The sequence below is a fragment of the Vibrio sp. 2-2(8) genome (assembly GCF_963888495.1).
Classification (GTDB): Bacteria; Pseudomonadota; Gammaproteobacteria; order Enterobacterales; family Vibrionaceae; genus Vibrio; species Vibrio anguillarum.
Window position 1 is genome coordinate 634,385 of record NZ_CAWPJM010000011.1, and the last position, 45,655, is coordinate 680,039.

Here is a 45,655-nt window from a genome sequence, read left to right on the forward strand (position 1 = left end):
TTTAAGACCGTTGAAAGGAGCACGGCCAGCTAGCGCTTCTTCAATACGGATTAGTTGGTTGTACTTAGCAACACGGTCAGAACGGCTCATAGAACCCGTTTTGATTTGACCTGCAGCTGTACCTACCGCTAGATCAGCGATAGTTGCATCTTCAGTTTCGCCAGAACGGTGAGAGATTACCGCTGTGTAACCTGCGTCTTTAGCCATCTTAATTGCAGCTAGAGTCTCAGTTAGAGAACCGATTTGGTTGAACTTGATAAGGATTGAGTTAACGATACCTTTCTCAATACCTTCTTTAAGGATCTTAGTGTTAGTAACGAATAGATCATCACCCACTAGCTGAATTTTGTCGCCTAGAAGTTCAGTTTGGTGTTTGAAACCAGTCCAATCAGACTCGTCCAAACCGTCTTCGATAGAAACGATTGGGAATTGCTCAACAAGGCCCGCTAGGTAGTGGTTGAACTCTTCTGAAGTGAACGTTTTGCCTTCACCTTTCATGTTGTAGATGCCAGCGTCTTTATCGAAGAACTCAGATGCTGCACAGTCCATCGCTAGAGTGATGTCTTTGCCTAGCACGTAGCCAGCCGCTGCAACCGCTTCAGCAATAACTTCTAGCGCTTCAGCGTTAGATTTTAGGTTAGGAGCGAAACCACCTTCGTCACCAACAGCAGTGTTGTAGCCTTTAGACTTCAGAACTTTAGCTAGGTTATGGAATACTTCTGCACCCATACGTACTGCTTCTTTAAGAGTTTTTGCGCCAACAGGTTGGATCATAAACTCTTGGATGTCTACGTTGTTATCTGCGTGCTCGCCACCGTTGATGATGTTCATCATTGGTAGAGGCATAGAGAATTGACCAGCAGTACCGTTTAGCTCAGCAATGTGCTCGTATAGAGGCATGCCTTTCGCAGCCGCAGCCGCTTTTGCGTTCGCTAGAGAAACCGCTAGGATTGCGTTCGCACCGAAGTTAGATTTGTTTTCAGTACCATCAAGGTCGATCATCACTTGGTCGATAGCTGCTTGATCTTTAGCATCTTTACCAACTAGAGCATCAGCAATTGGGCCGTTTACAGCTGCAATCGCTTTAAGAACACCTTTACCTAGGAAACGTGATTTGTCACCGTCACGTAGCTCAAGAGCTTCGCGAGAACCAGTAGATGCACCAGATGGCGCAGCTGCCATACCTACGAAACCGCCTTCTAGGTGAACTTCAGCTTCTACTGTTGGGTTACCACGTGAGTCGATGATTTCGCGACCTAGAACTTTAACGATCTTAGACATTAATGTTTCCTCTCGTTGAATTTAAATGTCAAAACTATAAAGGGCAGCAGCACAACAATTGCAACTGCCCGTATCCTTGTTACTTCTCTGATTCACCGCGTTGGAACTCACCTGCCGCTTTAATAAAGCCTGCAAATAGTGGGTGACCATCACGAGGGGTTGACGTGAATTCTGGGTGGAACTGAGCTGCTACAAACCATGGGTGAGCAGGGTTCTCAATCACTTCAACTAGCTTCTTATCAGCAGACAGACCTGATACTTTCAAGCCAGCTTTTTCGATCTGCGGACGAAGTTTATTATTAACTTCATAACGGTGACGATGACGTTCATGAATGGTTGCACTACCGTAAAGCTCATACGCTTTGGTGCCTTTCTCTAAGTGGCATAGCTGCGAACCAAGGCGCATAGTACCACCAAGATCAGACTTTTCAGTACGCTCTTCTACGTTACCTTCGTCATCTACCCATTCGGTGATCAAGCCTACCACAGGGTATTGAGTCTCTTTGTTAAATTCTGTTGAATGCGCACCTTTCATACCCGCAACATTACGTGCGTATTCGATCAGCGCCACTTGCATACCTAGACAAATCCCTAGGTAAGGAACTTTGTTTTCGCGGGCATATTGCGCAGCAAGAATTTTGCCTTCGATACCGCGATCACCAAAACCGCCAGGTACTAGGATTGCGTCCAAACCAGTCAGCACTTCCGCACCTTTGGTTTCAACGTCTTGAGAATCGATGTATTTGATTTTCACGCTCAAACGGTTTTTCAAACCTGCGTGTTTCAGTGCTTCGTTAACCGATTTGTAAGCATCAGGCAATTCAATGTATTTACCGACCATCCCGATCACCACTTCAGCGGTTGGGTTAGCCTCTTCGTAAATCACTTGTTCCCATTCAGAAAGATCCGCTTCCGGTGCTTTAATACCAAAACGGTTACAAACGATATCATCCAAACCTTGAGCTTTGATCAGTTGAGGGATCTTGTAGATAGAATCAACATCTTTCATCGAGATAACGGCTTTTTCAGGCACGTTACAGAACAAAGCAATTTTCTTACGTTCGTTCGCTGGGATAACGCGATCGCTACGACAAACCAAAATATCAGGCTGAATGCCGATAGAAAGCAGCTCTTTAACTGAATGTTGAGTCGGTTTGGTTTTCACTTCACCAGCAGCGGCAAGGTAAGGAACTAAAGTCAGGTGCATAAACATCGCGTGTTCACGGCCCACTTCAATCGCAAGCTGACGAATCGCTTCCATAAATGGCAATGACTCGATATCACCAACGGTTCCGCCCACTTCAACGATAGCGACATCGTGACCTTCAGAGCCTGCGATAACGCGATCTTTAATCGCATTAGTGATGTGTGGAATAACCTGAATCGTTGCACCTAGGTAGTCACCACGGCGCTCTTTACGCAATACATCGGCATAAACACGACCAGCAGTAAAGTTATTGCGCTTGGTCATTTTGGTACGAATAAAACGTTCGTAGTGACCAAGGTCAAGGTCAGTTTCAGCGCCATCTTCCGTGACAAACACTTCACCATGTTGAGTTGGGCTCATTGTGCCTGGGTCAACGTTGATGTAAGGGTCAAGCTTCATCATAGTCACTTTAAGACCACGAGCTTCTAAAATAGCCGCAAGAGATGCTGCCGCAATACCTTTACCTAGAGAGGATACAACCCCGCCAGTAACAAAAATGTAATTTGTCGTCATGTTTAACCTGAAATTGGTTGAATGAGGGAAATGGATTTCTTCTGGACGGGATAAAAATATACCAGAAGCCCTTATTCGCTACAACGTGAAATCTATCACACTGTCATTTTTTATTTTTTGCTTCAAATCAAAGAGCACCGCTTGATATGGCTTATCACACCACTCAAATGAGTCAAATTTGTCTCAATGGGTGGGTTTTATTGTGGATTGCCAACACAGGGTATTACTTCGACTCCAAGCGCTTCACTTCATTCCACATCGCATCCAATTCTTCGAGAGAAAAATCGGTCAAGGTTTTGTGCTGACGTGCCACCAGCATTTCAATGCCTTTAAATCGACGTGAAAACTTTCGATTTGCTTTATTTAACGCCACTTCTGGATCAATTTTTAAGTGCCGAGCAAAGTTAACGGTGGCAAATAATAGATCGCCCATTTCATCCTCTACTCGAACCGGATCAGGGTTGATTTGCAACGCCTCTTCCATGACTTCTTCGATCTCTTCTTGGACTTTATCAACCACTGGGCCGATAGAATCCCAATCAAAGCCATATTGGGCACACTTTTTTTGAATCTTTGTAGCACGTAAAAGAGACGGAAAAGCGTGTGGTATTGAGTCTAGAATACTTTGATCTTTTTTTCCTGCTTGTACCTTTTCTTTGGCTTTTTCAGCTTCCCAATTGGCGTTGATTTGCGCTTCATCCTCAAACTTGGCACCCGAAAAAACATGAGGATGGCGGCGCGTAAGTTTTTCATTCACCGTTTCAACAACTTGCGAGAAATCAAACAACCCTTGCTCTTTCGCCATTTGACTATAAAAAATAACTTGAAATAGCAAGTCACCTAATTCTTCTTTGAGATTAGGCCAATCTTGGTTGTGGATCGCTTCCACCACTTCATAGGTCTCTTCGATTGTGTAAGGAACAACCGTGTCAAAAGTTTGCTTGATATCCCAAGGACAACCTGTTTTTGGGTCACGCAACTGTGCCATGATCTGTTCCAGTTGTTCGATTGGGTGGCTCATTTATCCGCTCCTTACATCAATATTTAAAATAAAAAAGCGAGCAGTCATTGCCACTCGCCTTTGAAAACCCAAGGTGCTTGCGTCGCGATTTAATTGCGATTCACGCCAATAAGAGTGTTACTGTGATATGAAATTTAGCCTAGGCGTTTCACCAACATTACATCTTTGATCTGCTCTACTCGCATTGATACTCGTGACAGCGCTTCGATATTGCTCACTTCAAGATCAAAATCCATGATGATCAACTGTCTTTTGTAGTCGCTACGACTTTTCATGCTGATGACTTTCACTTTCTCATTCGCAAGCAGGGTGGTAATGTCTTTGAGTAACCCACCTCGCTCCATCGCTTCAACGCGCAAAGTCAAAATATAGGTTCCAACAAACCCGCGCCCCCAAACGGTATCAATGATGCGTTCAGGTGCGTGATGGCTCAGCTCTTCTAGCTGTTCACAGTCACTGCGATGGACTGAAATACCACGCCCTTGAGTAATGTAACCTTTGATCTCATCTCCCGGGATAGGTTGGCAACAGCGCGCTAGGTGTGTCATGAGGTTATCTACCCCTTCCACTACAACGGCATCCTTGTGCGCTCGATGTGGCTGAGCTGGACGAGTTTGCGCATCTTGCAATTTTTGCAGTGCTTGTTGATCTTCTTGCTCAGCGGTCGGCTTATTCACCAAAGCATTGATGTGATTGACGATTTGGTTGATTCGCAAATCACCACTGCCAATGCCGACGTACAGCTCGTCAGGCGTATTGACGTTAAAACGTTTGAGCGCGTATTTATCGGCATCTTTTAGCGTAGCACCGATTTTAGCTAATTCTGACTCGAGGATCTCTCGTCCGGCTTCAAGGTTTTTCTCGCGGCCTTGTTTACGGAACCAAGCGTTAATCTTGGCGCGCGCACGGCCTGAATGAACAAACCCCGTTGCTGGATTTAGCCAATCACGCGAAGGATTCGGCTCTTTTTGAGTGATGATTTCGACTTGATCACCCATAGATAATTTATGAGTAAATGGAACAATACGACCCGCGACTTTGGCACCGATGCAGCGATGCCCCACTTCAGAGTGAATATGGTAGGCAAAATCGAGCGGCGTGGCTCCCATGGGTAAATCAACCACATCACCACGAGGTGTAAAGGCGTAAACGCGATCATCAAACACCTGGCTACGCAGCTCGTCGATCATCTCACCCGAATCAGACATCTCTTCTTGCCAATCAAGAAGCTTACGCAACCAAGTAATTTTCTCATCGTAACCGCTGCGGGCAACCGTTGCGCCCTCTTTATATTTCCAGTGCGCAGCAACCCCAAGTTCAGACTCTTCATGCATCTGCTTAGTACGAATTTGAATTTCGATGGTTTTGCCTTCTGGCCCTAAAATCACCGTATGAATGGATTGATAGCCATTCGGTTTCGGATTCGCAACGTAATCATCAAATTCGCTAGGCAGGTGTTTGTATTTGGTATGAACAACGCCCAAGGCGGCGTAACAGTCTTGCAGTTGATCAGCAATAATGCGAACTGCACGCACATCAAACAGTTCATCGAAAGCCAACCCTTTCTTCTGCATTTTGCGCCAGATGCTATAGATGTGTTTCGGACGGCCACTCACTTCGGCATTGATATGAGAAAGCTTCATCTCGGCGCGCAGATCTTCGACAAAATCGTGAATATATTGTTCACGCACGATGCGGCGCTCGGAAAGCTGCTTAGCAATTTGTTTGTAGGTATCGGACTGCTGGTAGCGAAATGCGTAATCTTCAATTTCCCATTTGAGCTGACCAATGCCCAAGCGGTTTGCTAAAGGGGCATAGATATTGGCGCACTCTTTAGCCGCTACACGGCGAATTTCGTCAGGTTCATCTTTTACTTCACGTAAATTACAAATGCGCTCCGCTAATTTGATCACCACGCAACGAAAATCATCTACCATCGCAAGCAGCATGCGGCGAACGTTATCCACCTGCTCTGAAGCTTCACTGCCTTGCAAGGTAACATTTAACTGACCAAGTGCCGCCATCTCTTCGACACCATCAATCAGCTTCACTATGCCTTTACCATAGGTCTCTTCTAATACTTCACGGTCAAAAAGCCCACTACTGACGATAGGAAAGAGCTGAGCCGCGACTAAAGTGGCGCGATCCATCGATAAGGTAATCAGGATTTCGATCATTTCACGGCCGCGCCACAGCAGTAGCGGTCCTTTGGCCTGACCTTCTAATAACGTTTCACACTGACGGTATACGTCCGTCAGTTTAGAAGCTGTGCTTTTATCTTGATGTAAACTCGCAATCCATTTATCTAGCTCAAACTGTTCGTCTGGATTCAAGTGTGCGCTTCGTACCGCAACCATCTGATTCGTCCTAGTTTTATAGTTTGTGGTATTCGACTAACTTCGACTGAGTTAGTTCTCTGTCTACCGACTTTTTACAAATAGCGCCATCGATTCTAAATGACTGGTGTGTGGAAACATATCCAACATGCCAAGTTTTACCAACTTATAACCTTGGCTGAGTAAACTTTGACTGTCTCTTGCCAGTGTTGCCGGGTTACAAGAAACGTACACCACGCGCTGAGCGCCGAGCTTAGCCAATTGGTCGACAATGCCTGCCGCCCCGGCTCGCGCTGGGTCGAGTAGTACTTTAGCAAATTTTTGCTTTGCCCACGCTTGCGTTGACATATCTTGTTCCAAATTTGCTTGGTAGAACGTGATATTGTCGATTTGATTGCGCTGCGCGTTTTGTGTCGCTTGCTCAACCATCTCATCCACACCTTCAATGCCCACCACCGATTGAGCGTATTGGGCCATCGGCAAACTAAAGTTCCCTACGCCACAAAATAGGTCCAACACTCGGTCATCCTCAGTCAAGGCTAACCATTCCAATGCTTGAGCCACCATTTTTTGGTTTACTTGACGATTGACTTGAATAAAGTTGGAGGGCAAAAATTCGATAACTGATCCGGTTTCACAGTAGCTTGCCATCTCTCCGTGAAGACGTTCGAGCTGATCGCTTTCTGGCATCACATACAAAGTGAGATGATGCTGCTGAGCAAACGCCAGCAGCGCCGCGTGATCTTCACTTGGCAGCGGCTGAAGATGGCGCAACACCATCACCGCGCCTTGATCACCCAGCACCAATTCAACATGGCCAATCGCTTGCTGAGATTTAAATTGCGTTAACAGCGCTTGGATAGGTGTAAGTAGCGTGTTGAGTTGTGGTTCTAGCACTGGGCAGTCCGTCACGTTAACGATTTGCTTGCTCTGCTTTTTGCGAAAACCAAATTGCAGCTGTTGCTGCTTTTTGTCCCACAACACGCTGATGCGGGCGCGGCGGCGATAGCCTTTATCGGCGCAACTTATTGCGGAGCTCAATGCCAACGTTTGTCCGGCGAATTTACTCATCAATTGCGAGAGTGTTTGTTCTTTGTGCGCCACTTGCGCACTGTGCTCTAAATGCTGCAGATCGCAACCACCACATTGACCGTAATGGCGACAAAATGGCGTCACGCGTTGTTCACTGGCCGTTAAGACTTTAATCAACTGACCGCGAGAGTATTTACTTTTGCTTTCAGTTAGCTGCATCAGCACTTGCTCACCGGGCAGCGCGCCATCAACAAAAAGCAGTTTATTGTGTTGATAAGCGATACCAGAACCTTGATGATCAAGACGTTCAATCAATACCGTTTGATGTTTTGTTTCTAATTGCGCTTTCTTTTTCGGTTGGAAAAAACGTGCCATGCTCTGTGCCTAAGTAAAATTAAATCGATGTTTTTTGCCCTAGCGTCACTATTTAGTGCGGGGATGATTGTCGAACTTACTCGACTTGATTAAGCTAGCCGTCAATTAAACGATTTTCGTACAGGCTTGCTCATCAAATTGCGGGCTATTTTCCCATATCCACACCACGATGTTTAGACAATAATGACCAGATATGGCTTACGCGCGCGCGTTATTACTTTAACCTTAGCTCCAACCTTAATTATCGGCTTGTTGCTCAGTGCTTTTTTCTCATTCAATCGCTACCATGATCTGGAAAAACAGGTGATCAATGCGGGGGCAAGCATCATTGAGCCCTTGGCCATTGCTAGTGAAGACGCCTTAAAAAACCAAAGCCGTGAGTCGGTGCGCCGAATTATCAGCTACGCGCATCGGAAGAACTCTAAATTTGTCCGCAGTATTGCAGTGTTTGACGCCAACCACGAACTGTTTGTTACCTCGAATTTTCACCCTAACTTTGAAAGCTTAACTTATCCAAAAGATAAGCCCATTCCGATTTTAAGCAGCTCAAATCTCACCGAGAACACTTTAATACTGCGCACGCCAATTTTGGCTGAAAACCGTCTAACCGAAGGCATAAATGCCAATACATCAACGCCTGCGCTCGGCTATATCGCGATTGAGTTGGATCTCTCTTCATTGCGTTTACAACAATATCAAGAGGTCTTTTCCGCCTTTTTAGTGCTTGCGCTTGGGCTAGGTTTATCGGGAATGTTCGCATTCCGACTCCTGCACGATGTGACTCGCCCTATCTCACACATGAAAAACATGGTGGATAGAATTCGTCGCGGCCACCTTGATGTGCGGATCGAAGGCAAAATGCACGGTGAGTTAGATTCGCTCAAAAAAGGGATCAACGCGATGGCGGTATCGCTATCGGAATATCACGTCGAAATGCAGCACAGTATCGACCAAGCCACCTCGGATTTGCGAGAAACCTTAGAGCAGTTGGAAATCCAAAACGTTGAATTGGACATTGCCAAAAAACGCGCCCAAGAAGCCGCGCGCATAAAATCAGAATTTCTTGCCAACATGTCCCATGAGTTGCGTACGCCGCTTAACGGTGTCATTGGCTTCACCCGCCAAATGCTCAAAACCCAGTTGACGAATAGCCAAGCAGATTACTTACAAACCATTGAAAAATCGGCCAATAACTTATTGAACATCATCAATGACATTTTGGATTTCTCCAAGCTAGAAGCCGGTAAGTTAGCGCTGGAAAATATTCCGTTCGAATTTCAAGAAAGTTTGGAAGAGGTGGTTAACCTCCAAGCGACCAGTGCTCATGAAAAAGGCTTGGAAATTACTCTTAAAGTGGATCAAAAAATCCCAGCAGGCTTGGTAGGTGACCCACTTCGTATCCAACAAGTGTTGACCAACCTTGTCGGTAACTCGATTAAGTTCACCGAACGTGGCAACATCGACATCAGTGTTGAATTGCGCTCACAACGCGACAATGTGGTTGAGCTGCAATTTATGGTGCGCGACACCGGCATTGGTATTTCAGAGCGCCAACAAGCACAGCTGTTCCAAGCCTTTAGCCAAGCCGATGCCAGTATTTCTCGTCGCTACGGCGGCACTGGACTTGGTTTGGTTATTACTCAGAAATTGGTCAGCCACATGGGCGGAGAAATTAGCCTCACCAGCCGCCTTCACCAAGGTTCCACCTTCTGGTTTACGCTGCGTCTTAATACCACTGAAATGCCGATGAGCGACTGGCTTGATCCACATATTTTGAGCAATAAACAGCTGTTGCTCGTTGAACCCAATATGCAAGCCGCCTCCATCATTCAGCAAATGTTGGTGCAGGCAGGGTTGAGCGTCACATATCGAGCGGTAATGCCAGAAGAAACGGATCGCTTCGATTATGTATTACTCAATTTAGCCCCAAGTAGAGAGACTGATTTAGATTTGGTTGAGCAGTGGGTCACAAAGGCTATTCAGCTTGCCGACAACGTGATTATCGGTACACCAAGTACCGAGCTCGCACTATCCGATTATTTAATGCAGCATCATCCAGTACAGTGCATTACCAAGCCACTGTCGCGTAAAAAATTGCTGCAACTGTTAATCGCGCACCAACCGGTACAGCCTGCCATTCAAGATCTACCGATAACACTCGATACACTACCCCTGAAAGTAATGGCGGTGGATGATAACCCTGCCAACCTCAAACTGATCATGGCCCTGCTGCAAGAACGTGTTGAAACCGTCATCGCTTGTACGAATGGGCAAGAAGCGGTCGAACAAGCAAGCCGCCAGAAATTTGATATGATTTTGATGGACATCCAAATGCCACAGATGGATGGGGTCACTGCTTGCCAGGAAATTAAGAAAACGGTACTCAATCACCAAACGCCCGTGATTGCGGTAACGGCTCATGCAATGATCGGAGAGCGCGATCGTCTGCTGAAAGAAGGAATGGATGATTACCTCACTAAGCCGATTGAAGAGCACATCTTGCAGCAAGTGTTAGCACACTGGAACCCCTACGCCAACCGTAAACAGTTGGAGAAATTACAACTCACAGAACAAGTTATACCGTCGCCGTCACAGGAAGCTGAGCAGCCTAATCACACCATTATCATTGACTGGCAAAATGCTCTCAAACAATCAGCCAACAAGGAAGATTTGGCCAAAGAGCTGCTACAGATGCTAGTTGATTCTATTCCACAGGTGAGCCAAGTCGTCAGTATGGCGTTGGAAGATGATGAATACTCTACTCAAGATCTACTGCACCATATTCATAAACTGCACGGCAGTTGCTCATACAGTGGCGTACCCCGCTTGAAAAAAGTGTGCGCGGCGCTCGAACAGGCATTGCGCTCCGGCAAATCCATCAGCGATGTCGAACCGGAATTATTTGAGTTACAAGATGAGATGGACAAAGTGATCGCTACCGCTAAACCGTATTTAAGCGAATGAGCAATTTAACCGAAGAGACAATTTAACCGAATGAAAAAAGGGGCTTGCCGCGCAGTTGCCATGTTTGCTTATCAGCAAGCAGAGAAGATTGACAGATTAAGACTCTAAAATCACCGTCGCCACCGCATAATGACGCTCATCAGAAATGGTTAGGTGAATGTGATTCACACCGGCTGTGGCAGCCAACTGCTTAGCCTTACCTGATAGTGTTAGCACGGGTTTTCCGTTGGCGTCGTTGGTGACGGTAAAATCCTGAAAGCTAACGCCATGCGCAATACCCGTACCAAGCGCTTTAGATGCCGCTTCTTTAGCGGCAAAACGTTTCGCTAAATAGCGCCCTTTTTTCTTGAGCGAATAGAACACCGCCAATTCATCTTGGGTTAGCACCCGCTCGGCAAAAGCATCGCCACTGCGTGACAATGCTTTTTCTATGCGTTCAATTTCCGCAATATCAGTCCCTAAGCCGATAATCGCCATCGGTAGACCTTATTTGCGAGCCGCTTGCATGATGGCTTTCATATCGGCGACCGACTTCTCCAAACCATCAAATACAGCACGCCCGATAATCGAGTGCCCAATGTTGAGTTCGTAAATTTCAGGCAGTGCAGCAATGGCAGCTACGTTGTGGTAAGTCAAACCGTGACCAGCGTTCACCGTAATGCCCAAATCACTTGCATAACTCGCAGCCGCCGCAATTTTCTTTAACTCATCTTGCTGATCCGCTTCGGTTGTTGCATCGGCGTAATGACCAGTATGCAATTCAATAAACGGTGCACCGCAAGTTTTAGCTGCGTTAATCTGCTCACGATCAGCATCAATAAACAGAGAGACTTTGATGCCTGCAGCGGTCAGTTTTTCGGTTGCCGCTTTCACTTTGTCAAGCTGTCCTAATACGTCCAGCCCACCTTCCGTCGTTAGTTCTTCACGCTTTTCAGGCACTAAACACACAAATTCAGGCTGAGTTTGCAGAGCAATATCAATCATTTCGTCGGTAACGGCCATCTCAAGGTTCATTCGAGTTTGCAACGTCTCGCGTAAAATACGCACATCGCGATCCTTGATATGGCGTCGGTCTTCACGTAGGTGAATGGTAATGCCATCGGCTCCGGCACGCTCTGCCATTTCAGCAGCATGCACGGGATCTGGGTATTTGGTACCGCGGGCATTTCGTAACGTGGCGATGTGATCGATATTAACGCCTAAGTAAATTGCGCTCATTTTCCTATACTCCGTACTCTGGAAAAACTAGACATGGGCAGGAAAAGCTCCCTGCTTTTTAAAGGTTTGCCGCCAAGATACGGCTTTAACGCTATGCGTGTAAAGCGTTTTGCCGCTTGAAGCTGCTCTTTACTGACAAAGCGCCGCTCACTAATGGCAATCAACTCATCGCCCATAAACGTGAGGTTATCGCGCCTGACAGAAGCGATAAAACCTTTTTGCTCACGATAGCGATAAGTCATGCGAGGATCGATGGCTTCTCCCGTTCCGGCGCAATGCAAGAAATCAACGCCATAACCCATTGAAGCTAGCAACGCGAGTTCAAAACGGCGCAGTGCTGGTTCTGGATTTTCACACTGAGCTAACTCGGTGAGTGCATGCAGATAATCATGGAACAGACCTGGGCAAGGCACTTCTTGCGCAAGCACGCGGCCAATCAGCTCATTGACGTACATGGCAGAATAGAGATGAATACCACTGAGTGGTAAGCCAAGGCTAATCGGTTCAGCTTGGCGCAAGGTTTTCATTGAACCGTTGCCTGACCATTTGAGCAATAAGGGGGTAAAAGGTTGCAGTGCACCTTTTAAGTTCGATCGTTTACTGCGTGCGCCTTTGGACATTAAGGTGACGCGGCCATACTCCTCGCTAAACACATCAAGGATTAGGCTCGACTCGCTATAAGGACGTCGATGAAGGACAAAACAGCGCTGTAAACCGTCTGACATATCAGCACTCAAAGGTGAGCGATGTTCTCACCCACCTCGAATAGAGGTTATAGATCGTCAATATAACCAAGGCTACGAAGGGCACGTTCATCATCTGCCCACCCGGATTTCACTTTCACCCAAGTTTCTAGGTAAACCTTGCGACCAAACAGCTCTTCCATATCTAAACGCGCTTCACGGCCGATGGTTTTGATTTTTTCACCACCTTTGCCGATCACCATTTTTTTCTGACCGCTGCGTTCAACGAGGATCAACGCGTTAATATGAAAACCATCGGTTTCAGGGTTATAGTCAAAACGTTCAATTTCAACGGTTACTGAATACGGCAGCTCTTCACCAGTAAAGCGCATCAGTTTTTCACGCACAATCTCGGAAGCCATGAAGCGCTGTGAACGATCAGTCACATACTCTTCAGGGAAGTGATGCGTGGCTTGAGGTAAATGCTCACGCACATGTTTACGCAATACATCGACGTTTTTGCCATGTTTTGCCGCAATCGGCACGACATCAACAAATTCCATCTTCTTCGATAGCTCTAGCATATGCATCATTACATCGTTACGATCTTTCACGTTATCGACTTTATTGACACACAACACTACAGGGAAGTTAGCATTACGTAGTTTGTTGAGCACCATTTCATCATCGGCGGTCCACTGAGTGCCATCGACTAAGAACAGCACTAAGTTAACATCACTGAGTGAACTACTTGCCGCACGGTTCATCAAGCGGTTAATCGCACGCTTTTCTTCGATGTGTAACCCCGGAGTATCAACGTAAATCGCTTGGTACGCCCCCTCCGTATCGACACCCATAATGCGGTGACGAGTGGTTTGAGGCTTGCGCGATGTGATGGATATCTTTTGTCCCAGTAAGTTATTCAGCAGGGTTGATTTCCCGACATTGGGGCGACCCACAATGGCGATAAAACCACAGTGCTGCTCACCACTTTCCGGAGTTGCTTCATTGCTGTTGGTGTTTGATGCGAAGTACGCATCCAAATCAAATTCGTTATCAGCCATTTGTCAGTTGCTCTAGTGCAATTTCAGCCGCCGATTGTTCAGCTTTACGACGACTGGTGCCTTTACCAATTACAGGCGTTCCCATTCCTGCTACATCACACGATACCGTAAACTCTTGGTTGTGTGCTTCACCTTTAATATTAGTCACTGTGTAGATAGGCAGTTGCTTTCTTCTACCTTGCAGAAACTCTTGTAGGCGAGTTTTTGGGTCTTTTTGCGATACGCCCGGCTCAATGGCGTCAAGGCGCTCTTGATACCAGCTCAAAATAATACGTCGTACTACTTCGGTATCGCTGTCTAAATAAATCGCACCAATGATGGCTTCTACGGCATCAGCAAGGATTGAATCACGGCGGAAACCACCACTTTTCAACTCACCTGGACCTAATTTTAAGTAATCTCCTAGGCAAAATTCTCTGCCCAGTTCAGCCAATGTATGACCACGCACAAGCGTAGCGCGCATACGACTCATATCCCCTTCGTTAATTTTAGGGAAACGGTGGTACAGCTCATCAGCGATGACAAAACTTAAAATTGAATCGCCCAGAAACTCAAGACGTTCATTGTGCTTACCATTTGCACTGCGATGTGTCAGTGCTAAGGAAATAAACTCGGGATCATTAAATGAATAACCGAGTTTAGTTTCTAATTTACTAATTGGAGAATTCATGCTCTCTCGATGTAGTGATGGCTAGCCAAAGCTAGCCTAGTTAATGCCACCAATGCGGTTAAAACGCACACCAGTTGGGATCCACGAAGGTAAAACGCTATCGGCACCACGTTCAAATTCAAAACTTATCCAAATACCGACCGCTTTACCGACTAAGTTTGCTTCTGGAACAAAGCCCCAGTAACGGCTATCAGCACTGTTGTCACGGTTATCACCCATCACAAAATACTGACCTTGAGGAACAACCCATTCATTAACGCCATGGCGTGGCTGATAAGCATCAACACGATCACGACGCAATGGATTGATCAAAATCTGGTGTTCAACCTGACCTAACTTTTCATTCACTTGAATTAAAGGGATGCCATTTTGGTTGAACTCACTCTCTTCAACATTGGACAGTTTGACCTGTTTACATTCTGTTGAACCTTGAGCTTGAATACAAATCTCTTTGTTGCTGCTATAACGAACTGTGTCGCCCGGCATGCCAACCACGCGCTTGATGTAGTCAATGCTTGGTTGCGGCGGGTATTTAAAGACCACGACATCACCACGCTCTGGTTTACCAGTTTCGACCAGTTGAGTACGCCATACTGGGTCTTTCAAACCGTAAGCGTATTTCTCAACTAAGATGAAGTCGCCCACCAGCAACGTTGGCATCATTGAGCCAGATGGAATCTGAAAAGGTTCGTACACAAAAGAGCGTAGCACCAGCACAAAAGCAATCACAGGGAAGATGGAAACACTGTTTTCAATCCACCAAGGTTGCGCGGAAATTTTGGCGCTGAGTTTGTCATCCAAGCCGTTGGTTTGCGCTTCAATAGCGGCCATCTTCTGTTGACGTTTTTTCGCCCACACCAACTTCTCCAGCACCCAAACTATGCCGGTCACTAATGTGACGATCACCAAGATGAGTGAAAATGTATTCGCCATGGAGTTCCCTTATCTAAAAATACGAAAGTGAAAGAGCCGAAACTCTTTCACTTAAATGGTGACTGCTGCATGCATAAGAACAAAGCAATGCTTAATCTTTACCTACGTGCAAAATGGCAAGGAAGGCTTCTTGTGGCAACTCAACATTACCAATTTGCTTCATGCGCTTCTTACCTTCTTTCTGCTTCTTAAGCAGTTTCTTCTTACGGCTAATATCGCCACCGTAACATTTCGCCAGTACGTTTTTACGCAGCTGCTTCACGGTTGAACGAGCAATAATGTGGTTACCGATCGCCGCTTGAATCGCGATATCAAACATTTGGCGAGGGATAAACTCTTTCATTTTCTCAACCACTTGACGACCGCGCGTTTGCGAATTGTCTTTGTGAGTGATGATGGCTAGCGCATCCACTTTGTCACCATTTAGCAAGATATCCACACGGACCATGCTTGAAGCTTCAAAGCGTTGGAAACCATAATCAAGTGATGCATAACCACGAGAAGTTGACTTCAAGCGGTCAAAGAAATCAAGCACCACTTCGGCCATCGGCACATCATAAGTCAAGGCTACTTGGTTACCGTGATAGACCATATCAACCTGCACGCCACGTTTTTCAACGCACAACATAATGACGTTACCCAAATATTCAGAAGGGGTCAAAATGTTACAACGCGCAATCGGTTCACGAATCTCTTCAATGTCGTTCACCGCAGGCAATTTAGCAGGGCTATCAACATAAAGCATCGTGCCATCGGTCTTCTTCACTTCATAGACTACCGTTGGCGCAGTGGTGATAAGGTCAAGATCGTATTCGCGCTCTAAACGCTCTTGAATAATCTCCATGTGGAGCATACCCAAGAAACCACAACGGAAACCAAAACCAAGGGCGGCCGAACTTTCTGGCTCATAGAATAACGAGGCATCGTTTAGGCTCAGTTTACCTAACGCATCACGAAAGTTTTCGTAATCATCAGAAGAGACAGGGAAAAGCCCCGCATACACCTGCGGTTTCACTTTTTTAAAGCCTGGCAATGCTTTTTCACACGGATCTTTCGCGCTGGTCAGAGTATCACCTACAGGAGCGCCGAGAATGTCTTTAATACCACAAACCACCCAGCCCACTTCACCAGTGTTCAACATGGTTTTGTCGACTTGTTTTGGCGTAAAAATACCTAAACGGTCAATACCCCAAGTTTGGCCTGTGCTCATCACTTTAATCTTGTCATTTTTCTTCAGCGCACCATTTTTCACTCGCACTAAAGAGACAACACCTAAGTAGTTATCAAACCAAGAATCGATGATTAACGCTTGCAGCGGCGCAGCAGGATCGCCCTCAGGAGCCGGAATACCAGAAACGATTTTTTCTAGCACTTCATCCACGCCAAGGCCTGTTTTCGCAGAGCAGCGCACTGCGTCAATAGCATCAATGCCGACGATATCTTCAATTTCTTCCGCTACGCGTTCAGGCTCTGCGGCTGGCAAATCAATCTTATTTAGGATTGGGACAACTTCAAGGTCCATTTCAATGGCGGTATAGCAGTTAGCCAATGTTTGCGCTTCAACGCCTTGACCAGCATCCACCACCAATAGAGCACCTTCACAGGCGGCTAAAGAACGGGAAACTTCATAAGAAAAGTCAACGTGTCCAGGAGTATCGATAAAGTTGAGCTGGTATGTCTCGCCATCGTTTGCTTTGTAATCGAGCGTCACACTCTGTGCTTTGATGGTGATGCCACGCTCACGCTCAAGGTCCATAGAGTCTAGAACTTGAGATTCCATTTCACGATCACTTAATCCACCACAAACTTGGATCAAACGGTCAGATAGGGTCGACTTACCATGGTCGATGTGGGCGATAATCGAAAAGTTACGAATGTGCTTCATAGATTTGGGATGACTAAACTCTTGAAAAAAGGGACATAAGAAAGCCACATCAAGCGGCGTTTCCATAAAGTTGGCCGATTCTACCCAATTTCGGTAGGGTTCGCATCATAAATTAGGCGATAGGTTCACCAAGGACTCGGACCAAAACCACCTCTTGCTGCGATCGTTTTTCAAGAACCACAGAGCAACGTTTGGCAATTCCGATCCCCAGCGCGATAAAAACAGCGGCCGTGATGATCACGATGCCCTCACCTAAACCGAGCCAAGGGGCCAAGAGGCTCTCACCCAGCCAAGCGCCGAACATCATCATAAAAAGCGGCACCAAATACACTAAGGCTGCCGATTGAAGCAAGCTTTTTTCGGGGAAACCGATTTCAACCGTCTGGCCTTGCTTCACTGGTTTTTTCGTATCGAGTTGCCATAACAGCGCTTTGTTACCAATCGCTTTCGATACGATCCCAGTACCACAGCTTTTGGAGGACGAACAACTGCTGCAACTTGTCTGCTGCTGACAACTGAGTTCAACGTGAAACCCTTTAGCATCAGGTTGAACAGCGGTGACTGTTGCTAACGCCGTCATCATGGTTTGGTTGCCTCTGTTGAGGGCACCGCAGGCTGGACAAACGTCACCGATTGAGCAATGCGCTGCGCCGTTGCCGGTGGAATATCACCGACCACTGAGATTTCATTGTTTCCTTTCACCACACTATGCAAGGTACGGCGGCCTTGACGAACCAGTTGGCCTTTCAGCGAATGGTTGTCACTATCGGAAATATAGACAGAAAAACTAAATAGCCCATCACTGAACATCTGGCTCTCTACCAAACGCTCAGTAATCGCCATGCGGTAACGGTTAAGCTCTTTGGGTTCAAAGCCTTCAGGTTTCCAACTCACTTGCCAAAAACTTTCCGTAAGGTTGCCTTTCGGTAACGTTAATACCTCGGGTAACTCAACGTCATTTAGCCCTTGCATCGCCTGCGCTAATTTGTCGCTAATGGCATAAGAGATAGTGCGATATTGCTCAAGCACCTCGCCGTCGCGATCGACTAAATCAGCTCGCAATGGCAAGTTACTGGTTTCATCTACCCACAAAATATAGGAATAGCGTAAGCCATCTTTCGGCACCACTCGTACCACTTGGCAAGCCGTACCCGCTTCACGTGCACGGCCAACTTTGACGAAATCGTAGTAACGGCCTAATTCAGTGACATTGCTGGTTAGCATCGGAATCGTCGGCGCAACCATAGTGCTTGACTCAATGGTGAACGGTTCTACCCCAGGTTCAATGTAACTCACTTCATTGCCACGGCGAATCACTTCACGGATCGGGCCGCTGAGATAAACGAGATGCGCAAATTGCTGATCGCCTTGACTTGCATGACGATACAGCAGTGGATCGATGCTGTTTTTCTTAATCAGAATGTAAGACAGCTCATAATTTAAATGCTGACTGGCCTCGTTCATTTGAAGCAACAAAGCCTCTGCAGGTTGGTCTTCTGCAAAGGCTAATGTAGAGTTCAAACTGAACAGCGCCAGTGCACTGATCAGGAATTTATTCATTCAACTACCGATTCAAGTACATCGTTATGTGGGCTTGCACTTTCACTGTTCAGGCGAAGTTGCAGCTCGTAGTCTTGCAATAATGCGTTTACGCGGCGACGTTGTTCTTGCACGCGGCTTTCGCTGGTTTGGCGCTCTACTGAATCACGCGTTAAACTAACTGGCTCTGCGCTGCCAGCCAACGGAATGGTTTGCAGTACGGGTAATTGGTCGTTTTGATTCACTCCTGAATCACGGCCACCGTATTGTTGAACACCTAAAATCACCACAAACGACACACACGCAGCAACCGCAACCTGGCCAAATTGGGAAAGCCAAGCCGGTAACTGCCGACGAGCTTGAGCTGGCGTCGGCTGAGACTCACGGCTTGCATCACGAAAATCAATAACCGAAGCAGATTGTAAACGACTGTGTGCGGGCTCGTCATCCAATGCTAATGCAACGCTCTGTGCAATATCCCACTCAGCTCGGACTGGGGCATCTCCACGCATCACATCACCAACCAAATGGTAATTTTTCCACGTTTGCAAACTTTCTTGGTCGAGCTCTAATTCTTGAATGAGCGCTTTATCGACCATTTCCCCATCCATGAGTGCTGAAAGTCTTTCTTTGTCAGCCATTATTTATTCACCATTTTCGTTACCAGTTTGAGCGCTATAAAAGAGGTTTAATTTTCTTTTCTACCGCTTCACGAGCACGGAAGATGCGAGAACGCACCGTTCCTACAGGACAATCCATGACTTCTGCTATTTCCTCGTAACTTAAACCATCCAGTTCACGCAAGGTCATCGCAGTTTTCAAATCTTCAGGCAACGCTTCTATCGCACCAAAAACGACCCGCTGCAATTCTTTCGACAACGTAATGTTCTCAGGGTTCGATATTTCTTTTAATGCGTTGCCACTTTCGTAATATTCAGCATCTTCAGCATCAACATCGCTAGCGGGCGGTCTACGACTTTGGGCTACAATGTGATTCTTAGCGGTATTAACAGCAATACGGTATAGCCAAGTGTAAAAGGCACTCTCTCCGCGAAAACTTGGGATAGCCCGATACGCTTTGATGAACGCTTCTTGTGCGACATCGGCTACATCTCCGGAATTGCTCACATACCGAGAAATAAGGTTGCAGACTTTATTTTGGTACCTTAAAACCAAAAGGTTAAATGCTTGCTTATCTCCACTCTGAACTCGCTCAATCAATACTTGATCGGTCAGCTGCTCGTTCATTCGAGCCTGTACTCCTATTGTTATTCCCCTTACCTTCTCAGATATGGGCATTCATTATGCAAAATGTAGTATTGACACCACCGCTTACATGAGCACTATTGTGACTCAAGGGAGAATAGAAAGTTCCATTCTGTCTAAAAATATTTGCCAAGCATTATTCAATAAATGTGATCTAATTTCACTATAGGGGATCCCCAGTATAGTGAGGGTCGATAAGACGAAAGACAATGGCATTTACAAAGTATTGCATCAAATCTTTCTCTACTGCTATTGGCTTGAAGCCATAGCGATACCGTTAGTGGATAAACCTTGCGGCTGAATCACTTCAAGAGTATAGATACATGCAATGCATATTTAAAATGAGAGTTGGACAACTCTACTCTAGTTCGGGAATTTAAAAGTTTTATGAACGCAAACCGTGAACATCTATGCGATGTATTAGTCGTAGGCAGTGGCGCAGCGGGTTTATCGCTCGCACTACGCGTAGCAAAACACAGTAAAGTCATTGTACTGAGTAAGGGACCACGCAGTGAAGGTGCCACTTATTACGCTCAGGGAGGTATTGCCGCTGTTTTTGACGAATCAGACAGTATTGAGTCACACGTCGAAGACACTCAAATTGCGGGCGCAGGGATCTGTGAAGAGGATACTGTCCGTTTCATCGCCGAGCATGCTAAAGAGTGTGTTCAGTGGCTTATCGATGGCGGCGTTCCTTTTGACAGAGAAGAGAATGACAGTGATGAAGCACCTCGCTATCACTTAACTCGTGAAGGCGGCCATAGTCATCGCCGCATCTTGCACGCGGCTGACGCCACTGGCATGGCAATGCAAACCTCCTTGCAAGACAATGTTCATAATCACCCCAACATTACTATCCTTGAACGTCACAATGCACTGGATTTAATCACCGAAGATAAAATCGGTGGTGATAAAAAAAGAGTGGTTGGCGCTTATATTTGGAACCGCAATGAGGAACACGTTGAAACGATCCGCGCTAAGTTTGTCGTTTTAGCCACGGGCGGCGCCTCAAAAGTGTATCAATATACCTCTAACCCTGATGTTTCCTCAGGTGATGGTATCGCAATGGCGTGGCGTGCAGGATGCCGAGTGGCGAACCTTGAGTTCAATCAATTCCATCCAACTTGTCTTTTCCACCCTGAAGCACGTAATTTCCTACTGACAGAAGCATTACGTGGCGAAGGCGCTTTTTTAAGACGCCCAGACGGTTCACGATTCATGCTCGATTTTGATGAACGTGCCGAACTGGCTCCTCGTGATATCGTGGCTCGCGCCATCGACTATGAGATGAAGCGTTTAGGTGCTGATTGTATGTATCTGGACATCAGCCACAAACCGGCCGATTTTATTGAAAAACATTTCCCAACCATTTATACACGCTTGATGGATTTGGGCATTGATATGACCAAAGAGCCGATTCCGATTGTTCCTGCGGCGCACTACACTTGTGGTGGCGTTATTGTCAATAAACAAGGTAAAACGGATCTGCATAACCTGTATGCGATCGGCGAAGTTAGCTACACCGGTTTGCACGGTGCTAACCGAATGGCGTCGAACTCTCTATTAGAATGCGTCGTTTATGCCTGGTCAGCGGCAAAGGATATTTTAAAAGGATTACCAACGGCTCAGCTCCCACCAAGCTTACCCGGTTGGGATGAAAGTAAGGTCAATAACTCTGATGAAGAGGTCGTAATCCAACATAACTGGCATGAACTGCGCCTATTTATGTGGGATTACATGGGGATTGTCCGCACAGATAAGCGCTTAGAGCGAGCACTACGCCGCATTCAATTACTGCAACAAGAAACCCACGAATACTATAGTCATTTCCGCGTTTCAAATAACCTGCTTGAGCTGCGTAACTTACTGCAAGTGGCAGAGTTGATGGTGCGTTGTGCTATGCAACGTAAAGAGAGCCGCGGTTTGCACTACACACTCGATTATCCAGAGTTAGCCGAAAATAGTGGTCCAACTATCCTAACGCCAGACGAGTAACCTCGCCAACGATCATCTGTTAGCGTCAAGTTGACCGAATGAATAAAGGAGCGTTTATCGCTCCTTTATTGTTGGTGATTGGTTATGGGTAACCTGCCGAAGCTGCACCAATAAACGGCGATAATCCGCTTCCACACAACTGTCGCGCCACACTAGATAGCGCTTACCTTGTTGTGCATAAATGATCAACACCATAAACGCAAACTGTGTAGAAACCTTTTCAATGGACAGGTTCTGGTCGGCACATTGCCACTCACCGTGACTCGTGAGCTTGAATTGGCCGATTAAGCTAGGGACTAACAGTGAGGTACTCTTTTGCGCCGTGATAAGAGGTGCGTAAAATAAGGGGAGCGTTACAAGTGGAATCGGCGATATCAATAATGCCCACACGGCTATCATCAAAAAAATGAAGTTAGTAATGCGGGCAAAATGGGAAGGAAATAATACGAAATTAACGCACTTTGCTGAGGTTGTGGGCAACAATTTTATCCACCATGGCCGCATGCCCAAGATTTTCGCTACGACCATGCCCCATGATCCAAGTAAATAGATCAGGGTCGTCAGACTCAAGTAGGGAAACGAAATCTCGTTGCTCATTTTCATTCAGAGAATCAAAGCACTCTTCAAAGAACGGCATCACAACCACATCGAGCTCTAACATTCCACGACGGCATGCCCACTTGATTCTTGCTTTTTCTTCAGTGGTGTACATCGGTTTTCCTCACCTTATGTTTATTTGCGTTGAGTGTATCAACTGGATGAAGATACAACTAGTAGATGAGTCACAGTCCCTGTTCAAGCTGACAAAAAAAAATTTCCGGATTAACATGGGGCTCAAGATTCTCTTTAGGTAACGACTATGGACTGGCAAAACACATTGACACCTCTCGCAGTAACCGCCAATGACTCACTTCCACCACTGATGCTGACTCATCTTGCATCCTGGGGTACTATCATCATTTCAGGCAATGATAAAAAAGCCTATTTGCAAGGCCAAGTGACCTGTAATGTCGTCACTCTTGAACCAACACAGTCAACCTTAGGTGCCCATTGTGATGCGAAAGGCAAAGTGTGGTCCGTCTTTCGCCTGTTCCACCATCACGATGGTTATGCGATGTTCCAGCCTTTATCAGCAATAGAGGCTGAATTAAGAGAGCTGAAAAAATACGCTATTTTTTCTAAGGTCAATATCAGCCAGAGCCAAGACATCGCTCTGGGTGTTATGGGCGAACAAGCTGAGCAATATATCAATACATTAACGGCGGATGAAGGTGAAGTGCGTTTGATTGACGGCGGTAGCGCCATCAAAATTTCATCCCAACGTTGGCTATTACTTGTTTCAGAGCAAACCGCGCAACAGCTCATGACGCAAAGTGAAGCTCTGAAAGTCACCGAGGAAACGTGGACTCGCTTTGATATCGAAGAAGCAGTCCCCGTCCTTGGTCAAGCGGATCAAAATGAGCACATACCGCAAGCCGTTAATCTTCAGGCCTTTAATGGTATCAGCTTTAATAAAGGGTGTTATACAGGTCAAGAAACCGTCGCTCGCGCTAAATATCGAGGTATTAATAAGCGTGCAATGTACATCCTTCAAGGCAACATTGAGCAACCGCTAAATAATGATCAACCAATCATGATCGAACGCTCAGTTGGAGAAAACTGGCGTAGTGCTGGGCAATTAATGGTTCACTACACGTTTGCTGATAATACCGCTATCGGTTTAATAGTCTTACCAAACAATCTCGAGCCAGAAACTGAGTTTCGTCTTGCAAGCCAACCAAACACTCGTTGGTTTATGCAAGCTCTCCCTTACTCTCTTACTGACGAATAAGCTTCTTCCTTATATTGACCATGTGCCTCTTTACGAGGCGTATGCTTTGTAACACTCGCCTATCTCGAATAAATTTCAGGAAAAAGAATGCAATAATGTAATCCATTACATTGGCACGTGATCGCTCTCTAAATCACACAACATTAGGGGTGAATTTTTAGTCATTATTGAAACATAAATAGTCATCAGGTTTATTTTGACGTACTCTAACAATGCTGGTCAGGACAAACGAGAAGTTGCCCTGACCAGCAAAAAAAGTGAATCCACTGATTGTTTCAGGACATCCACTTTTTGTGTAATGCATCTGTGACTATTCGCCCGCCTATTTTATTTAAGCGGGCTTTTTTTTAGGCTATTCTTAACCAAAATTTAACACTTTCCATAAACAGCAGCTATTCTTTAAAGTGTAATATTTGTCGTGCTTAATATGCACCAAGTGAATGGTGCACTGAGCATTTTTTGTTAGCACTATTTTGAGGAGATAATCACGCAAACATGGGTATTTATCCAACATTTTGCCTACAGCAGCACAAATATCCAAAAGAGTCATCAATAACTGCATATTCCTCTATGGCAATCACACTATTAGAGGCGCAATTTATTTATAATTTGCAGTGTTAGAATAACAGAAGGATCGAAGTATGAGACTGTTTAAGCGCTATACGCCAGGTATGATAGCTAAACACGTAAGTCGGCTTTTTAAAGGAAGAATCTATATTTACGGGGTTGGAAAATTTGAATTCGATAATGGCAAACTGATCTTGCCAGAGCGCGCAGACAAGCGCCACTTTCAGACGGTGAAGGAAGTGAATCAGGAAATCATGAGACTACGCTGCGCCTACGCATAATACGAGTTTCATTAAAGAATTTTAAAAGGGTTGGCCATAAGCCAGCCCTTTTGCCATCATTAGGTTAATCACTGTTAGGGCTCAAGCAGCACCATTTTACTCTTGGCAAGATCAGGTAAATCACCTTTTAAACCCAGTGCTCTTTTCATAATCTCGTCTTTGGCTCCAGGAAGTTGTCCAGCCAACTGCATGCCAATGCCACGGATCAGTTTCTTCGCCGGGTTATCACCTTCAAAAAGGTCTTTGAAACCTTGCATCGCGGCAATCATTTTGGCAGCTTCTGTTTTTCGCCAACGTTCATAACCTCGCAAATTTTTGAGCAAGCCAATGTCTTCACCTTGATGCCACAACGCGAGTAGTTCTTGAGCTAAGCTTGCAGCATCAAGTAAACCTAAATTAACACCTTGCCCGGCTAGCGGATGGATGGTGTGCGCCGCATCACCAACGAGTGCGATTCGTTGTAAAGCAAAATCTCGGGCATAACGCATTTTAAGTGGGAAAGCAGCACGTTCACCGACCACCTCACACAAACCTAAACGATGATCAAACTCAGCGGTCAGTATCTTATTGAATTCGAGCTCAGACAGGCTGAGCAAGCGCTGCGCTCGGTTGGGCTCTGTAGACCAAACGATTGAGCTCATATGAGGATCAGACATAGGTAAAAAGGCCAGCGGACCTTGTGGTGTAAACACTTGCCTTGCCGTCGATTGATGTGGTTCCACCGTGCGGACATTTGCCACCAGCGCACTGTGTCCATAATCCCAATGGGTTAATGGAATGTCTTGCTGCTGACGAACCCAAGAGTTTGCGCCATCGGCTCCTACTATCAATTTTGCGGTGAGTGATTGACCGTTATCGAGCGTTAGCCACGCCTCACTTTCTCCGACAGCCAGAGATTGGCATTGAGCGGGCATAAAGAGTGTCACATTCGCTTGCTTTTGTACTTGTTCGAGTAAGGCTAATTGAATGACGCGGTTCTCAACAATGTGTCCCAGATCCGGCTGAGTCATTTGATTGGCACTAAATTCGATCCGCGCAAAACTATCGCGTTCCCACACTTCCATCGCCGAATAAGGCGCAGCGCGACGAGAAGTAATACCTTGCCATGCACCAAGGTTTCGCAACATGATTTCACTGGAACGGCTTAAGGCGGAGACTCGCACATCCGGCAGCTCTGCAAGTTCAAGGCTGGGTACTCGGCCCTCAATCACGGCGATGCGCAGTTCGCTATGCTTTAATGCGGCGGCCAGTGCAAGGCCAACCATTCCGCCACCCACAATGACAATATCGACACTTTGCATCATATACAGACCCTTTTATCTATTCACTACGCCAAGCGTTCGGCGCAGTAGCGGCATTTTCAGCCACGGTAAATTATCCATCATCATGAGGCCTACATTGCGACCAATACGAGTGGTTAGCCAATCATTGGAAAAGAGATGCACCAGGGATGATGTCAGCTTAATGGTGGCATCACGATCCGCTTCTCGGCGTTGGGAAAAAGCCTGTAAGCCGTGATAGCAGCCAACATCGGCTTGCTGCTTGATAAGCTCATCCGCCAAGCTTGCCACATCTCGAATACCTAAGTTAAAACCTTGTCCCGCAATCGGATGTAGTGTCTGAGCGGCATTGCCCACAATGGCAAAACGATGTGAAATGTTCTGCTCTCGATAACGCAGTTGTAATGGATAGCAGGCACGAGTGCCCACTTTATTCATTCGCCCTAAACGCCAACCAAACGCATCTTGAAGCTGTGCTAAGAAACCCTCATCACTGAGTGAAAAAGCTTGCTCGGCTTTCGCGGGAGGTAAACACCAAACTAAAGAGAGTCGATTATCACTCATTGGTAATAACGCGACAGGACCATCGGCGGTAAATCGTTCAAACGCCCGTCCTTGATGAGCTTTTGAGCTCACAACGTTAGCAATAACCGCGACCTGTTCAAAATCATGCTCTTGTTGGATGAGGCCGATTTGCTCGCAGCAGGTCGATATCGCCCCATCGGCTGCGACCAATAACTTAGCTTGGATCGTTCGTTGATCGTTAAGGGTGACAGTGACCTTATCCATACTGCGTTCCACTTGCTGAACCGCGCTTGGGCAAAATAACTCAATATGCGGGCTCTGCTGCATTTTTTGCGCGTAAATCTGCCCAACATCGGCTAATTCAACCACGTAACCTAATGCTTCTAAATCGAGTTGCTGACAAGTGATATCGGTCATCCCAATATGAGACCGATCCGACACATGAATATGTGTAATTGGGGTGGCGACCTCTTGCAGCGACTGCCACAAGGAGAGATTTTGCAAAATTTGTACGCTACCGTAGGATAAAGCAATTGAACGCGAATCAAAGCCGGGATGGGCGAGCTTATCATCCAGCGGATGCGCTTCGACCACAGCAATCGCAAGCTTTCCTTGAGAAAGCGTATCTAAGGCCAACGCCAGTGTTGCACCGGCCATCGCCCCACCAGCGATAATCACATCAAATTGCTTCACAGTCATCTCTCTTTAATGCACGGTCGGCTGAGTTTCTTGTAGAGGTTTGATACCAAATTCAGCATGAATTGTTAACACACAAGCTTTTATATGCTCGATGACGTGTTCCAAAAGTTGAGCTTGCTCATCCAAGTCATCCTCTTCATCGATACCGAGCTTGGCAATTTCTTCTAGATCAGCCAAGGCCTCTTTAGTCTCTGCGGACGCTTTTTTCAAAACAACCCCAATCAAGCCAAGCCCAGAAATAAAGTGATTTACCCAGTCGGCTACGCCATCAGCCAAATCAAATACACTGGCACTCGCCTCTTCATCTGGCAACAGTAGTGACAACTCCATCCCGCTACCAGTGAGCTCTTCGATTGTAAAGGTGAGTACTTGTTCAGCCAATGTCAACGGACGATCTGGCCAACCCATACCTTCGTTAGTGTAATCAAAAATAAGTGGCTGCCAGCTCTTATCATTTAAGCCCAGACCACCGGCCAGCATGCCCGTTAGCAACCCATGCAACTCAGCAGGGTTAACCGCAAGTGCTGCAGATTGAAGGGCAGTGGCAAGAGAAAGATAATCCGGTAGTTTTTTTTCGCTCATGGGAAGCTCGTAATAAAATCAAATAAGCGCGATCCTACCACTTAGCTTCCAATGCGAAAATGCTCAAAGCGTTAATTGTGGGTAGCTTTTACTCAATTTGCCTAATAACTGTGTTTTTAGTCCCTCATTTTTTACTGCTCGCTTTGAAAAGCTTGAATCTTAGGGCCGCTTTACCTATAGTTTCCACCTCGATGGGCATGTGAGTGGCACCATCTTAGACAGCGCGATAAGAGTTCATCCATCATGAGTAATCAAGCGGTAGACGTAGAAATTTTAGGAAAATTGACTCGTGTGAATTGCCCTGCGGGACAAGAGCAGTCTTTAATCCAAGCGGCGCAAGATCTTGATAACCGATTGAAAGAGATGGCAGAGCGTACTAAAGTTACCAATGAGGTAAAGCTACTCACGATTGCTGCGCTCAACATTTGTTATGAATTGCAAACCAAAAACAATGAGAGCCTAGGCCAACAAAATCAATTAACCGAGCGCATGGAACAGCTCGCTGCATCTCTTGAAGATGCCATCAGTAAAGTGAAGCTAGGACAGCAGTAGTCTTTACCAGCGTAACCAAATTTACCCTAGAGTGTTTGTCAGCCGGATTTAAGTCCCTGAGCCGATAAGCAACACCAAAGGGTTAGTACTTGGTAGCTATTGAGCAAGCTCGGCTCGTACCGAGAAGCCTGCGGTTACCATTGCTGATCCGCCTTGAACCAGCTGGTTCAAGGGCCAAAATCCGCAACGGCACTCTGGGGTATCCTTATGCAAAACACTCGACACACACTTCGTCAAGTCATCCGCCAGCGGCGTAAACAGCTATCACCTACGCAGCAAAAACACGCTTCAATTGAACTTGTCTCTCGTTTTTCAACACTGCCTGAAGTTTTAACGAGTCAGCACATTGCCCTCTACTTGGCAACCGATGGTGAGCTAGAAACACAACCGCTCATAGCGTGGTTATGGCAACAAGGCAAACAGACCTATCTTCCCGTTTTACACCCCTTCTCGAGTGGGAATTTATTGTTCTTGCGCTATGATGCTCAAACCATAATGACGCGAAATAAATACGGCATTGCCGAACCCAAGCTCAATCAAACATTGATCAAACCAGTAAATGAGCTAGATATCATCTGCACACCATTGGTGGCATTTGATCAAACAGGGCAAAGGCTCGGGATGGGCGGCGGCTATTATGATCGTACGTTAGAAGCTTGGTTTAAAACGGGTAAAGGTGCCCTACCCATAGGCTTAGCTCATGATTGCCAACAAGTGACTCATCTGCCGAGCGAAGCATGGGATATACCTTTACCTCAAATAGTGACTCCAAGCCAAATCTGGCAATGGGAATCATAAATTATTGAGGCTATAATCGCCCCGCAACATTACCGTCACTATAAATCGATATCAGGAGATTGGCATGACTCAAGATGAAATGAAAAAAGCCGCCGGCTGGGCCGCACTCAAATATGTAGAAAAAGGCAGCATCGTTGGTGTGGGTACGGGTTCAACGGTGAATCACTTCATTGATGCACTGGGTTCGATTAAAGATGATATTAAAGGTGCGGTTTCAAGTTCTATCGCCTCAACAGAGAAGCTAAAAGGCCTAGGTATTGAAGTGTTCGACTGCAATGATGTTGATCAACTCGATATTTATGTTGATGGCGCAGATGAAATCAACCCTGCGCGCGATATGATCAAAGGCGGCGGCGCTGCGCTCACTCGAGAAAAAATCGTTGCCGCTATTGCGGATAAATTCATTTGTATCGTTGATGGTACAAAAGCGGTCGATGTTCTAGGTCAATTCCCACTTCCAGTTGAAGTGATCCCAATGGCGCGCTCTTATGTGGCACGTCAACTGGTGAAACTTGGTGGTGATCCAGCCTATCGCCATGGCGTAATAACGGATAACGGTAACGTTATCTTGGATGTGCACGGATTAAAAATTACTGATGCCAAAGCATTAGAAGATAAAATTAATGGGATTGTCGGCGTAGTAACCGTTGGTTTATTCGCTCACCGAGGTGCTGATGTCGTCATCACTGGCACGGAAAATGGTGCCAAAATCGAAGAGTAAGTCACAAAATAAGGCTACTTTCCGTTATTTCATTACAAACGGCACCCATGGGTGCCGTTTTTCTTCGCTATGCCCTAGAAAATCATGCCTTATTTCGTAATTTTCTTACCCAAAACAAAAAAAGTTTGTTACTTTATTGGTCAGAAGACGCACAAGGAAAACGTTTGTCTTCCAACAAAATGGTTAATCTTCCTCTTTACATTAGCCCTTTTGCTTTATGTGCGCCGTGTTTGCCCACCTTCCCATTTTTAAGGACGAGAATAATGGCCAAAGTTTCACTCGAAAAAGACAAAATCAAAATCTTACTCCTCGAAGGGCTACATCCTTCAACGGTTGAAGTACTGCAATCTGCCGGTTACAGCAATATTGAGTATCACAAAGGTTCTCTGGGTGATGAACAACTGCTCGAAGCGGTGAAAGATGCTCACTTCATCGGAATTCGTTCGCGCACCAATTTGACTGAAGCGGTAATCAACGCGGCAGAGAAGTTAGTTGCTATCGGCTGCTTCTGCATTGGCACCAACCAAGTTGACCTGAATGCAGCCGCAAAACGCGGTATTCCTGTCTTTAATGCACCATTTTCGAATACTCGCAGTGTTGCTGAACTCGTTTTAGGCCAAACACTGCTACTACTGCGTGGGATTCCTGAAAAAAATGCATTGGCGCATCGTGGTATTTGGAAAAAAAGTGCTGATAACTCTTATGAGGCTCGCGGTAAACGCTTAGGTATTATTGGCTATGGCCACATTGGCACCCAGCTCGGTATCATTGCCGAAAACCTCGGTATGCAAGTCTATTTCTATGACATAGAAAACAAACTCTCACTCGGTAATGCAACGCAAATACATACCATGAGTGAGCTACTGAATAAATGTGATGTCATTTCTCTGCATGTGCCTGAAACTCCAGATACTAAAAATATGATGGGTAAAGAAGAGTTTGCACGCATGAAGCCTGGCTCTATCTTTATCAACGCAGCACGCGGAACGGTAGTCGACATTCCCGCACTCTGCGATGCATTGGCATCAAACCATCTAGCTGGCGCGGCAATAGATGTATTTCCAGAAGAACCCGCCACAAACTCTGAACCTTTTGAATCCCCACTGATGCATTTTGATAATGTCATTCTGACACCGCACATTGGTGGCTCAACTCAAGAAGCACAAGAAAATATCGGTATTGAAGTAGCCGGTAAGTTGGCAAAATATTCAGATAACGGCTCAACCTTGTCAAGCGTGAACTTCCCTGAAGTATCGCTGCCAATTCACCGTGATAGTTCGCGTTTACTGCATATTCACGAAAACCGTCCGGGTATTCTGACACAAATCAACACCATCTTCGCCGAAGAAGGGATCAATATCGCCGCTCAATATTTACAAACGTCAGCGGATATCGGTTATGTAGTGATTGACGTAGAAACCGCTCGCTCTGCGGAAGCTCTTACTAAGCTGAAAAGCATCAGCGGCACCATTCGTGCGCGTATTCTTCACTAAGCACTTCTCTAGTAAAAGCACCAAACGACAAAAAGGCCACATAAAATGTGGCCTTCCTTATTTCGATAGGGAGCTCAGTAAATTAAGCTTTAAGCGCTCGCTCCCCGCGAGCAATACCTACCACGCCACTTCGCGCGACTTCGATTACTTCAGTGACTTCCGACAACGCTTGAATAAAGGCATCGAGTTTTTCGCTGGTTCCAGCAAGCTGCACAGTATATTGCGCCGCAGTGACATCCACGATCTGCCCACGGAAAATATCAGCCGTACGTTTCACTTCGGCGCGCGCAAAACCGCTAGCTTTGACTTTCACCATCATCAGCTCACGTTCAATGTGTTCACACTCTGACACTTCTTGCACTTTAAGCACATCAATCAACTTATGCAGTTGCTTTTGAATTTGTTCAAGTTGCATTTCATCGGTCTTAGTGGTGATGTTTAAGCGTGACAATGTTGCATCATCGGTTGGCGAAACCGTTAGTGATTCAATGTTATAACCACGTTGAGAAAATAGACCAACAACGCGAGACAAAGCACCCGATTGGTTTTCCATTAATATTGAAATAATGTGTCTCATATTATGTTCTCTCCGTTTTGCTTAACCACATTTTGTCCATCCCTTCGCCTTTAATTTGCATTGGGTAGACGTGCTCCGTTTCATCCACATTAATATCAACAAAAACCAATCGATCTTTCATATCGAGTGCTTTTTTAAGCCCGGCTTCAAGTTCATCAGGCTGTGAGATACGGATGCCAACGTGGCCATAAGCTTCTGCAATTGCTGCAAAATCGGGAACAGAACTCATATAAGAATTAGAGTGGCGTCCTTGGTAAATAATATCTTGCCACTGTTTTACCATGCCAAGAAAACGGTTGTTTAAGTTAATAATTTTCACTGGAATATCATATTGCAACGCGGTGGAAAGCTCTTGGATATTCATTTGAATACTGCCATCCCCAGTGACAATCACTACCTCTTCTTCTGGCATGGCAAATTTAACCCCCATTCCAGCGGGTAAACCAAACCCCATGGTGCCCAAACCGCCAGAGTTGATCCAACGACGAGGCTTATTGAATGGATAATAAAGTGCGGCGAACATTTGGTGCTGACCAACATCGGAGGCCACATATGCGTCTCCATTTGTCAGTTTATGTAAAGTTTCAATCACTTGCTGCGGCTTAATGCGTTCGCTGGATTTCTCATAAGCTAGGCATTGGCGGTCGCGCCAGCTTTGGATATCTTGCCACCATAGTTCAAGCGCCTGCGAATCATTACAGCCACCTTGCTCAGAGAGCAATTGCAGCATAGTTTCCAGTACTTGTTCGGCTGATCCCACTATCGGCAAATCGACTGGCACATTTTTAGAGATCGACGAAGGATCAATGTCAATGTGCATGATCTTAGCGTTAGGGCAATATTTTTCTAGATTATTGGTTGTACGGTCATCAAAACGCACGCCAATACCGAAAATCAAATCCGCATTGTGCATCGCCATATTGGCTTCATACATGCCATGCATTCCAAGCATGCCTAACGCATTTTTATGCGTCCCAGGGAAAGCACCAAGCCCCATTAACGTGCTGACTACGGGTAAATTTAGCGTTTCAGCCAGTTGTAAAATGTGCTGATCTGCGCCTGAAATCACAGCGCCACCACCAATGTACAATACGGGTTTTTTGGCTTCTAACAACGCTTTTAGCGCCTTTTTAATTTGCCCTTTATGACCAGAAGTAGTTGGGTTGTATGAGCGCAGTTTGATCGACTCAGGATACGTGTAAGGGAGTTTAATCTGAGGATTCATCACATCTTTAGGCAGATCGATCACGACCGGCCCCGGGCGCCCTGTTGAGGCAATATAAAAGGCTTTCTTAATGGTTTCAGGAATATCTTCAGCTTTTTTTACAAGAAAACTGTGTTTGACGATCGGACGAGAAACCCCAACGATGTCACATTCTTGAAACGCATCGTTACCAATGAGGTTATTTGGCACGTTGCCTGAAATAACAATCATTGGAATTGAGTCCATGTAAGCGGTAGCAATCCCTGTGACGGTATTCGTCGCCCCGGGGCCAGAACAAACAAGTACTACACCCGTTTTTCCGGTTGCTCGAGCATAGCCATCTGCCATGTGCGTGGCCGCTTGCTCGTGGCGTACAAGGACATGTTTAATTTGGTCGGTTTTTGCGTGCAGCGCATCGTAAATATCAAGAACGGAACCACCTGGGTATCCAAATATTTGCTCTACACCTTCTTCGATCAGAGATTGAACCACCATCTCTGCGCCAGATAACATCTGTTGATTGGATTGCGTTGCCATTTTTTCTCCTTACCAGTACCCAACACATGGTCAGTCAATGGGCCTGGTTTTACATAGTTTAGGGCTTATTTGTAGCCTAATTCGAAAACTTTCCACTTTCGGCTATGTCTTGCTTTTGTCATAACAAAAAACAAGGTAACGCAACAACTGTAACTCTTTCTTATCATCGGGTCGAACGCCAAATAGCGCACACTTTGGCAAATGTTTGGTTAAATGGAATTTTATTAGGTAACTATCGTAAAACTGGTATTAAAAACAGCTTAATCCATGAGTAATTAGCAAAAATAAAGCAAAAAATATTACCATGCAGCAATGTAGCGTTATGAGGAAGCGAGGTTTAACTTCCGTCGTAATATAAAAAATCCCCCACGCTTTATCTGAAAAGCAAGTGGAGGATTTTTAAACAATGAAAAAACTATCTTAAGATAATCTTACTCACCTTTAGTCTTTTCTTTGTACATTTCCTCGATTTCATCTTGGTAACGATCACTAATGACTTTTCTACGCAGTTTCTGAGTCGGCGTCAGCTCACCTTTGTCCATTGAAAAAGCCTTAGGTAATAATTTAAACTTTTTCACCTGCTCAAATTTGGCTAGCTCTTTTTGCAAATCATTGACTCGTTTTTCCAGCATCTCAACCACTTGGTTGTTCTTGATAAGATCTAATCTGTCATGATATTTGATGTTGAGCTCCTTGGCGTAAACCTCCAAGCTGTCATAACAAGGTACAATTAAAGCCGATACAAATTTACGTGTGTCAGCAATCACCGCAATCTGTTCAATAAAGTGATCTTTACCAATCGCTCCCTCAATAACTTGTGGCGCAATGTATTTACCACCGGAGGTTTTCATCAGCTCTTTGATACGATCAGTAATGAAGACATTACCTTGCTCATCAATGTGTCCAGCATCTCCTGTTTTGAGAAAACCTTGTTCATCGAATGCTAACGCCGTTTCTTCTGCCATTTTATAGTAGCCGCGCATAACCATTGGTCCGCGAACAAGAATTTCATTGTTGTCACCGATTTTGACCTGAGCTCCTGGCATCGACATGCCTATTGAATCAGGATTAAAACACCGATCATCCCAACAAGAAACCGTTGCAGTGGTTTCCGTCATGCCATAACCCAACTTCACATTAATGCCAATGGCATGGAAAAATCGGCCGATGGTTTCATCTAATTTCGCGCCACCGCAAGGCATGAAATTAATCCGCCCACCAAGCAATGCACGCAATTTAGACAACACGATTTTATCCGCTAACGCGTAACTCTTTTTCAGCATGAAGGATGGTTGGCGCTTTTCTTGGTGACAAAGAGCCATCTTAGCCCCCATATTGACCGCCCAAGTAAACAGCACTTTTCGATGCAACGGCGCTTTCGAGACTTTTTCGTGAATAGCGGAGAAAATTTTCTCGTAGAAGCGAGGAACGGCACACATTACTGTTGGCTTTAGCTCACTCAATGCATCACGTACTTGCATCGTATCCTGCAAATAACAGTTAGTTGCACCGCTGTAAAGAATGTAAAAAGTCCACGCCCGTTCAAACACGTGTGACAATGGTAAAAAACAGAGTGACACATCATCCTTAGAGATGTTTAACCGCTCATCATGCCCTTCAAGCTGAGCGCCAATATTACGGTAATCAAGCATCACGCCTTTAGGTTGACCTGTGGTGCCTGAGGTATAGATGAGCGTCAGCAGATCATCCATATTCGCCTGTTCAAGGCGAGACTCTAATTCCGCTTGCAGGCCATCTGTATTTTGTTCAATAAAAGTCTGCCAATGGATGCCATGTTGAAAACTTTTTAGATCAATGCCATCACTCATGGCGACAATTAATTCAAGCTGTGCGCACTCATCAAAAAAATCCAGTGCCGCATCGTATTGTGCCTGTTCACCGACCAAGAGCACTTTGACATCAGCATCTTGAATAATATAACTGGCCTGCGCTGGCGTATTAGTTGGATAAATAGGTACCGTAACGGCTCTTAACTGCAAAGTAGCCAAGTCAGCTATTGTCCACTGCGGCATGTTATTCGAAAAAATCCCGACTTTATCTTGGATTTTTATACCTTGCGTTAAAAGTGCAAGTGACATCGCATCGATACGTTGACCAAATTGCTTCCAGCTGATCCCATGCCACTCTTTCTCTATTTTGTGTTTTAGAGCAATGCACTCGCCACCTTTGACAATCTGTTCACGAATTCTTTTTACGATATGGAAATTTAAATTGGGCATCTTTTTTACCTGTAGCTTACACATGTAAGCTTTTTGAGCGCACAAGTGTACATTTAGAAGCAAAAAAGGCAACTGACGGATGTCAAAGTTATCAATTAATTCTACAGACAAAAAAGCCCTGAATAGATATAACCAATTCAAGGCTCAAAGAGGAGTATCACTAAGTTTAGATCACAGTACAAATTAACGGGTAAACGTTAGTTTAATGCAACAACTTCGCCGCAAATCATCATTAACTGATCACGCAGCCAAATATGGCCTTTGTCTTTTTCACTAGACTCATGCCAACTGAGATAACCACTGATTTGACCATTTGCAAATGGGAAATCGAGGATTTGTAACTGATCTCGGTTAGCCGCATTCTCAACCATCCAACGAGGTGCAATCGTCACCAACTCAGATTGTCCGACCACATAAAGCACATTGCTCAAACTGGTCCCTTCATAATAAGGAACACAGTCTAATTCGCGATATGCTTGCTCAGAAAAGCTACGTTGCCCATGGATGCGAGATAACTTCGCATGCTTTTCAGCTGTTAGGCTCTCAACGTTAACAGAGCCATTGATGCGAGGATGAGACTTAGATGCCACCACCACTAATTCATCTTGGAAAATTTCCGTACTGGAGAACCCTTGTTCATCAAAACGCGCGTAATCAATCACAAAATCGATCTCTTGGTAACGCATACGCTCGGCTAACAAACGGTTAAATTCCGCATCAAGATGAAGTTGGACCAAAGGCGCTTGTTCATGAACTGATGACATAATTTTCGGCGCGAAACGCATATCACAAGGACTGCAAATCGCTAATTTAAATAAGCGGGTTGATGTTTCAGGAGAAAACACCGAACTTGGCAGTTCATTACGGATTAATTGCAGTGCTTGACGCATCGGACCGAACAATTGACGTGCACGTTGAGTAGGTTGAATACCTCGCCCTTGTCGCATAAACAGTTCATCATTAAACATTACCTTCAAACGCGCTACAGCATTGCTGACTGCTGGCTGAGACATACCCAAATTATGAGCAGCACGGGTAATATTTTGCTCTTGCATTACTGCATCAAAAACCGTCAGCAGGTTTAAATCTACACCACGTAATGTGCTTTCCATGCGGTAACTAGCAATAGCGCTCATTGCATCTTTTTTATCTAACATTTTTGGGACGCCTCTTGTTGTTATCGTCAATACCGTAAAAGTAATTTTTTAGAATAGATAACCTGCCATTTATTATATTTACCCAGACACAACTGGGTGGAGGCTACTATCTGCTAAGCATTTATCGATTGGCAACAAGATTGATAAAATATCAGTTTTTTTTATCCAAACAAAAAGATTGTCCTTATTTATCAGTACGATGTATTTTTATAAAAAACCATAAAACAGAAAAATTTATGCATTTTATTCAAAACATTGAATCAAGTGATGAATAACAAGCCTTCACCTTGATACATTCACCAAATAAATTAATTACGTCAAAATTCAAAGCATTTCGTCAATATTAGCTAAATGACACATAACTAGGGAAATCAACCTGTCGCCATAAAGACTGGCTCAGCTCTTTATGATTATCCCATTTGCCATTTTGTACCCATTCAACCAAGGCTTTCGCTACATTAGGATAGACAACGCGCTCGACCTGTTTTTCATCCAACCAACGGCGTAACTCCGACGGGTCCAAAAACTCCATAGATGCAGCAAGCCCAAGATTCTCAAGAGTGGCAACGTTACTTTGCTGCTCAAATTGACCTGATAGTGGCTTAAGTAGCAGCTTTTTACCCAATGAAAGTGCTTCTGATGGTAATTCAAAGCCACCATTAGCAATCACGCCATCGCAGCGATGCAAGTGATATTGAAAATAGGTATGACATAAGGGACGCAACTCAACATTTTCAACGGATTGCGCTTCCATTAAGGAAGGGTGATAACAAATAAATGCTTGATTTGAAAAACGAAAAAGCAACTCAAGAATATCATCAACATGCTCAAATGGAAGATAGACCAAAATGAAATGCTCACTAGACGTATGCTGCTCTGAACGATAGATAATCGGAGGAAGGATCGGTTGATCAAAATGATACCAATGTAAACCGACGTGGTAATTGGCAGGTGCAAACTGTTGAATAATCTGTTTATCCAGCCAACTTGCCCCTTTCAAAGGCACATTATAACGAAATGCATTTTGATGACTTATCCCAATACACGGAATACCTTGCTGTTTAGCCGCCCATGCCGATACTGGTTCAAAGTCATTAATGACCAGATCATACGGAGACAAATCGAGGTCTTTTGTCTCACTCACGAAAGTCAGCAAATTATTATTCAGCGCCGTTTTAACGTAATTTACGTGTCCCTGTTCAGTTTCAAAAGTAAAACCGCGCCGAGTTTGGTAATCACCGAAACTTTCCATCGAAAAGTATTTCTCTTTTTCACGTCCAGAAAAGAGAAATTGCACATCAATTTTGGCCTCTTTCAACGCTTCACTCATCACTCGTGAACGAGCAATATGGCCATTTCCGGTGCCTTGGACACCATACAGAATTTTCAAAAGCCTCTCTCCACCAACCACAATGCAAATCTTGCGCTGCTTACACCAAGCAGCGCGCCAATCACGATATCCGTCAAGAAGTGAACCCCAAGTAGGATGCGAGATACGCCAATTAAGCCAGCCCAAACCAAGACAAAAGCATCGCTATGAGGATAGAAGTGGCCAATTAATGTCGCCATAACAAACCCTGCAGCCGTATGACCAGAGGGCAAACTGTAGCGATCCGAAGGGGTAATAAAGGCAATGAATGAAGGAGAAAACTCTTCCGGGCGACGACGCTGAAAGCTATTTTTCAATCCCCAATAAATAGGGAGTTCAATCGCGAAAGCGGCCAGTCCAGCCATTAAGAATAGCTGGCCATTAAGCGGGTCTAAATACCAAGCTAAAGCACCAATCAACGCATACAAATGCCCATCCCCAGTATGGGAAATAGCTTTGCTGATCTGCGCTACAGGCTGATTAAAACGATGCTGTAAACAAAATAGCGAAAACGCTACGTCAAACTTAACAATTTGTCCGATGGCACGCATGAGCGACTCCTGTCATTCCATAAACCTCTTACGCTCTAAACGTAGAAGTTTAAAATGACAAATACGTGACTGTTTATTGGAGAATGAATGAATTTAACCGATGACAAACGTTCTTGCGTGAAAACATTCCGTGCTACAAAAAGTGATCCTCTCTACCAATTCTGCTCATTTTTACCGCTTTTGACTAAAACTGATCCGATATGAATAAAAAAACAACTTAATGGTTGACGAGTTAAGTCGAGTACGGTACTAATTTGTTAACTTAATCTTGTGGAATGTTACGAATGACTATCCGTTTTTCTATCCTGCTGGGCCTGCTCCTTATCGTGAACCATTCGCGCGGGTAGGTTGTGGAAGAAAAACACCACACAAGATGACAAGAGCCCGCACTGAGATGCGGGTTTTTTTATAACTATATTTAGGAAGTAAACGATTAACCATCGGTGCAAGGGAGCAAACATGAATAATCAAGTCATTATATTCGACACCACATTACGTGATGGCGAACAAGCTTTGTCAGCAAGCTTAACCGTTAAAGAAAAACTGCAGATTGCTTACGCATTAGAGCGCCTTGGTGTTGATGTTATTGAAGCAGGTTTTCCAGTTTCCTCCCCAGGTGATTTTGAATCGGTCAAAACGATTGCCAAACACATTAAAAACAGCCGCGTCTGCGCGCTTTCTCGCGCGGTAGCAAAAGATATTGATGCAGCGGCCGAAGCTCTGAAAGTCGCCGATGCTTTTCGTATCCATACGTTTATTTCAACCTCAACCATTCATGTGCAAGATAAATTGCGCCGCAGTTATGATGATGTGCTCGAGATGGCAGTCAGTGCGGTGAAACACGCCCGTAACTACACCGATGACGTCGAATTTTCCTGTGAAGATGCGGGCCGAACGCCCATTGATAATCTCTGTAGAATGGTCGAAGCCGCAATTAATGCCGGAGCTAAGACCATCAATATTCCAGACACAGTCGGTTATACTGTTCCTAGCGAATTTGGTGGCATTATTCAGATGCTGTTTGAGCGAGTCCCTAACATAGATAAAGCCATTATTTCCGTTCATTGCCACGATGACTTGGGAATGTCAGTCGCAAACTCGATTGCCGCTGTACAGGCTGGCGCAAGGCAAATAGAAGGCACCATCAACGGTATTGGTGAGCGCGCTGGTAACTGTTCACTGGAAGAGATCGCGATGATCATCAAAACTCGTCAAGAATTCCTCGGCGTGCATACTGGTTTAAAGCATGATGAGATCCACCGCACCAGTAAGTTGGTTAGCCAACTGTGCAATATGCCGATTCAAAGTAACAAAGCGATTGTCGGTGCCAACGCATTTAGCCACTCATCAGGCATTCATCAAGATGGCATGTTGAAGAACAAAAACACTTACGAAATCATGACTCCAGAGTCAATTGGCCTAAAAAACCAAGCGCTGAACTTAACGAGCCGCAGTGGCCGCGCCGCAGTAAAAAGCCATATGGATAGCATGGGTTACAATGAAAACGAATACAACCTCAATGCCTTGTATGAAGATTTCTTAAAATTGGCAGATCGTAAAGGCCAAGTGTTTGACTATGACTTAGAAGCGTTGATGCACTTTTCAAATCTGCGTGATGAAGACGATTTCTACAAATTGAACTATTTGAGTGTTCAATCAGGCAGTGTTATGGCGACCACCAGTATTAAATTGCTTTGTGGTGATGAAGAAAAATGTGAAGCTGCCGTTGGTAATGGCCCTGTCGATGCGCTTTACCAATGTATTTACCGTCTAACTGGCTATGAGATCGTATTGGATAAATTTGACCTTACCGCCAAGGGCGAAGGTGAAGATGGACTCGGGCAAGCTGATATTATTGCCAACTACAAAGGGCGAAAATATCACGGTACAGGCGTCTCTACGGATATTGTTGAAGCATCAGGACAAGCCTTGTTGCACGTGATCAATAGCATTCATCGTGCCGATCAAATTGCAGAAATTAAACAAAAGAAAGTGGCAACCGTTTAACGTACCTAGATTAGAGCTTTTAGTCTTTAGAGCTCACTGGGGCAAGCAAATATAAAAATAGTAAAGGACTAACATGACAGACAAAACATACAAAATTGCCGTTCTTGCAGGTGATGGTATCGGCCCAGAAGTAATGCAACAAGCACATAAGGTATTGGATGCGATTGAAAAAAAACATGCTATCCGGTTTGCTAGAGAAGAACATGATGTCGGCGGGATTGCGATTGATAACCACGGTTGCCCGCTACCTGAAAGCACAATTAAAGGATGTGAAGAAGCAGACGCCGTATTGTTTGGTTCCGTAGGCGGCCCTAAATGGGAGCATTTACCACCCAACGACCAACCAGAACGCGGCGCACTCCTACCGCTTCGCAAACATTTTCAACTGTTTTGTAACTTGCGTCCTGCTCAAATTCACTCAGGCTTAGAAAGCTTTTCTCCTTTACGATCCGATATCTCCGATCGTGGCTTCGATATTGTGGTTGTTCGGGAATTGACTGGTGGTATTTATTTTGGCCAACCCAAAGGACGCGAAGGAGAAGGAGCAAATGAAAAAGCATTTGATACCGAAGTTTACCACCGCTACGAAATCGAACGCATTGCAAAAATAGCGTTTGAGTCCGCACGATTACGTCGTAAAAAAGTATGCTCAGTCGATAAAGCGAATGTATTACAAAGCTCTATCTTATGGCGTGAGGTCGTGGAAGAGATCGCAAAAGATTATCCGGACGTCGAGCTTTCACACATTTATATCGATAATGCCACTATGCAGCTCATTAAAGATCCCTCTCAATTTGATGTCATGCTGTGCTCTAATATTTTTGGTGACATCATTTCCGATGAATGCGCCATGATCACAGGCTCAATGGGTATGCTACCTTCCGCTAGCCTTAATGAAAGCAATTTCGGTCTCTATGAGCCAGCAGGTGGCTCTGCACCTGATATCGCAGGAAAGAACATTGCTAACCCAGTTGCACAAATTCTTTCCGCCGCTTTAATGCTACGTTATAGCTTGGGCGAAGAAAGTGCCGCTCAAGCTATCGAAAATGCCGTATCAAAGGCGCTTACCGCAGGAGAACTCACCGCAGATCTTGCCAGTGGTAAAGCGGCACTTTCAACCTCTGAAATGGGCGATAAAATTGCCAGCTATATTTTAAACTCATAATTAGTAGGACTAGGCTCGCCTAGTCCTTTATAAAGCTCAAAGAGCTCAAGGAAGAAGCAATGTCGCAAGCAAAAACCTTATACGAAAAAATTTATGATGCCCACATTGCGGTATCAGCTGAAGGGGAAACCCCCATCCTTTATATCGATCGTCATCTCGTTCATGAAGTGACATCACCGCAAGCATTTGATGGTTTACGCGAAAAGGGACGTAAAGTTCGTCAGACGAGTAAAACATTCGCTACCATGGACCATAACGTTTCAACCACCACAAAAGACATTAATGCCTCGGGTGAGATGGCTCGAATCCAAATGGAAACATTGTCCAAGAACTGTGCTGAGTTTGGCGTAACACTCTACGACTTAAATCATAAATACCAAGGCATCGTTCATGTCATGGGGCCAGAATTAGGTATTACTCTTCCTGGTATGACCATTGTCTGCGGTGACTCACACACAGCAACACATGGCGCATTTGGCTCGTTAGCGTTTGGCATCGGTACATCAGAAGTTGAGCACGTACTTGCAACCCAAACATTGAAACAAGCTCGCGCGAAAACGATGAAAATTGAGGTGACAGGCAAAGTCGCTCCAGGCATCACCGCTAAAGATATCGTGCTAGCCATTATAGGTAAAACAACGGCGGCCGGTGGTACAGGCTATGTCGTTGAATTTTGTGGTGAAGCGATTACCGATCTTTCAATGGAAGGTCGTATGACGGTGTGCAATATGGCGATTGAGCTTGGGGCAAAAGCCGGTCTTATCGCCCCTGATCAGACTACTTTCGACTACATTAAAGGTCGCAAGTTTTCTCCTCAAGGAAACGATTTAGAAGCTGCCATTGAGTACTGGGCAACGCTAAAAACCGATGATAATGCCAAATTCGATGCAGTCGTTACCCTAAATGCCGCGGACATCAAACCACAAGTAACGTGGGGCACAAACCCAGGCCAAGTAATTGCTGTCGATGAAACCATTCCATCTCCCGATAGCTTTAGTGATCCTGTCGAAAAAGCATCAGCAGAAAAAGCATTAGCGTATATGGGACTGGAAGCGGGTAAATCCTTATCAGACTACAAAGTGGATAAAGTTTTTGTCGGTTCTTGCACAAACTCTCGCATTGAAGATATGCGAGCAGCAGCTCAAGTCGCGAAAGGTAAAAAAGTCGCACCACACGTTCAAGCATTGATTGTTCCAGGTTCAGAGCAAGTTAAAGCGCAAGCGGAAGCGGAAGGCTTGGATAAAATATTTATTGAAGCGGGTTTTGAATGGCGCTTGCCGGGCTGTTCAATGTGCTTGGCTATGAACAATGACAGGCTCGGTGCAGGTGAACGCTGTGCATCAACATCCAACCGCAATTTTGAAGGCCGCCAAGGTCGAGATGGCCGCACACATTTAGTCAGTCCTGCAATGGCCGCCGCCGCCGCCATCGCTGGACACTTTGTCGATATCCGTAATATTCATTCTTCAACACTCAACTAAACAGGGGATCACCAATGTCAGGTTTTAAACAGCACACAGGTTTGGTCGTTCCTCTTGATGCAGCGAACGTCGATACAGATGCCATTATTCCTAAGCAATTTTTACAGAAAGTAAATCGCACTGGTTTTGGCAAACACCTTTTTCATGATTGGCGTTTTCTAGATGATGCAGGTCAACAACCTAATCCAAATTTTGTCATGAATAAACCTCGCTATGAAGGAGCGAGCATTCTACTTGCTCGTGAAAACTTTGGGTGTGGTTCTTCACGAGAACATGCCCCTTGGGCTTTAGCGGATTACGGCATCAAAGCCATGATTGCACCCAGTTTTGCGGATATTTTTTATGGTAACTCAATCAATAACCAAATGGTTCCAGTCCGCCTTACAGAGCAAGAAGTTGATGAAATATTCCAATTTGTTGAAGGAAATGAAGGTGCTCAACTAACTGTAGATCTTGAACGAATGGAAGTTAAAGCCAATGGAAAAACATACTCATTTGAAATTGATGAATTTCGTCGCCATTGCTTACTTAATGGATTAGACAATATCGGTTTGACGCTACAGCACGAAGATAAAATCGCTGATTATGAAACAAAAATTCCTAGCTTTTTGAAATAGCGAGTATCGATTTAATTTCCAGAGGTTGGTGTAGATGCATCAACCTTTTCTTTTATCTGAAATTTATCAATCCCTACCTAGGTCATATAACCTATGAGATGAGAGGTAAACGATGAAATATCTATTAACGCTATGTTTGACACTCGGGTCAACGAATGTATTTTCTGCTCCTAAATCACAACTATGGGATTATTGGAACTCTAGCAATGAAGAAAATACACAAGCCATTTCACATCAAATTTGGCAGACAACACTTGATACTTATCTAATCCAAGAAAATCACAACAACCTCTTCGATTATCAAAGGGTCAACTCAAAAGATAAAGAGCAATTAGAGCTCTATATTTCACAATTATCAGCCCTTGATCCAAGAGAGTATGCAAAGCTGGAACAATATGCTTACTGGGTCAACTTATATAATGCCTTAACAGTTAACTTAATCGTCGATCATTATCCAATACCATCCATCACTAAACTGGGAGGATTTTTCTCATTTGGCCCTTGGGAACAAAAGATCATTACCATCAATCAAAAAGAGCTGACTCTCAATGATATTGAACATCGAATTTTAAGACCCATTTGGAAAGATCCTCGAACCCATTATGCGGTCAACTGCGCAAGTCTTGGCTGCCCAAACTTACAAAAGCAGGCTTTCACAGCAGAAAATACTGAATTATTACTGGAGAAATCAGCCACTGAGTTTATCAATAGTGAAAAAGGAGTAAAGGTCACCAATGATAAATGGGTTCTGTCTTCTATTTATGACTGGTTTGCTGAAGATTTTGGAACGAAACAGCAATTATTTGAGCACTTAGTGCAGTACAACAAGGCACTAAAAAGCGAGAAAAAGAGTATCAGCTATCACTATGATTGGACATTGAATGATACGAATAGATAGAAAAAAACCTCAGCATTTCTGCTGAGGTTTCGTAATTCAAACCTGGCGATGTCCTACTCTCACATGGGGAGACCCCACACTACCATCGGCGCTGTTGTGTTTCACTTCTGAGTTCGGCATGGGTTCAGGTGGGTCCACAACGCTATGGTCGCCAAGCAAATTCTTTTAGCTTACAGAGCTATAAAACTGGTGCTGATACCCAGAATCGAACTGGGGACCTCATCCTTACCAAGGATGCGCTCTACCGACTGAGCCATATCAGCACACTGTATCTTGTGTCGCAAGTGACTAAAAAGCCCGCTCTTACAGACGGGCTCTTATAAATTAAAAGCCTGGCGATGTCCTACTCTCACATGGGGAGACCCCACACTACCATCGGCGCTGTTGTGTTTCACTTCTGAGTTCGGCATGGAGTCAGGTGGGTCCACAACGCTATGGTCGCCAAGCAAATTTCTTAATTCGGAAAGCTGTTTCGTTCTCATTCACACATTCAATGTTCTTCAATTGAGCCCACAAAACCCCTTCGGTGTTGTATGGTTAA

At 45.1% G+C, this 45,655-nt stretch carries 40 protein-coding genes, 1 tRNA gene, 2 rRNA genes and 1 other RNA gene (1 of these 44 only partly in view); 14 read left to right on the forward strand and 30 right to left on the reverse strand.

What is annotated here, in order from left to right; translation table 11 throughout:
• The 5 genes from eno to rlmD form a co-directional block, all read right to left on the reverse strand.
• Positions 1-1,281, reverse strand: partial view of a phosphopyruvate hydratase gene (gene eno, locus AACV12_RS05715; protein WP_013856041.1) — the 5' portion only. It extends 21 nt beyond the left edge of the window; only the first 1,281 of its 1,302 coding nucleotides appear in the window; the start codon lies at positions 1,279-1,281; its stop codon lies off the left edge, out of view.
• 79 nt (positions 1,282-1,360) lie between these two features.
• Complete coding sequence (locus tag AACV12_RS05720; RefSeq protein ID WP_013856040.1) at positions 1,361-3,001, reverse strand: CTP synthase; 1,641 nt, start codon at positions 2,999-3,001, stop codon at positions 1,361-1,363.
• Between the two features lie 223 nt (positions 3,002-3,224).
• Complete coding sequence (mazG, locus tag AACV12_RS05725) at positions 3,225-4,022, reverse strand: nucleoside triphosphate pyrophosphohydrolase (protein ID WP_088732852.1); 798 nt, start codon at positions 4,020-4,022, stop codon at positions 3,225-3,227.
• Positions 4,023-4,156: 134 nt separating this feature from the next.
• Entirely contained in the window at positions 4,157-6,379 is a 2,223-nt protein-coding gene (gene relA, locus AACV12_RS05730; RefSeq protein WP_010319794.1) for a GTP diphosphokinase, read from the reverse strand.
• A 63-nt stretch (positions 6,380-6,442) separates the two neighbouring features.
• Positions 6,443-7,765 carry a 23S rRNA (uracil(1939)-C(5))-methyltransferase RlmD gene (gene rlmD / locus AACV12_RS05735; RefSeq protein WP_170900034.1) on the reverse strand — a complete coding sequence of 441 codons (1,323 nt, stop codon included), beginning with the start codon at positions 7,763-7,765 and terminating at the stop codon, positions 6,443-6,445.
• A gap of 183 nt (positions 7,766-7,948) precedes the next feature.
• Here rlmD and barA point away from each other — a divergent pair, with 183 nt between their 5' ends.
• Positions 7,949-10,729, forward strand: coding sequence for a two-component sensor histidine kinase BarA (gene barA, locus AACV12_RS05740; RefSeq protein ID WP_170900035.1), 2,781 nt, complete (start codon positions 7,949-7,951; stop codon positions 10,727-10,729).
• 96 nt (positions 10,730-10,825) lie between these two features.
• Here barA and acpS read toward each other — a convergent pair whose 3' ends face one another.
• From acpS to rpoE, 11 genes are all read right to left on the reverse strand, one after another.
• On the reverse strand, positions 10,826-11,206 hold the full coding sequence (acpS, locus tag AACV12_RS05745) for a holo-ACP synthase (protein ID WP_170900036.1): 381 nt from the start codon (positions 11,204-11,206) through the stop codon (positions 10,826-10,828).
• Positions 11,207-11,215: 9 nt separating this feature from the next.
• On the reverse strand, positions 11,216-11,947 hold the full coding sequence (gene pdxJ / locus AACV12_RS05750) for a pyridoxine 5'-phosphate synthase (RefSeq protein WP_013856034.1): 732 nt from the start codon (positions 11,945-11,947) through the stop codon (positions 11,216-11,218).
• Positions 11,944-12,672 carry a DNA repair protein RecO gene (gene recO, locus AACV12_RS05755; protein WP_026027280.1) on the reverse strand — a complete coding sequence of 243 codons (729 nt, stop codon included), beginning with the start codon at positions 12,670-12,672 and terminating at the stop codon, positions 11,944-11,946. The genes pdxJ and recO overlap by 4 nt, the downstream gene beginning before the upstream one ends.
• 47 nt (positions 12,673-12,719) lie before the next feature.
• A complete protein-coding gene (gene era / locus AACV12_RS05760) occupies positions 12,720-13,694 on the reverse strand; it encodes a GTPase Era (RefSeq protein ID WP_170900037.1) in 975 nt (324 codons plus the stop codon).
• Positions 13,687-14,364 carry a ribonuclease III gene (gene rnc / locus AACV12_RS05765; RefSeq protein WP_010319803.1) on the reverse strand — a complete coding sequence of 226 codons (678 nt, stop codon included), beginning with the start codon at positions 14,362-14,364 and terminating at the stop codon, positions 13,687-13,689. The genes era and rnc overlap by 8 nt, the downstream gene beginning before the upstream one ends.
• Positions 14,365-14,400: 36 nt before the next feature.
• Entirely contained in the window at positions 14,401-15,297 is an 897-nt protein-coding gene (lepB, locus tag AACV12_RS05770; RefSeq protein ID WP_013856032.1) for a signal peptidase I, read from the reverse strand.
• 91 nt (positions 15,298-15,388) lie between these two features.
• Positions 15,389-17,182 (reverse strand): translation elongation factor 4, encoded by a 1,794-nt coding sequence (lepA, locus tag AACV12_RS05775; protein ID WP_026027281.1) that lies wholly within the window; start codon positions 17,180-17,182, stop codon positions 15,389-15,391.
• A gap of 112 nt (positions 17,183-17,294) precedes the next feature.
• Positions 17,295-17,765 (reverse strand): SoxR reducing system RseC family protein, encoded by a 471-nt coding sequence (locus AACV12_RS05780; RefSeq protein ID WP_017046485.1) that lies wholly within the window; start codon positions 17,763-17,765, stop codon positions 17,295-17,297.
• Positions 17,762-18,742: a sigma-E factor regulatory protein RseB gene (rseB, locus tag AACV12_RS05785; protein ID WP_019283333.1), complete on the reverse strand. Its 981-nt coding sequence runs from the start codon at positions 18,740-18,742 to the stop codon at positions 17,762-17,764. The genes AACV12_RS05780 and rseB overlap by 4 nt, the downstream gene beginning before the upstream one ends.
• The gene (locus AACV12_RS05790; RefSeq protein WP_017046484.1) at positions 18,739-19,362 is read right to left on the reverse strand and encodes a sigma-E factor negative regulatory protein; all 624 of its coding nucleotides are present in this window, start codon (positions 19,360-19,362) and stop codon (positions 18,739-18,741) included. Before AACV12_RS05790 ends, rseB begins: the two co-directional genes overlap by 4 nt.
• Positions 19,363-19,396: 34 nt before the next feature.
• On the reverse strand, positions 19,397-19,969 hold the full coding sequence (gene rpoE, locus AACV12_RS05795) for an RNA polymerase sigma factor RpoE (protein WP_026027282.1): 573 nt from the start codon (positions 19,967-19,969) through the stop codon (positions 19,397-19,399).
• A gap of 405 nt (positions 19,970-20,374) precedes the next feature.
• Here rpoE and nadB point away from each other — a divergent pair, with 405 nt between their 5' ends.
• Complete coding sequence (gene nadB, locus AACV12_RS05800; protein WP_017046483.1) at positions 20,375-21,982, forward strand: L-aspartate oxidase; 1,608 nt, start codon at positions 20,375-20,377, stop codon at positions 21,980-21,982.
• 54 nt (positions 21,983-22,036) lie between these two features.
• On the opposite strand, the gene AACV12_RS05805 is transcribed toward nadB, so the two are convergent.
• The gene (locus tag AACV12_RS05805; protein WP_308515697.1) at positions 22,037-22,510 is read right to left on the reverse strand and encodes a protein YgfX; all 474 of its coding nucleotides are present in this window, start codon (positions 22,508-22,510) and stop codon (positions 22,037-22,039) included.
• A complete protein-coding gene (locus AACV12_RS05810; RefSeq protein WP_010319812.1) occupies positions 22,434-22,694 on the reverse strand; it encodes an FAD assembly factor SdhE in 261 nt (86 codons plus the stop codon). Before AACV12_RS05810 ends, AACV12_RS05805 begins: the two co-directional genes overlap by 77 nt.
• A gap of 147 nt (positions 22,695-22,841) precedes the next feature.
• Between AACV12_RS05810 and ygfZ the strand changes: the two genes are divergently transcribed.
• The gene (gene ygfZ, locus AACV12_RS05815; protein ID WP_170900038.1) at positions 22,842-23,813 is read left to right on the forward strand and encodes a tRNA-modifying protein YgfZ; all 972 of its coding nucleotides are present in this window, start codon (positions 22,842-22,844) and stop codon (positions 23,811-23,813) included.
• A gap of 641 nt (positions 23,814-24,454) precedes the next feature.
• Positions 24,455-24,661 (forward strand): DUF1107 domain-containing protein, encoded by a 207-nt coding sequence (locus AACV12_RS05820; protein ID WP_010319814.1) that lies wholly within the window; start codon positions 24,455-24,457, stop codon positions 24,659-24,661.
• 74 nt (positions 24,662-24,735) lie between these two features.
• On the opposite strand, the gene AACV12_RS05825 is transcribed toward AACV12_RS05820, so the two are convergent.
• Genes AACV12_RS05825 through AACV12_RS05835 form a run of 3 tightly spaced genes read right to left on the reverse strand, consistent with a single transcriptional unit; the run spans position 24,736 to position 27,747 of the window.
• Positions 24,736-25,965, reverse strand: coding sequence for an FAD-dependent 2-octaprenylphenol hydroxylase (locus tag AACV12_RS05825; protein ID WP_017048689.1), 1,230 nt, complete (start codon positions 25,963-25,965; stop codon positions 24,736-24,738).
• Between the two features lie 12 nt (positions 25,966-25,977).
• Positions 25,978-27,159, reverse strand: a complete 1,182-nt coding sequence (gene ubiH / locus AACV12_RS05830; protein WP_026028315.1) for a 2-octaprenyl-6-methoxyphenyl hydroxylase — start codon at positions 27,157-27,159, stop codon at positions 25,978-25,980.
• Between the two features lie 12 nt (positions 27,160-27,171).
• On the reverse strand, positions 27,172-27,747 hold the full coding sequence (locus tag AACV12_RS05835) for a YecA/YgfB family protein (RefSeq protein WP_017046479.1): 576 nt from the start codon (positions 27,745-27,747) through the stop codon (positions 27,172-27,174).
• Between the two features lie 243 nt (positions 27,748-27,990).
• On the opposite strand from AACV12_RS05835, the gene AACV12_RS05840 reads away from it, so the two are divergent.
• From AACV12_RS05840 to serA, 5 genes are all read left to right on the forward strand, one after another.
• Positions 27,991-28,299: a cell division protein ZapA gene (locus AACV12_RS05840; RefSeq protein ID WP_010319818.1), complete on the forward strand. Its 309-nt coding sequence runs from the start codon at positions 27,991-27,993 to the stop codon at positions 28,297-28,299.
• 20 nt (positions 28,300-28,319) lie between these two features.
• Positions 28,320-28,504, forward strand: a non-coding RNA gene (gene ssrS / locus AACV12_RS05845) — 6S RNA.
• 2 nt (positions 28,505-28,506) lie between these two features.
• Positions 28,507-29,097, forward strand: a complete 591-nt coding sequence (locus tag AACV12_RS05850) for a 5-formyltetrahydrofolate cyclo-ligase (RefSeq protein WP_026027284.1) — start codon at positions 28,507-28,509, stop codon at positions 29,095-29,097.
• A gap of 64 nt (positions 29,098-29,161) precedes the next feature.
• Positions 29,162-29,818, forward strand: coding sequence for a ribose-5-phosphate isomerase RpiA (gene rpiA / locus AACV12_RS05855; RefSeq protein ID WP_010319820.1), 657 nt, complete (start codon positions 29,162-29,164; stop codon positions 29,816-29,818).
• A gap of 263 nt (positions 29,819-30,081) precedes the next feature.
• The gene (serA, locus tag AACV12_RS05860; RefSeq protein ID WP_026028313.1) at positions 30,082-31,311 is read left to right on the forward strand and encodes a phosphoglycerate dehydrogenase; all 1,230 of its coding nucleotides are present in this window, start codon (positions 30,082-30,084) and stop codon (positions 31,309-31,311) included.
• An 82-nt stretch (positions 31,312-31,393) separates the two neighbouring features.
• Here serA and ilvN read toward each other — a convergent pair whose 3' ends face one another.
• The 6 genes from ilvN to AACV12_RS05890 form a co-directional block, all read right to left on the reverse strand.
• Positions 31,394-31,888, reverse strand: a complete 495-nt coding sequence (ilvN, locus tag AACV12_RS05865) for an acetolactate synthase small subunit (RefSeq protein WP_010319822.1) — start codon at positions 31,886-31,888, stop codon at positions 31,394-31,396.
• Between the two features lies 1 nt (position 31,889).
• The gene (locus AACV12_RS05870) at positions 31,890-33,629 is read right to left on the reverse strand and encodes an acetolactate synthase 3 large subunit (RefSeq protein ID WP_013856017.1); all 1,740 of its coding nucleotides are present in this window, start codon (positions 33,627-33,629) and stop codon (positions 31,890-31,892) included.
• A gap of 431 nt (positions 33,630-34,060) precedes the next feature.
• Complete coding sequence (locus AACV12_RS05875) at positions 34,061-35,869, reverse strand: AMP-dependent synthetase/ligase (RefSeq protein ID WP_170900039.1); 1,809 nt, start codon at positions 35,867-35,869, stop codon at positions 34,061-34,063.
• Positions 35,870-36,066: 197 nt separating this feature from the next.
• The gene (gene leuO, locus AACV12_RS05880) at positions 36,067-37,026 is read right to left on the reverse strand and encodes a transcriptional regulator LeuO (protein WP_081245352.1); all 960 of its coding nucleotides are present in this window, start codon (positions 37,024-37,026) and stop codon (positions 36,067-36,069) included.
• A gap of 343 nt (positions 37,027-37,369) precedes the next feature.
• Positions 37,370-38,416, reverse strand: coding sequence for an MJ1255/VC2487 family glycosyltransferase (locus AACV12_RS05885; RefSeq protein ID WP_170900040.1), 1,047 nt, complete (start codon positions 38,414-38,416; stop codon positions 37,370-37,372).
• A complete protein-coding gene (locus AACV12_RS05890; protein WP_017042702.1) occupies positions 38,413-38,946 on the reverse strand; it encodes a phosphatase PAP2 family protein in 534 nt (177 codons plus the stop codon). The genes AACV12_RS05885 and AACV12_RS05890 overlap by 4 nt, the downstream gene beginning before the upstream one ends.
• Before the next feature lie 459 nt (positions 38,947-39,405).
• On the opposite strand from AACV12_RS05890, the gene leuA reads away from it, so the two are divergent.
• The 5 genes from leuA to AACV12_RS05915 all read left to right on the forward strand — a co-directional run bounded on the left by leuA (position 39,406) and on the right by AACV12_RS05915 (position 45,114).
• Complete coding sequence (gene leuA, locus AACV12_RS05895) at positions 39,406-40,953, forward strand: 2-isopropylmalate synthase (protein WP_013856011.1); 1,548 nt, start codon at positions 39,406-39,408, stop codon at positions 40,951-40,953.
• Between the two features lie 73 nt (positions 40,954-41,026).
• On the forward strand, positions 41,027-42,118 hold the full coding sequence (gene leuB / locus AACV12_RS05900) for a 3-isopropylmalate dehydrogenase (protein ID WP_019282467.1): 1,092 nt from the start codon (positions 41,027-41,029) through the stop codon (positions 42,116-42,118).
• A gap of 59 nt (positions 42,119-42,177) precedes the next feature.
• A complete protein-coding gene (leuC, locus tag AACV12_RS05905; protein ID WP_094125434.1) occupies positions 42,178-43,599 on the forward strand; it encodes a 3-isopropylmalate dehydratase large subunit in 1,422 nt (473 codons plus the stop codon).
• A 14-nt stretch (positions 43,600-43,613) separates the two neighbouring features.
• Entirely contained in the window at positions 43,614-44,216 is a 603-nt protein-coding gene (leuD, locus tag AACV12_RS05910) for a 3-isopropylmalate dehydratase small subunit (protein ID WP_017042706.1), read from the forward strand.
• Between the two features lie 112 nt (positions 44,217-44,328).
• Positions 44,329-45,114, forward strand: a complete 786-nt coding sequence (locus tag AACV12_RS05915) for a DUF547 domain-containing protein (RefSeq protein WP_013856007.1) — start codon at positions 44,329-44,331, stop codon at positions 45,112-45,114.
• 40 nt (positions 45,115-45,154) lie between these two features.
• Here AACV12_RS05915 and rrf (AACV12_RS05920) read toward each other — a convergent pair.
• From rrf (AACV12_RS05920) to rrf (AACV12_RS05930), 3 genes are all read right to left on the reverse strand, one after another.
• Positions 45,155-45,270: ribosomal RNA gene (rrf, locus tag AACV12_RS05920) — 5S ribosomal RNA — on the reverse strand.
• 31 nt (positions 45,271-45,301) lie between these two features.
• Positions 45,302-45,377 (reverse strand) — tRNA-Thr (locus AACV12_RS05925).
• Positions 45,378-45,444: 67 nt separating this feature from the next.
• A 5S ribosomal RNA gene (rrf, locus tag AACV12_RS05930) occupies positions 45,445-45,560 on the reverse strand.
• Positions 45,561-45,655: the final 95 nt, after the last annotated feature.

Excerpts from the sequence above, each read along its gene's own strand:
- AACV12_RS05720 (WP_013856040.1), bottom strand. The coding sequence starts at position 3,001 with ATGACGACAAATTACATTTTTGTTACTGGCGGGGTTGTATCCTCTCTA.
- mazG (WP_088732852.1), bottom strand. The coding sequence starts at position 4,022 with ATGAGCCACCCAATCGAACAACTGGAACAGATCATGGCACAGTTGCGT.
- relA (WP_010319794.1), bottom strand. The coding sequence starts at position 6,379 with ATGGTTGCGGTACGAAGCGCACACTTGAATCCAGACGAACAGTTTGAG.
- rlmD (WP_170900034.1), bottom strand. The coding sequence starts at position 7,765 with ATGGCACGTTTTTTCCAACCGAAAAAGAAAGCGCAATTAGAAACAAAA.
- barA (WP_170900035.1), top strand. The coding sequence starts at position 7,949 with ATGACCAGATATGGCTTACGCGCGCGCGTTATTACTTTAACCTTAGCT.
- acpS (WP_170900036.1), bottom strand. The coding sequence starts at position 11,206 with ATGGCGATTATCGGCTTAGGGACTGATATTGCGGAAATTGAACGCATA.
- pdxJ (WP_013856034.1), bottom strand. The coding sequence starts at position 11,947 with ATGAGCGCAATTTACTTAGGCGTTAATATCGATCACATCGCCACGTTA.
- recO (WP_026027280.1), bottom strand. The coding sequence starts at position 12,672 with ATGTCAGACGGTTTACAGCGCTGTTTTGTCCTTCATCGACGTCCTTAT.
- era (WP_170900037.1), bottom strand. The coding sequence starts at position 13,694 with ATGGCTGATAACGAATTTGATTTGGATGCGTACTTCGCATCAAACACC.
- rnc (WP_010319803.1), bottom strand. The coding sequence starts at position 14,364 with ATGAATTCTCCAATTAGTAAATTAGAAACTAAACTCGGTTATTCATTT.
- lepB (WP_013856032.1), bottom strand. The coding sequence starts at position 15,297 with ATGGCGAATACATTTTCACTCATCTTGGTGATCGTCACATTAGTGACC.
- lepA (WP_026027281.1), bottom strand. The coding sequence starts at position 17,182 with ATGAAGCACATTCGTAACTTTTCGATTATCGCCCACATCGACCATGGT.
- AACV12_RS05780 (WP_017046485.1), bottom strand. The coding sequence starts at position 17,765 with ATGATGACGGCGTTAGCAACAGTCACCGCTGTTCAACCTGATGCTAAA.
- rseB (WP_019283333.1), bottom strand. The coding sequence starts at position 18,742 with ATGAATAAATTCCTGATCAGTGCACTGGCGCTGTTCAGTTTGAACTCT.
- AACV12_RS05790 (WP_017046484.1), bottom strand. The coding sequence starts at position 19,362 with ATGGCTGACAAAGAAAGACTTTCAGCACTCATGGATGGGGAAATGGTC.
- rpoE (WP_026027282.1), bottom strand. The coding sequence starts at position 19,969 with ATGAACGAGCAGCTGACCGATCAAGTATTGATTGAGCGAGTTCAGAGT.
- nadB (WP_017046483.1), top strand. The coding sequence starts at position 20,375 with ATGAACGCAAACCGTGAACATCTATGCGATGTATTAGTCGTAGGCAGT.
- AACV12_RS05805 (WP_308515697.1), bottom strand. The coding sequence starts at position 22,510 with ATGGTCGTAGCGAAAATCTTGGGCATGCGGCCATGGTGGATAAAATTG.
- AACV12_RS05810 (WP_010319812.1), bottom strand. The coding sequence starts at position 22,694 with ATGTACACCACTGAAGAAAAAGCAAGAATCAAGTGGGCATGCCGTCGT.
- ygfZ (WP_170900038.1), top strand. The coding sequence starts at position 22,842 with ATGGACTGGCAAAACACATTGACACCTCTCGCAGTAACCGCCAATGAC.
- AACV12_RS05820 (WP_010319814.1), top strand. The coding sequence starts at position 24,455 with ATGAGACTGTTTAAGCGCTATACGCCAGGTATGATAGCTAAACACGTA.
- AACV12_RS05825 (WP_017048689.1), bottom strand. The coding sequence starts at position 25,965 with ATGATGCAAAGTGTCGATATTGTCATTGTGGGTGGCGGAATGGTTGGC.
- AACV12_RS05835 (WP_017046479.1), bottom strand. The coding sequence starts at position 27,747 with ATGAGCGAAAAAAAACTACCGGATTATCTTTCTCTTGCCACTGCCCTT.
- AACV12_RS05840 (WP_010319818.1), top strand. The coding sequence starts at position 27,991 with ATGAGTAATCAAGCGGTAGACGTAGAAATTTTAGGAAAATTGACTCGT.
- AACV12_RS05850 (WP_026027284.1), top strand. The coding sequence starts at position 28,507 with ATGCAAAACACTCGACACACACTTCGTCAAGTCATCCGCCAGCGGCGT.
- rpiA (WP_010319820.1), top strand. The coding sequence starts at position 29,162 with ATGACTCAAGATGAAATGAAAAAAGCCGCCGGCTGGGCCGCACTCAAA.
- serA (WP_026028313.1), top strand. The coding sequence starts at position 30,082 with ATGGCCAAAGTTTCACTCGAAAAAGACAAAATCAAAATCTTACTCCTC.
- ilvN (WP_010319822.1), bottom strand. The coding sequence starts at position 31,888 with ATGAGACACATTATTTCAATATTAATGGAAAACCAATCGGGTGCTTTG.
- AACV12_RS05870 (WP_013856017.1), bottom strand. The coding sequence starts at position 33,629 with ATGGCAACGCAATCCAATCAACAGATGTTATCTGGCGCAGAGATGGTG.
- AACV12_RS05875 (WP_170900039.1), bottom strand. The coding sequence starts at position 35,869 with ATGCCCAATTTAAATTTCCATATCGTAAAAAGAATTCGTGAACAGATT.
- leuO (WP_081245352.1), bottom strand. The coding sequence starts at position 37,026 with ATGTTAGATAAAAAAGATGCAATGAGCGCTATTGCTAGTTACCGCATG.
- AACV12_RS05890 (WP_017042702.1), bottom strand. The coding sequence starts at position 38,946 with ATGCGTGCCATCGGACAAATTGTTAAGTTTGACGTAGCGTTTTCGCTA.
- leuA (WP_013856011.1), top strand. The coding sequence starts at position 39,406 with ATGAATAATCAAGTCATTATATTCGACACCACATTACGTGATGGCGAA.
- leuB (WP_019282467.1), top strand. The coding sequence starts at position 41,027 with ATGACAGACAAAACATACAAAATTGCCGTTCTTGCAGGTGATGGTATC.
- leuC (WP_094125434.1), top strand. The coding sequence starts at position 42,178 with ATGTCGCAAGCAAAAACCTTATACGAAAAAATTTATGATGCCCACATT.
- leuD (WP_017042706.1), top strand. The coding sequence starts at position 43,614 with ATGTCAGGTTTTAAACAGCACACAGGTTTGGTCGTTCCTCTTGATGCA.
- AACV12_RS05915 (WP_013856007.1), top strand. The coding sequence starts at position 44,329 with ATGAAATATCTATTAACGCTATGTTTGACACTCGGGTCAACGAATGTA.